Raw genomic sequence first — 56,418 nt, forward strand, 5'->3', positions numbered from 1 at the left:
TGACTATGCTGCCCTAGACTAAGGGTGATTCGGGGTGTGCGTATTTCTGCCCCGCATGACCCTGCAACAGGGACGGCAAAAACGCCCGGCGGTTTTGACTGAACTGTTTCAGAGCATCGGCACGGCAATCGGCTTTGATTGTCATGGGCGCGATGTAAGAATTGAACAGGTGCGAAGCGCCATGTCCGGTATCCCGAAGGATACGGTCTGAGCGCTCAAGAGTGGAAACCGGGGATTGATATGGCTCAGCCAAGTGTCGCGCGTGAACCGTCCATGGAAGAGATTCTGGCGTCTATCCGCCGGATCATCGAAAGCAATGAGACCGGACCTGCGGGTGCGTTTTCCGGACAGTTGCCGCCGGTCTATGACGATGAGGACGAGGCTTCCGGCGAAGCGGCCTTCGTAGCGGAGCCCGTGAGCCCGCCGGCGCGCGTTCCCCCCGCCGCAAACCAGGCTTATGCTGCGCGACCGGCGCAGGATTTTTCACCGGCTTTTGAAGCGCCGGTGGTTGAACGGCAGGAAAGCCAGGTTGAAAAGACCATGTCGCTTGCCGATGTCGCCGCCCGTGTGCGCGCCGCCGCAGACCGCAACGCCGCCATGGGGCCGCAGGCTTTTGCCGCGCAGGCGCAACAGCGCGCGGCCGAGACCGCAGCACCGGCTGTCGCCGCCTTGAATGTTTCGCAGCCGTCAGCCGTGCCGACGCCCGAACGCGCCGCGCCGCAGCGCCCGACGGATGTTCGTCCGCTGATGGCCGCCGTGGCCGCCACAGGCGCCGTTGAGCAGCCGGTATCCTTCGCCGCCGAGGATCGTGCGGCTGCCGCCGCCATCGAAAATGCGCCTTCGGCCGAGAGCCGTTTCGAGCAGCTTTCGCTGCGGGGCGCCATCGATACGCCGGTAACGGCGGAGCGTTTCGACATTGCGCTCGAACCTGTCGTTGAGAAATCGATCTTCGATCTCGGTGAGCAGGAAGCGAAAGAACCGGTGGAGATTGCCAGCGGCCTGTCGCTCAATCTCCTTTCTGCCGCCGCCGGTGCGCAGATTGCCCGATCCTTCAGCGAGTTGGCGGAGGTTTTCGACGGCGTCGAACGGCGTTCCATCGAAGATATGGCCGCCGATATGTTGCGTCCCATGCTGCAGGACTGGCTGGAAGACAATCTGCCGACACTGGTGGAGCGGCTTGTGCGTGAGGAAATCGAGCGCGTCGCGCGCGGCACGCGCCGCTAAGGCCGGCCCGTTCGCAGGCTGCAATCGCTGCCAATGCGACGAAACAGGAGCCGCTCCGGCATGGGAGCGGCTTTTTTATTGAAGATGAAGGTGTTATCGGGGCATAGTCATGTGCGGAGCCGCTCAATTGGCGGCTTAGCGGGTCGGTTTCTGTTGACTCTCGACCATCCATCCTTATTTAAAAAATCCACACAAGAACTCTAAAATTCAGGTCAGGAAATGCTCGAAAAGACCTACGATTCCGCATCCGTCGAACCGAAGATCGCCAAGGCCTGGGACGAGGCTAACGCTTTTCGTGCCGGCGCTAACGCCAAGCCGGGCGCGGAAACCTTCACCATCGTCATCCCGCCGCCGAATGTGACCGGCTCGCTGCATATGGGCCACGCGCTTAACAACACGCTGCAGGATATTCTGGTCCGCTTCGAGCGTATGCGCGGCAAGGACGTGCTGTGGCAGCCGGGCATGGACCATGCTGGCATCGCCACGCAGATGGTGGTCGAGCGCAAGCTGATGGAACAGCAGCTTCCGGGCCGCCGCGATATGGGACGTGAGGCTTTCGTGGAGAAAGTCTGGGAATGGAAGGCCGAATCCGGCGGTCTCATTTTCAACCAGCTGAAACGCCTTGGCGCCTCCTGTGACTGGTCGCGTGAGCGCTTCACCATGGATGAGGGGCTGTCGCAGGCGGTTCTCGAAGTTTTCGTCACGCTCTACAAGCAGGGCCTGATCTACAAGGACAAGCGCCTCGTCAACTGGGACCCCAAGCTGCAGACCGCGATTTCCGACATGGAAGTCGAGCAGATCGAGATGAAGGGTAACCTCTGGCACTTCCGCTATCCGCTGGAAAAGGGCGTTACCTATCAGTATCCGATCGCATTCGACGAAGAGGGCAAGCCCACCGAGTTCGAAACGCGTGATTACATCGTCGTTGCCACGACGCGTCCGGAAACCATGCTCGGCGATACCGGCGTTGCGGTGAACCCGAAGGATGACCGCTACAAGGGCATCGTCGGCAAGCATGTCATCCTGCCGATCGTCGGCCGCAAGATCCCGATCGTTGCCGATGATTATGCCGATCCGACGGCGGGCACAGGTGCCGTGAAGATCACGCCGGCGCATGACTTCAACGATTTCGAAGTCGGCAGACGCTGCGGCCTGCGCGCCATCAACGTCATGAATATCGATGGCACCATCTCCATCAAGGACAATGAGGATTTCCTGGAAGGTCTCAGCCATCCCGCAGCGCTGCACGGCGCGTGGGATCGTCTGGAAGGGCAGGACCGCTTTACCGCCCGCAAGATCATCGTTGAAATCTTCGAGGAAGCCGGGCTGCTCGACAAGATCGAGCCGCACAAACACGTCGTACCGCATGGCGACCGTGGCGGTGTGCCGATCGAGCCGCGCCTGACGGACCAATGGTGGGTAGACAACAAGACGCTGGCCCAGCCGGCGATTGCCTCCGTTCGTGAAGGCCGCACCAATTTCGTGCCGAAGAACTGGGAAAACACCTACTTCCAGTGGATGGAGAACATCCAGCCCTGGTGCATCTCGCGGCAATTGTGGTGGGGACACCAGATTCCGGCATGGTATGGCCCCGACGGGCAGGTCTTTGTCGAAAAGACCGAAGAAGAGGCGCTTCAGGCGGCCATCCAGCACTATATCGCCCATGAAGGCCCGTGGAAGGCCTGGGTGGAAGAGAAGCTTGAGAACTTCGCTCCGGGTGAAATCCTGACGCGCGACGAAGACGTGCTCGATACTTGGTTCTCGTCGGCGCTCTGGCCGTTCTCGACGCTCGGCTGGCCCGAACAGACACCGGAACTGGCGCGTTATTACCCGACCAACGTGCTGGTCACCGGCTTTGATATCATCCCGTTCTGGGTGGTGCGTATGATGCAGATGGGCCTGCATTTCATGAAGGACGATGCCGGCAATCCGGTCGAGCCCTTCAGCACGGTCTATATCCATGCGCTGGTTCGTGACAAGAACGGCCAGAAGATGTCGAAGTCCAAGGGCAACGTCATCGATCCGCTGGAACTGATTGACGAATACGGCGCGGATGCGTTGCGTTTCACGCTCGCTATCATGGCGGCGCAGGGCCGCGACGTGAAGCTCGATCCCGCGCGTATTGCCGGTTATCGCAACTTCGGCACCAAGCTGTGGAATGCCACGCGCTTTGCCGAAATGAACGGCGTCAAGCGCGATCCGCATTTCCTGGCGGAGACCGCGTCGCTGACGATCAACCGCTGGATCCTGACCGAGCTTGCCAATACGGCACGCGATGTGACGGCGGCGCTCGAGAATTTCCGCTTCAACGATGCGTCAGGTATCCTTTATCGTTTCGTCTGGAACCAGTTCTGCGACTGGTATCTGGAACTGCTGAAGCCTGTCTTTGGCGGTGAGGACGAAAAGGCGAAGACGGAATCGCAGGCCTGCGCGGCCTATGTTCTTGAGGAAATCTACAAGCTCCTGCATCCCTTCATGCCCTTCATGACCGAAGAGCTGTGGGCGCACACGGCGGGCGAGGGCGAGGAGCGGGACGATCTGCTCTGCCTGACGGACTGGCCGGAGCCGGAATTCCGTGATGATGCGGCAGCGGCCGAAATCAACTGGCTGATCGACCTCGTCTCAGGCATTCGCTCCGCGCGTGCCGAGATGAACGTGCCGCCGGGCGCCACCGCTTCGCTGGTCGTCGTTGGTGCCAACACCTCAACCGAGGCGCGGCTTGACCGCCACGCCGCCGCTATTATGCGGCTGGCGCGGGCGGATGAAATCCGCGCCGCTGACGTCGCACCGAAGGGTTCCGCACAGATCATCGTCGGTGAGGCTACCGTCTGCCTGCCGCTCGGCAACCTCGTTGATCTCGCGGCTGAACAGGCCCGGCTCGAAAAGGCGATCGGCAAGGTGGATGCGGAAATGGAACGCATCGACAAGAAGCTGTCGAACGAGAAGTTCGTCGCCAATGCCGACCCTGAGGTCGTGGCTGCCGAGCGCGAGCGCAAGGCAGAGCTGGAGGTGCAGCTTTCAAGTCTCAGAACGGCTCTCACGCGGGTAAGCGAAGCGGGGTAACCCGCATCGCTACACCAGCCTTATGTAAGCAAAAGCGCTCCGTACCAACGGGGCGCTTTTGTGTTTTGTCAGTTGTTGGATGCTGCGTTGCAGCGTCGAATCGCAGTCGTCCTGCAGGACTACTATTTCCCGGGTGAAACAGCGGAAATCGCATCCAAAGACCGAAAAAAACCAATAAAAACGGCCTGATAAGCATGGTTTTCCCGGAAACTTTCAACTGTGGTTATTTGGCGACAATTCTGGTTGGCCGTAGGCGTTTGTTTCATTTTATGACGGAGTCGCCCGTATGAATTAGAAAAATAACCTAAAATGACTAATTTAGGGCGCATACATAAAATTCTTACGTAAAAAATGAGGAGGTGTCGCAGAACTGTGCCACTGTGCGGCAGATTGTCATTTGCCACGAAGCCCTTCACTCTTTTGACGATCACATTGCCTTGATTGGGGAGAGAGATGGCAAAAACTGCAATTTTTCGCGGCGCAGTATGTTTCGCAGTCAGCATCGCGGCGGTAACGCCTTCACTGGCCGGCGGTCTTGAGCGCGGCGGTTACAATATCGATCTGCTGTTCGATCCGTCCGATTACGTTCTCGACAGTTCCGCGACCTTCGTCGCACCGCAGCGCAAGGTGGAGAATGCACGGGACAATCCGCTTAAGAGCGGTCCTTTGCCAGCGTCCTGGTCAACGAGTGCGGATGATTCCGAGAATTTCTGGTCGACCCGTATCGGTGCCAAGGCGGCGATCGGCGATTTTGGCGACTGCATGTTCGACTATTCGCAGCCATGGGGCGCGCATCTCAATCCGGGTATCTGGCAGGGATCGAGCTACAATATCGAAACCAAGGTCAAGTCGCACAATTACGCCACCACCTGCCGGGTGAAGTTCGATCTTGGCAAGGGTGACTTCTCGATCATCGGCGGCGGCTTCTATCAGGAATTGAGCGGCTATAAATATCGCCAGGTTCTCGGGCCGGCCGTTCTGGGCCTCAATCCAGCCTGGTCCAGCTTTAGCGGCGTCGGCAAACTTGAAATGGAAGGTGACGGCTGGGGCTGGCGCGCCGGCATGGCCTATGAGATTCCCGAGATCGCGTTCCGTGCCAGCCTTGTTTATAACAGCGCTGTCGATCACGATTTGACCGGCTTCGCCGATGTGAGAGGGATCCCACAGACTCCGCCGTCCATATCTCCGACGCTTGCAAAATACGGCGGCAAGCTCGTGCCGATCTATGGCTCGGTTTCCATGCCAGACAGCATCGAACTAAAAGTTCAATCCGGCATAGCGCCAGACTGGCTTGCTTTCGGTTCCGTGAAGTGGACGGACTGGAGCCAGATTCAGGTCATTCCTTTCTGCGCGGTCGGCACATCTCCCTGCGTTCCAAGTGGCGCAGACACGCTGAACACGCTTGACCTGTTCTATCGCGACGGCTGGACGATCTCCGGCGGCGTTGGTCACAAGTTCAACGAACAGTGGAGTGGCGCGGTCAGCCTGACCTGGGATCGTGGAACGTCCACGGTTATCGGTACGCAGACCGATACCTGGACCCTCGGCACACAGGTCGTCTATTCGCCCAACAAGAACATCGAGTTCAAGATTGCGGGTGCGCTTGGCCTGCTGACATCGGGTAAGTCTTCGATCAACGGTGGCCCCTGCGGCGCGGGCTTCACCTGCGGGAACGAGGCAGGCTACGACTTCGGCAACGATCTCGTGGCGGCGATTTCCACCGGCGTGAAGGTCAAGTTCTGATCCCATCCTTTCGCGGATGCTAAAATAAAGGTCCGGTTTACCAACCGGGCCTTTTTTCATGCGCCACTATGATTTCTGCTCGATAAAATTTCCCGGCCCAAAAGTTTTGTGACGATTTGGCAACACTTTTCTGCAAGCGTGTGAGCGCGTTGGAATGTGAGCATATCTGTCCATTTCCCGCCACAAACAGGGTGCTTGGCTTATGTTTAAAGGCGCGGGAATGAAAGAACATGCAGGCGTTTGATGTGGGCCTGCGGAGTTGCAGAAAGTGAAAACGGGTTTGGATTCAGCGTTTAAGCAAGTAATACGGGAATTTCGCCCGGCTTTCTTGTCTGGCGCTGACCGGTGGATGACGGAATGCCGTTATGTTGCCGGAAATTATGCCTATATCTGTCTCACTGGAAAATTAGGGCAATTGCCGCATGAAACCACCGGTGGTGCGCTGGAAAGTGCTGCCGGAAAGACGCAGTGTGTTCGAAAAATCGCGACCCGGCGGGGTTCGGCTTTGCAGTATTCCGCAAGTATTGGCTATATGCCGGGAACAGTGAGAGAAGTTCGCCTAAATGCTGAAATGTGAAGCCAACGTTTTAAAGCCGCTCCTCATGGGCATGTTGCTTGCGTCGCTCGCAATGCCGGTGCTGGCTTTTGACATCAATGCGGGCGTGACCAAGGAATCCGGCCCCTTCGACCTGTTCAAGTTCGGCTTCAAAGCCTACAAGAACGGTAACAAGGACGAAGCCGTCGAGGCCTATCGTTACGCGGCGGAAAAAGGCCATACCGGCTCGCGCTGGGCACTTGCCAATATGTATGCCTATGGCGATGGCGTCGCCAAGAACGATCTGGAAGCTTTCAAGATCTACAGTGAAATCGCCAGCCAGGGTGTAGAGCCGGGCTCCGAAGACACCGGATTCTTCGTCAACGCCCTTCTCTCGCTGGCCGACTATTACCGCCACGGCATTCCCGGCAGCCCCGTGAAAATGGACCTTTCGCAGGCCCGCCAGCTTTATTTCCAGGTGGCTTCCACCTTTGGTGTGGCTGAAGCGCAGTTCCGGCTGGCGGAGATGATCCTCGCGGGCGAGGGTGGCCGCGCCGATGTGCAGCAGGCCAAGAAATGGCTCAACCAGGCCCGAAAGCATGGCCATGCCGGCGCCATGTCGATCTTCGGCAATCTGATCTTCCAGGAGGGCCAGACGACGCAGGGGCTCGCCTTCATGACGGCGGCGCTCGACAAATGCACGGCGGCGGACTGTACCTGGATCCAGAACCTGCAGGAGCAGGCCTTTTCGCTGGCCGGGGAAAATGATCGCCGTGCTGCCATCGCCATGGCGCAGAACATGCAGTTCAACGATCCGGATTGAGGGTGCTGATCGGGGCCGGTTTTATCCGCCTGACAGGAGTGGCTCAGCCAACCGGGCTGAAATCGAAATAACCGCAGACCGGCACATGGTCGGACGGTTTTTCCCAGGCCCGCACATGTTTTTCGATCTCGACCGATTGCAGCCTGTCGGCCGCTTCCGCTGACAGCATCAGATGATCGATGCGGATGCCGTTGTTTTTCGGCCATGCGCCGGCCTGATAATCCCAGAAGGAATAAAGTCCTGACGCGTCGGTCGTCGCGCGTGCTGCATCGGTGAAGCCGAGATTCTCCAGCTTGCGGAAGGCCGCCCGGGTCTTCGGGAGAAACAATGCGTCGCCTTCCCACACGCGTGGGTCGTGACAATCGAAGGGTTCGGGAATGACGTTGTAGTCACCCGCCAGGATGAGTGGCTCTTCCAGCGCGAGGCGATCTTCGGCAAAATGCCGCAGCCGTTCCATCCACGCAAGCTTGTAGGGATATTTGACCGGATCGTCCGGCGGATTGCCGTTCGGCAGGTAAAGCGAGCAGACGCGGATGGCGCCGCCATCCACGGAAAACACGCCTTCGATGAAACGGGCCTGCTCATCGGCATCATCGCCCGGCAGGCCACGATTGACCTCATCTGGCTTCACCTTGGAGAGCAGGGCGACGCCGTTGAAGCCTTTCTGGCCGTGGGTCTCGACGTGATAACCGAGCGCCTCAATCTCCAGCCGGGGAAAACCCTCGTCGACGGACTTGATTTCCTGAAGGCAGACGATGTCAGGCGATGAATCCTTCAGCCACTGGCAGAGGTTTTCGATACGCGCCTTGACGCCATTGATGTTCCAGGTGGCAATCTTCATCGGAGTTTCCCTTTTGTGGGGGTACTTTTACCCGATGCAAAAGCGATTGCCACCGTTTTTGGAGGGTGGTGGCGAGGATGTGGTGGATAGAATCGTCAGATCGAGAAGCTGGTGCCACAGCCGCAGCTTGCCACGGCATTGGGGTTCTTGATCTGGAAGGACTGTCCGAGAAGATTATCGACGAAGTCGATCTCGGAGCCCGCCATATAGACAACTGACAGGCTGTCGATCAGCACCTTGGCGTCGCCGCGGGCGATCACGATGTCGTCATCGGCGGGGTCTTCGGCCAGATCGAACTTGTAGGAGAAGCCCGAGCAGCCGCCGCCTTCGACGGAGACGCGAAGCGCCTGTTTGCCGGCATCTGCTGCAACGATCTGGGCGATTCGCTTTGCCGCTGCTTCCGAAAGGGTAATGTCGCTGTTTTCCATGTCGTTTCTCCTGCCGGGGTCAAGATCCGGAGAGCAATAATCTCGTTGTCACTATTATAAACCGGTCAAATTAACGGTCTATAGCCTGTGTGAGGGCGTCTGCGCGGCGATGATGCTTTGCGCTGACCTCTGCGATAGGTATGAAGGGTGAATGAAAAGGTCAATGGCCGAGACCAAAAGGAAGTCGCGGCCTTAAGAAGTCAACAGGTGGATGCATGATCATAGACCAGCGCGCATTGGGTTTCGGAAGTGGCGAGAGGGCGCTTTTCGCCTCGGATCCATGGACGACGCGCGGACGTCTTTTTCCCGAAGAGGGAAGCCTGACGCGTTCCGAATTCCAGCGTGACCGGGACCGCATCGTGCATACGACCGCGTTTCGCCGCCTGAAGCATAAGACGCAGGTCTTCATCAGCCCTGACGGCGATCACTACCGCACGCGACTTACCCATACCATCGAGGTGGCGCAGATCGCCCGAGCGCTCGCCCGCGCGCTGAAGCTGGACGAAGATCTGGCCGAAGGCGTGGCCCTGGTGCATGATTTCGGCCACACGCCCTTTGGCCATACCGGCGAAGACGCGCTGGATGCGGTGCTGTTGCCCTATGGCGGCTTTGACCACAATGCCCAGTCGCTGCGCATCGTCACCAAGCTGGAGCGTCGTTATGCCGAATATGACGGCATCAACCTGACCTGGGAGACGCTCGAAGGCCTCGTCAAGCACAATGGCCCGCTGGTCAATGCGAAGGGCGAGGGGATCAAGGGGCCGGTCCCGCTGCCCATCCTCGAATATTGTGAGCTACAGGATCTGGAGATCGGCAGCTATGCCAGCCTTGAGGCGCAGGTGGCGGCGATCGCCGATGACATCGCCTACAACACCCATGACATCGATGACGGGTTGCGGGCCGGTTATCTCACCTTCGAGATGCTGGAGGAGGTGCCATTCCTTAGCGGCTTGATGGCGCAGGTGCGGGCGAAATATCCGGTGCTCGACAAGGAGCGTTTTGCAAACGAGATCATGCGCCGGCAGATTACCCACATGGTTGAGGACGTGATCGGCGTGGCGCAGCAGAATCTTGCCCGCCTGAAACCGCAGCGGGCTGCTGATATCCGCGCCGCCGATTTTACCGTCGCGACCTTCTCGCCCGAGATGGCCGAAACCGACAGGCAGATCAAGAAGCTGCTGTTTGCCCATATTTACCGGCATCCGGAAATCATGCGCATCCGCGCCGGCGCAACGCAGATCGTCACCGATCTTTTCCACCGATATATGGAAACTCCGGCGGAGATGCAGAGCCACTACTGGGTAGACAGCATTTCCGGCATGAGCGTGGCCGCAAAAGCCCGGCATGTGGGCGACTATCTGGCCGGCATGACCGACAGTTATGCACTGCGCGCCCACCAGCGGCTGTTTGACCGCACCCCCGATTTGAGATAGGGCAGCGGGCGATCGCGAAGCCCGACCGGCTAACATACCGGACATGAACAGAAGCCCTTCGCGCAGGTTGGAACGATGAACATTTTTGCTGATTTCGATACCAGGATCAAAAACGCGCTCGAGACCCTCGACCTCGTGAAAGAGAACCGCGAAAAGGTCGATTTCAGTCGAATTACCGTCGAATCCCCGCGCGATCTCAGCCACGGCGACGTTGCCACCAATGCCGCCATGGTGCTGGCCAAGCCGCTCGGCACCAACCCACGCGCCCTTGCGGAACTCATTGTTCCGGCTCTTCAGGCGGATAGCGATGTCGATAGCGTCAATGTCGCGGGTCCCGGCTTTATCAATCTCAAGGTGTCGGTCGGTTACTGGCAGCGTCTGCTTGCCGATATGATCGGGCAGGGCATCGATTTCGGTCGCTCGACGATCGGTGCGGGCCAGAAGATCAACGTCGAATATGTCTCGGCCAACCCGACCGGCCCGATGCATGTCGGCCATTGCCGTGGCGCGGTTGTGGGGGACACGCTGGCGAACCTGCTCGCCTTTGCGGGTTATGGCGTCACCAAGGAATATTACATCAACGATGCCGGCTCGCAGATCGATGTGCTGGCCCGCTCCGTGTTCCTGCGTTACCGCGAGGCGCTGGGCGAAGATATCGGCACCATTCCGTCCGGTCTCTATCCGGGTGACTACCTCGTTCCTGTCGGCCAGGCGCTGGCGGATGAATATGGCATCAAGCTGCGCGCCATGCCTGAAGAGAAGTGGATGCCTATCGTCAAGGACAAGGCCATCGATGCGATGATGGCCATGATCCGCGAGGATCTGGCGCTTCTCAACGTCCGGCACGACGTGTTCTTTTCGGAGCGCACGCTGCATGAGGGCAATGGTGGCCCGATCCTCTCGGCCATCAACGATCTGACCTTTAAGGGCCATGTCTACAAGGGCACGCTGCCGCCGCCGAAGGGCGAATTGCCTGATGACTGGGAAGATCGCGAACAGACGCTGTTCCGCTCCACTGAAGTGGGCGACGATATGGACCGCGCGCTGATGAAGTCGGACGGTTCCTACACCTATTTCGCCGCCGACGTCGCCTATTTCAAGAACAAGTTCGACCGTGGTTTCGCCGAGATGATCTATGTGCTCGGTGCCGACCATGGCGGTTACGTCAAGCGTCTGGAAGCCGTCGCGCGCGCCGTCTCCGAGGGCAAGTCAAAGCTGACGGTTCTTCTGTGCCAGCTCGTCAAGCTGTTCCGTGACGGTGAGCCAGTGAAGATGTCGAAACGCTCCGGCGATTTCGTCACGCTGCGCGATGTTGTCGACGAAGTCGGTCGCGATCCGGTGCGATTCATGATGCTTTATCGGAAGAATTCCGAGCCGCTGGACTTCGATTTCGCGAAAGTGACCGAACAATCGAAGGATAATCCGGTCTTTTACGTGCAATATGCGCATGCCCGCTGCAAGTCGATCTTCCGCCAGGCTCAGGAGGCGTTTCCGGGTCTTGCGCCCTCTGCCGAAGACATGGCGGCGTCTGTTGCTTTGATTAGCGATATCAACGAGTTGCAGCTGGTTGCAAAGCTTGCGGAATATCCGCGCCTGATCGAATCCGCGGCCCTGTCGCATGAGCCGCACAGGCTTGCTTTTTACCTCTATGATCTCGCCAGTTCCTTCCATGGACACTGGAACAAGGGTAAAGACCATCAGGAATTACGTTTTATTAACGATAAAAACCGAGAATTGAGCATTGCCAGACTTGGGCTGGTGAATGCTGTCGCGAATGTTTTGAAGTCTGGCCTTACGCTTTTAGGAGCGGACGCACCTGACGAAATGCGATAACATCTCACCATTATTTGCTCACAATACGCTGGCAAGAGCTGCAATGCGTAGATGGTGGAACACGTAATGGTCGAAAAAAATGTCGCGTATAACCGGGACGCCCGGTCCGAAGGGTTCGCTGACAACGATCCTCTGGCAGAACTGGCGCGTATCGTCGGCTTTGAAGATCGTCCTTCGCATGCGGGTTCCGAGGTCCAGCCACGCGCTGCATCGCCGGTCGTCCGCCGCGAACCCGAATTCAATCTCGAAGACGAGTTGCTTCGTGAGTTCGAGGTTTACGATGCGCCGCACGCCGATCCGGTCGTTCTTGACCCGGCGAACGATGTTCGTGCCGGCATCCATCCCAATTATTTCATGCAGCGCGTCGAGCAGGTTTTCGCCCGCCGCGAGCCCGAGCTTGCGCCGATGGATGAACCCGCGCCGCAGCCGCAGGTGAGGCAGGAGCCGCTTGCCGAGGTCGATCAGGCCTATATCCATAATTACGTCGAAACATCCGGGCAGCAGGATATTCGCGCCGATTTCCGTGATGACGCCGGTGCGGTGGCGGAGGTTTTCGATGTGCATTCGCGCCAGCCGCGCGCTGCCGAGCCGGTTGTTTACCAGCAGGCCGCGCCCCAGCACGCGTGGGAAGAGCCGCAGGTCGTCGAGCCGTCGCAGCCTGAGTGGCATGCCATGCCGGAACTCCCGGCCGATGTTTCCAGCAATATTTCTTCCGGCGCTCACGCCCATGCGTCGGAGCCTCAGGCTTTCGATCTCGCCGATGAGGTGGAGATTGCCGTTGCCGAAGAAGCGCCCGCGCCGGTTTCGGTCCGTCCTCCTTCGCATGCCGGCCGTTCGTCGCTGGAATTTTCCAGCCTGAGGCTGCCGCTCGCCAATTTCGGTGCACGTCGTGATGTTTCGGCCGTCGATCCGCGGCGGGTGGAGCCGCGATCCGAACAGCAGCCCGCTGCGGCCCGGATCGAGCCGCAAGTCGAGCCCGCTCCCGTCGTTGTTCAGGCCGAAGATACCGCGCCATCAGTTGCGCATCCGGTCGCCGAGGTCTTCACGCCTGCCGCAGAACCGCTGTCGGCGGCAATTGCCGAGAAGCCGGCGGCGAAAAACCTCTCGCCGATGGACGAGCTGATTTACGGCGTTGCGCAATATTCCATTCCCGAGCGCGGCGAGCCGCCGATGGTAAAGGCCGAGCCAACTCCGCAGGTCGCGAAAGTCGAGCCGCCCGTGGTTGTCGCATCAGCACCCGCGAAGGCAGCGCCGGTCGTTGCCGCAGCGCCCGCATTACCCGTCGACGAGCCGGATTTCACGGATTTCGCCGGCTTCAATGATGATGATTTCGAGCTTGCGCTCGATGATCTCGACCTTGATCTGGATCTGTCCGAAATCGCTGAAGCGGAGGTTGCGCCGACACCTGCACCGCAGCCCGTGCGTCCGCAGCCCGCCGCGCCGGTTGCTGCTGTTGCGCCGCAGCCGGTGAGGGAACAGCCTGCGCCGCAGACACGCCCCGCGCCCGTTGTTGCCGCGGCGCCAGTCGCCGCAGCTGCCGCTCCGGTTCAGCCGCGTCCCGCTGCCGTGCAGCCGGCTGTGCCGCAAACACTGGAAAGCCTGCCTTTCGATCCTTCGCAGATCGGCGAAACGGAAGAACATCCGGAAACTATCGTCGAGATGGATGTGCCGGAACTGCCGGTCGGGGTTTTCGAGCCCAAGCCCGCCGCGCGCCGTCACGAGGAAGATCTCGATATCGATACCGAGCTTGCGACGCTGTTTGCACCTGCTGTCGCTGGTGGTCTCGACCGTCACAAACATGCGGAAAACCGCGGTGCTGCCCAGGCGCGCCCTGCGCCGGCTCCGGAAGAAGCCGATGAGTTCGAGCGGGCGCTGGAAGAGGATTTCCGCCGCTCCATGCAGGAAGCTGCCGCTTCCCGTGGCAATGCGTCCCGCGATGCCGAAAATACCTATGTCGATCATCAGGCCGCCTATCGCGACGAGGATGAACGCGGCGGTCGCCGGTGGATCATGCCGGTCGCCGCAGCAATCGGTCTGGTGCTGATCGGCGGCGGCGTTTACGCGCTGGTGTCCGGCGGCTCGTCTAGCACCGGCTCGAATGGTGCGCCGGTTATCATTTCCGCCGATAACGATCCGATGAAGGTTGTACCGGAAAATCCGGGCGGTCGCGTCGTTCCAAATCAGGACAAGGCGGTCTATGATCGCGTGGCTGGCGGCAGTGCTGCCGATCCGAAGCAGCCGGCGCTGATTTCCAGCAACGAGCAGCCGGTTGATGTGGTTCAGCGCACGCTGATCCCCGAACAATTGCCGCTGGAAGGTGAAAACGACGCGGATATGGAATCCGCCGGCACGCCGGTTGGCGAGACCGAGGATCCACGCCTGCTCTCGCCGGAAGAAAAGGCCGCCCAGCACGAAGGTGCTGGCGCAACGGGCGTTTCGCCGCGCAAGGTCCGCACCATGATCGTCAAGCCTGACGGTACGCTAGTGGCGCAGGAAGTCGACGCTCCGGCTGCCCAGCCGCCAAAGGCCGACAAGGTGGCCGAGCTTGCGGCACCACAGACCGCCAAGCCGGGTGAGGGCGCTCCCGCCGTCATCGCCGCTTCGCGGGTTCCGGTGGCGCCGGAGCAGGCTCAGCCTCAGGCCAATACGCCTGCCGCCGCTGCCAAGCCGGCAGCGCAGTCTGCAGCACCGCTTCCTGCGGCGCGTCCGTCCTCGCAGCCCGCCAATGTGGTGGCAACGGTTACCAATCAGGGCAATGTCCGCCCGGCGGCAACCGCTCCTGCCCAGCAGCAGACGGCAGCCGCGACTCCGGCTGCGACCAGCACGCCGTCTGCCGGTGGTTACTATATCCAGATCGCCTCGCTGCCGAGCCAGGCCGAAGCCCAGAAGTCCTACCAGAACATGTCGGCCAAGTTCGGCTCTGTCATCGGTGGACGCGGCGTCGACATCAAGGCCGCCGAAATCGCCGGCAAGGGTACGTTCTACCGCGTCCGCATCCCGGCGGGTGACAAGAACGAAGCCGTGGCGCTGTGCGAAAAGTTCCGCTCGGCCGGTGGCAGCTGCCTGGTGGCACGCTGATAGCGGCCATTACGGCTCGAAAGCTTGGGGTTGCCGTCTAAGGCAACCCTTCTTTTGGGTGGGAAGGGTTTTCCCCACACGCGACGTCATCCTCGGCTTTGTGCCGAGGATCTGCCAACGTTTCGCCAACCGGTCGGTTGCAGATGCTCGGGACAGGCCCGAGCATGACGGCGGAGAGTTTGACACTCCTCCCCACATCTTTCGATACAATGCCATTTCCCATTCCATTTCCTGAAAGCGTCACACCATGACCGATTGCAAAGCTATGATCCTCGGATGCAGCGGGCTTTCGCTGACTGCCGACGAAATCGCTCTTTACCGCGACGAACGGCCCTGGGGTTTCATCCTGTTCGGTCGCAATATCGGCGAGCCGCAGCAGATCACCGATCTCGTCGCCGCCATGCGCGATGCCGTCGGGCGGCCAGATGCGCCGGTGCTGATCGATCAGGAGGGCGGACGGGTCCAGCGTATCAAGCCACCGATCCTGCAGGCCTATCCGAATGCCCGCATTCTCGGGGAAATCTACGAGCGTGACAGGGGTGCCGGTCTGCGTGCAGCCTGGCTGATGTCGCGACTGCACGCGTTTGACCTGATGAAATTCGGCATTAATGTCGATTGCCTGCCGGTGCTCGACGTGCCGGTGGAAGGTGCGAGCAATGTCATCGGCAACCGTGCTTACGGTTACACGCCGACCATGGTGGCCGAGATGGGGCAGGCGGCGGCCGACGGGCTGAAGGCGGGCGGCATGCTGCCTGTCATGAAACATATGCCGGGTCATGGCCGCGGCATGGTGGATTCGCATCATGAACTGCCTGTGGTCGACGTACCGCTCGATGAGCTGGATGCGCATGATTTCGTGCCCTTCCGGGCGCTGAACCACGAATTGATGGCCATGAGCGCGCATCTGGTATTCAATGCCGTCGACCGCGAACGGCCGGCGACGACTTCACGGAAGGTGATCGAGGAGATTATTCGCGGGCGGATCGGATTTGACGGCCTGCTGATGTCCGACGACAGTTCAATGAACGCGTTGAAGGGTACGCTGGGTGAAAGAGCTGCGAATATTGTTGCTGGTGGCTGCGATATAGTCTTGCATTGCAACGGCGTGATGGGTGAAATGCTTGAGGTCGTGAAAGAGGTTCCCGTTCTTTCCGGCCGCTCGCTGGAGCGGGTGCGGGCAGTTGAAGCGGGTTTCCCGACTGCGGACCCATCCGACGAAGCGGAACTGAGAGCCGAATTCAACGCCATGTGGGCCGTTTCCTGACGATCGCGGGGGCGGCCGCTCACTCGGGATCAAGGCCGGACGCCCGGCGGATGGAACAATGGCCGCAGACAAGTCTCGCAATTCAACGCCGATGGACAAGCTCTGGCAGGATGTGACGCCGGAGCGGCTGACGGGTGAGGCCGGGCTGGTCATCGATGTCGCGGGTTTCGAAGGCCCGCTCGATCTTCTCCTGCATCTTGCCCGCACGCAGAAGGTCGATCTGTCGCGCATTTCGGTGCTGGCGCTTGCCGAGCAATATCTGCAATTCGTGGAAAGCGCGCGGCGCGTGCGTATCGAGTTGGCGGCCGATTATCTGGTCATGGCCGCGTGGCTCGCCTTCCTCAAGTCCAAGCTCCTCATTCCGCAGCAATCCAAGGATGACGGCCCCTCGGGTGAGGAAATGGCTGCGACGCTGGCCTTTCGGCTCAAACGCCTGGAAGCGATGCGCGAGGCGGCGGAACGGCTCATCAATCGCGCCCAGCTTGGCCGCGATGTTTTTGCCCGTGGTGCGCCGGAGCATATTCCGCATATCAACCGCTCGGCCTACGAGGCCAATCTTTATGATCTCCTGAGCGCCTATGCCAATCTGCGGCAGCGGCAGGCCATCACCCAGGTCACGATTGAAAAGCGGCAGGTCTGGTCCCTTGTCGAAGCGCGCGAGCTGCTGACCAACCTCCTTGGCGATGTCGGGGAATGGACCGTGCTCGATCAGTATCTGCTGCAATATGTGCCCGATCCCGCGATGCGGGTGACGGCGATCGCCAGCGCCTTTGCTGCTTCGCTGGAGCTGGTGCGCGAGGGATCGCTGCAAATCCGGCAGGATGGGGCTTTCCAGCCCATCTATATGCGCCGTGGTACGAGGGATGATCGTGCGGCGGTTGCCGAGAGGACTGACAATGACTGATAATGATGAGACAGCCGAGGCGACGATCGTGACGGAAGGGGTGGGATCAGACCCCACGGTATTTTCCGAACGCCAGTTGAAAGAGGCCGAGCGGATCGCCGAGGCTTTGGTCTTCGCCTCGGCCGAGCCGGTTTCCCCGGGTTTCATCGCGGAGCGCCTGCCGCGTGGCATGGATGTCGACGCCGTTCTGCAGCGCCTGAAAGCTGCCTATGCGGGCCGGGGCGTGAACTTCGTGCAGGTGGGCGGGCAATGGGCCTTCCGCACGGCTGGCGATCTTTCCTTCGTCATCCGTGCCGAGGAAAAGGAACCGAAAAAGCTCTCGCGCGCGGCGCTGGAAGTTCTGGCGATTATCGCATATCATCAACCGGTGACACGCGCCGAGATCGAAGAAATTCGTGGTGTCCAGACCTCGCGCGGCACGCTGGATGTGCTGATGGAGGCGGGCTGGGTCCGGTTCCGGGGCCGCAGGCGCACGCCCGGCAGGCCGGTGACGATCGGCACGACGGTGGAGTTTCTCGACCATTTCGGCCTTGAGGAGTTGCGGGATCTGCCGGGCCTTGAGGAGCTGAAGGGCGCAGGGCTGCTTTCTGGCCGCATACCCTCCAATTTCGGCGTGCCCTTGCCGATGATGAGTGACGAATTGCGTGAGGACGAAGACCCGATTACGCAGCTTGATCTGGAAGAGCTGGGCCTGCTTGCGCCTGGTGGTGGCGACGGCGACGATTGAGATAGTCGTCGCGTCGGCGACAGCACGCAAAAACTTTATGCTCACACCCTGTTGAAGCGGCAATTTGTTGTTTGAAAAAGCCTTTCAAACGTCTTACATCGTCTGAAAGCGAAATTCAGGAGTTTTGAATTATGGGTTCTTTTAGTGTGTGGCATTGGCTGATCGTGCTGGTGATCGTTCTCGTTCTCTTTGGACGCGGCAAGATCCCGGAACTGATGGGCGATGTCGCCAAGGGCATCAAGAGCTTCAAGAAGGGCATGGCTGACGAAGATCAGACGCCGCCGCCGGCCGATGCCAACACGAAGACCGTCGACCACAAGGCTGACGAGATCAAGTAAGCGGCCCTGCCGTTTGGTGTGAGACTGACGCGCGTTAGGGTCTCGGGAGCATATTGATGTTTGATATCGGCTGGAGCGAGCTGCTGGTGATTGCGGTCGTATTGATCGTGGTTGTCGGGCCGAAAGACTTGCCGCCCATGATCCGGGCCTTTGGCAAGACCATGGCTGGCCTTCGCAAGATGGCGGGGGATTTCCGCACCCAGTTCGATGAGGCCCTGAAAGAGGCCGACATGGACGATGTGCGCCAGACCATCTCCGATGTCCGCAATCTCAACCCGACAAACTCGCTGCGCGACGCGATGAACCCGCTTCGCCAGCTGGGGAACGAAATCAAATCAGATCTCCAGAAGGCGACGGCTGCACCGGATGCCCTGTCGTCCACCCCGGCGCCGGCGACCAGCGAGCCTGTTGCGCCGCTGGTCAGCGTTCCCGAGCCTGAGATGAAGCTCCCGGATACGCCGCCTGTCACAGCCACCACCCCTGTCGCGGCACCTGCCGTAACGGCGGAAAAGCCGAAGCGCACCCGGGCGAAATCGATCGCCACTGTCGAGGCAGAAACGGTTGCCGCCAAGCCTAAACGTGCCAGCCGCACCAAAGCTGCTGTGGCGCCAGAAGCCGTTGCTGTGGATTCCACCGAGACCGCTGCTGTAAAGCCGACCGTAAAGGCAGTCGTCAAAAAGGCGACCGTCAAGAAGGTCGCGGCTGAAAAGCCTGTCGTGGTGGCTGAGGCCAAGCCGGCCAAAGCGACAAGAACAAAGGCTGCAAAGCCCAAAAAGGATGAAGCATGAGCGGGGATATCGAGGACAAGCCGCAGCCGCTTATCGAACATCTGATGGAACTGCGCACGCGGCTGATCTGGTCGCTCGGTGCATTTTTTGTCGCCTTCATCGCCTGTTTCGCCGTTGCCAAGCATCTCTTCAACCTGCTCGTCATTCCCTATAAATGGGCGGTGATCTGGGCCGGTCTCGACGTGGCGAAGTCGTCGCTGATCTATACCGCGCCGCAGGAATTTTTCTTCACGCAGATCAAGGTCGCGATGTTTGGCGCGATGGTGATCTCCTTTCCGGTGATCGCCTCGCAGCTCTATAAATTCGTGGCGCCGGGTCTCTACAAGAACGAACGGGCCGCCTTCCTGCCGTTCCTCGTCGCATCGCCGATCCTGTTCCTCATCGGTGCCGCACTCGTCTATTTCTTCTTCACGCCCATGGTCATGTGGTTCTTCCTCGCCATGCAGCAATTGCCTGTCGACGGTGAAGTGGCGATTTCGCTGATGCCGAAGGTGTCGGAATATCTCAGCCTCATCATGACGCTGGTCCTGTCCTTCGGCCTGGTGTTCCAGCTGCCCGTCGTCACCACGCTTCTGGCGCGCGTCGGGTTGTTGACCAGCGACTGGCTCAGGGAAAAGCGCAAATTCGCTATCGTCATGGCCTTTGTGGTTGCCGCCGTGCTGACGCCGCCGGACCCCATGTCCCAGATCGGTCTTGCGCTGCCTGCGATCATTCTCTACGAGATTTCCATCTACATGGCTCGACTCGTGGAGAGGAAACGTGCGGCGGAATCCAAAAGCACGGAGCTGGAAGAGACCTGACGATTTGCGAAGGTCTACCCGCTCATAAAATCTCCTCACGCCGGGCCTTTGCCCGGCGTTTTGCTGAGGGCAATGCAACAACGGTCTGGAACGACGATGCACGACATTAAATGGATACGTGAAAACCCCGAAGCCTTCGATGCGGCGCTTGCACGCCGCGGCGCGGAGCCTGCTGCCAGCGGCCTGATCGCGCTTGATGAAAAGCGCCGTTCCGTCATCCAGTCCCTGCAGGACATGCAGTCTCGCCGCAATGCCGCCTCCAAGGAAATCGGCGCCGCCATGGCGCAGAAGAACATGGAGCTGGCGGAAAGACTCAAAGCAGAAGTCGCCGACATCAAGGAAAACATGCCGCGCGCCGAGGAGGAGGACCGCCAGGTCACCGCCGAGCTGAACGACGCCCTGTCGCGTCTGCCCAATATTCCCTTCGACGACGTGCCCGACGGCAAGGACGAGCACGACAATGTGGTGACCCGCGTCGTCGGCCAGAAGCCTGGCTGGAACCATGAGGCCAAGGAGCATTTCGAGATCGGTGAAGCGCTCGGCTACATGGATTTCGAGCGCGCAGCCAAGCTTTCGGGTTCGCGCTTTACCGTGCTGACCAGCCAGATTGCCCGGCTGGAGCGGGCGCTTGGTCAGTTCATGATCGATCTGCACACCAGCGAGCACGGATACACGGAGGTCTCCTCGCCGCTGATGGTGCGCGACGAGGCGATGTTCGGTACCGGGCAATTGCCGAAATTTGCCGAAGACCTGTTCAAAACCACGGATGGCCGCTGGCTGATCCCGACGGCCGAGGTGACGCTGACCAACCTCGTGTCAGGTGAAATTCTCGAACAGGAAAAACTGCCGCTGCGTTTCACCGCGCTGACCCCGTCCTTCCGTTCGGAGGCGGGCTCAGCCGGTCGCGATACGCGCGGCATGCTGCGCCAGCACCAGTTCTGGAAGTGCGAGCTTGTTTCGATCACGGATGCGGAAAGTGCGGTTGCCGAGCATGAGCGCATGACGGCCTGCGCCGAGGAAGTTCTGAAACGTCTTGGCCTGCATTTCCGCACCATGACGCTCTGCACCGGCGATATGGGCTTTGGCGCGCGCAAGACCTACGACCTGGAAGTGTGGCTGCCCGGTCAAAATACCTATCGCGAAATTTCGTCCTGCTCGGTCTGCGGCGATTTCCAGGGCCGTCGCATGAACGCGCGTTATCGCGGCAAGGACGACAAGTCGACGAAGTTCGTGCACACGCTGAACGGTTCCGGCACGGCTGTCGGCCGCTGCCTGATCGCCGTTCTTGAAAATTACCTGAACGACGACGGTTCCGTCACAATTCCAGAGGTGCTGCTGCCCTATATGGGCGGACTGACGCGAATCGAGAAGGCGGCTTAAGAAAGCGCGGCATCGTGCTATTGGAAACAGAGTTTGCCAATTGCTCCGACCGTCATCCTCGGGCCTGTCCCGAGGATCTGCAACCTATCGATTTATGTGGACGTGATTAGATCCTCGGGACGGGCCCGAGTATGACGTTGAGGGAACTGCACACTTCACCGCCGGAGGAGAGGATGCTCCGTCCCTGAAGACATGAGAAGCGGAGAGAGAAACATGCGGATTTTGCTGACAAACGACGACGGTATCCACGCCGAAGGGCTGGCGGTGCTTGAACGTATCGCCCGCACATTGTCAGACGACGTCTGGATCGTTGCGCCGGAGACGGACCAGAGCGGTCTCGCTCACTCCCTCACACTGTCCGAGCCGCTGCGGCTGCGCAAGGTTTCCGACAAGCATTTCGCGCTGCGCGGCACTCCGACCGATTGCGTCATCATGGGCATTCGCGAGGTTCTGCCCGAAAAACCCGATCTCGTGCTGTCGGGCGTCAATGCCGGCGCGAATATGGCCGATGATGTGACCTATTCCGGCACGATTGCCGGCGCTATTGAAGGCACGTTGCAGGGCGTACGGTCTTTCGCGCTGAGCCAGGCCTTCAGCCATGCTGACGGGCGCATTGTGCCGTGGGAAGTGGCGGAGACCTATGCGCCCGATCTTATTCGCAAGCTGATAAATGTCGATCTGCCCGACGGCACGTTCCTCAATCTCAATTTCCCCAATTGTGCGCCCAAGGATGTGCAGGGCGTGTCTGTCACCGGGCAGGGCAAGCTCGATTTCGGCCTGACGGTGGAAGAGCGGCAGGATGGTCGCGGTCTTCCTTACTATTGGCTGCGCTTCGGCGAGCGTCTCGGCACCTTCCGCGAGGGCACGGATATCCACGCCATAAAGCATGGCAAGATTTCGGTTACGCCGCTTAAGCTTGACCTGACGGACTACACGGTCAAGGATCGGGTTGCGCAAGCACTTGGATTCGGAGTAGCCGATTGAAATCTGCCATGGTCGAAAAGGAAGGTTTTGCCGCTCTGGTTCTCCGCCTGCGGGGCGAGGGGATTTCCGATCTTGACCTTCTGACGGCGGTTGAGCAGACGCCGCGTTCCAAATTCGTGCCGCCGCAATTTGCGGCCGATGCCTATTCCAGCCGTACGATCCCGATCGACTGCGGCGCCTTCATGGAAGGCGCTGACATGGCTGTGAGGATACTTGCCCGTCTGCAGCTGAAACCCGGCCAGCGCGTGCTTGAGATCGGTACGGGCAGCGGTTTCATGACGGCGATCATCGCGCGCCGGGTGGAGCGGGTCTTTTCGCTGGAGCGTTACAAGACGCTGGTGCAGCAGGCGCAGAACTGTCTTGATGATCTCTCCATCCGCAATGTCGTCATTCGCCAGGCGGATGGCAGCAACGGTCTGGTGGGTGAGGGCACCTTCGACCGGATTGTTTCAACCGCTGCCTTCACCACCATGCCCCGCTTCTTTGCCGAGCAGATCGTTTCCGGCGGCATGATGATCGCGCCTATTATCGTCGAGGATGATCGCTGCGTGATGACGCGCTTCTCCAAGACCGGCAGCCGCTTCGAGAAGGAAGAGCTGTTCGAGGCCCCTTACCTGCCCCTCAGCACCCACATTGCCCGGCATTTGTGACGACATGAAAATTTTGAAGGCAATTAATTTTTGTCTTCTAATGTTCTGAATTGTCGCAACTATTTGATTTTCAATATCATTATTGTCCCAACATGACGCATCCTGTTTTCGTCATGGTTATCGAAGTGTCAAAAAAGCGCCAAACGGCTTAACGTTTTAACGGCGTGGTAACACTAACGCGCTTTAATCATAAACATCGACGCATGGTTTTCCCCACCTCGGGAAATGGGCCTTGCAAGAAATGAAATTTGTGCCGGATCGGTCTCGATGCGGTGGGTTGGCGTCAGTGTAGATCGAGTCATGCGTATGAGACATTCGTCTAAAATCGGAAAATCAGTCGCAAAAATGTTCGCAGCGGCATTGCTGGCAAGCGTCGCAACGGGCTGTAGCTCGGATGCAACGCGGTTCAGCGGCCTCTTTTCCAGTGGACCGGATCGGATGACAACGGCGTCAATTCCAGCCCGTCAGGGCGGCGGTGCTTATGCGCAGGCCCCGGTTCCGCAGGGCGACATGAATGGCGGTTACGCCTCTGCCGCACCGCAGGGCGGATACGCCAACCAGAACATGGCGGGCAATTCCTATCCGCAGCAATCGGGTGGTTATGGCGGCGTTCAGCCTTCCACGGCCCGTGCTTCGGCTTCGCCGGTGCAGCGCTCCGAACTGTCGGCCCCGACGGCGGTGGCAAGCCGTGATCCGTCGACCCGCAACGAAGCCATGGCCCAGCCTTTCCCATCTGCCCAGCGGCAGGCCGCGCCGTCTCTTGCCGCACCTGCCCAGCAGGCCGCTGCTCCCGCTGCGGATAACCTGACCACCGCAACGGTTCGCACTGACAAGAACGGCTGGCACACGGACGGTGCGTCTTCGGTCACGCTACGCCCCGGCGAAAGCATTGCAACGCTCTCCAACCGTTACGGCGTTCCGGAAAAGGAACTGCTGCGGGTCAATGGCCTGAAAACCGCGTCTTCGGCGCAGGCTGGCCAGTCGATCCTCATTCCAAAATTCGGCCAGGTCCGTAACGCCGCCAAGGATGCCGCAGGCAATATCGCTCTCAACCGCAATGGCGACCAGCCGACACCGCTGCGTGCCCCTGATGGAAACGTGGCCGTGCTGCCGTCGCAGGCCGCCGCCCGTGACAAGGTTTCCGGGGAAGCCAACAAGCTGACGCCTCCGGGCGGCAAGCCCCTGCCGCCGACCGGTGGTTACAAGGTTCAGCCGGGCGACAGCCTGGCGAAGATCGCCCGGGCAAACGGCGTGTCGGTTGCAGCGCTCAAGGCCGCCAATGGCATCTCCAACGAGAGCATCCGCGTCGGTCAGACACTCAACATGCCGGGTGCGGGCACGGATGCAATCAAGACGGCCTCCGTTCCGGCCAAGGAAGCGGCGGCAGTCAAGGCTGTCGAAACCGCATCGGTGAAGCCAGAGCCCTATAAGGCCCCGGCTGCGGCTCCCGCTGCCTCTGCGCCCGCCACACCGGCGACCGCAAGTGTCAGCGATATCGAGAAGAAGGCTGACATGGCCTCCGTCGCGCCGGAATCTACCGGCATCGGCAAATATCGCTGGCCGGTTCGCGGCGCTGTCATCAATAATTTCGGTGACAATGTCGAAGGCAGCCGCAATGACGGTATCAACATCTCGGTTCCCGAGGGTACGCCGATCAAGGCCGCCGAAAACGGCGTGGTCATCTATGCCGGCAACGGCCTGAAGCAGCTCGGCAACACGGTTCTCGTCCGTCATGACGACGGCAAGGTCACGGTTTACGGCAACGCCGCCAATCTCGACGTTCAGCGCGGCCAGAAGGTTCAGCGCGGCCAGACCATCGCCACCTCAGGCATGACCGGCAGCGCCAAGCGTCCACAGGTTCACTTCGAAGTTCGCAAGGATGCGACACCGGTGAACCCATCCACTTTCCTTGAATAGGTATTGCGTCTCAAGGAATGATGAAGCCGGGTGATGAGCCCGGCTTTTTCATTTTTGGGGTGGGGGTGTGGAATGCATTGCGTTTTTGCTGCATGACACATCTCCTCCGTCATGCCGGACCTGATCCGGCATCCAGCCGACGCGCGTCGGCGCGGCGAGAGGGTCCTTTCAGCCCAAGGACTTGGGCTGGCTGGATACCGGCTCAGGGCCGGTATGACGGAAGTGGGGAGGCGGCCTGGGCGCCGACGCTGTTCCGTTCTGACGCCTGTTTACCGCTTCACCAAACCCACCGTCGCCTCAATGAAATCAGCAATCGCTGCCGTATCGTCCAGATCGAAGACGGGAAGGGCCGTGTCCGTCACCGCATGATCGGCGGCAATTGCGATGATGTGCGGATCGAGCGGCGCGAGCGGTTCAGTCTTGGCCGCTTCCAGCCGGCGCGCCTCGATCTTCGGCACGGGTTCGTATTTATAACCCTCGATCAGCACGAGATCGCATGGCGCGAGGCGGGAGAGGATGTCCTCGAAGGAGGGCTCGGGTTCGCCGCGCAACTCGTGCATGATGGCGAAACGGGTGCCGGAGACGATGGTGACCTCGTGCGCGCCCGCCTGTCTGTGACGCCAGCTATCGGCGCCGACCTTGTCGATATCGAAATCATGATGGGCGTGCTTGATGGTGGAGACGCGGTAACCGCGTGCCGTCAGTTCGGTGACGATGCGCACCGCAAGGCCGGTCTTGCCCGAATTTTTCCAGCCAGCAATGCCGAAGACCTTCTGTTCGCTCATGTTTCCATACTCTCCAGATGGCTGCGCGCCAGAGCCAGTTCATCCGGCGTATTGATGTTGAAGAACGGATCAAGGCTTCCCTTGGCCGTTTCCAGCGGTGGGAATGCCACGCCGATGGTGACGTGGCGGGCGAGGAAGGCGCGGATGCGGCGGTTCGCATCATTCTTCAGCCAGTCCTCGAGGTCGTCGGCGAGCGCCACCGGCCATAGCGCGAAGACGGGGTGAAGCTGGCCGCTGGAGGCGGCGATGACGATCGTATCTGTCGACAGGTGCTCGCAAAGCCGCGCCACCAGATCGTCGGGGAAAAACGGGCTGTCGGCGGGCGCCGTCAGGAAATGGCTGCCGGTGGTGTCGCGATTGCGGTAGTGCCGCATACCGGCGAGAACGCCCGCGAGCGGCCCGGCATGGCCGTTCAGCGTATCGGGCAGAAGCGGCAGGCCGAAACCCTCTGCCCAACTGCCCTTGTCGGTCGTGGCGGCATTGATGGTGACATCACAGACCTGCGGCGTGATGCGGCGGATGACATGGGAAAGCAACGGCGCATCGCCCAGCGTTACCATCGCCTTGTTGCTGCCCATGCGCCGCGAGAGCCCGCCGGCAAGCACGAGACCGGGTATCGTTCGGGATGGCGCGCTCATTGCCGCTTTTCCTGCAGCCTTACGACATAGGTGGTGAGGAGGGCGACAAGGCCGGTCGCCAGCATCACCAGGAGGAGCGGCCAAGTTCCGTCCTCCCTGGACAGGACCGAGGAGGCGAGCACGGAAAGAGCCGCGCCGCCGCCGATGGTCATGGCGCCGCCGAGACCGGAGGCGGAGCCTGCCAGATGCGGCTGGACGCTGACCATGCCGGCATTGGCGCTTGGAAGCGTTACGCCGTTGCCGACGCCGATCAGGGCAAGCGGCACGAAAAACGCATAGGCGCTTTCCGCCCCGCCGGTTATCAGCAGGATGGCGGCCACGATGCCGGCAATTCCGATCACATTGCCCGAGAGCATCATTCTGTTGATGCCGATCTGGCTGGCATAACGACCGGAGACGAAGTTGCCGAGCATGTAGCCGCTGGCCATGAAGAAAAATTGCAGGCCCAGCATGGCGGGGGTCAGCCCGTAAAGCACGCTGCCGACGAAGGGCGCGCCGCCCAGGAAGGAAAAGAACATGCCTGACGAGAAGGTCGAGGTCAGCGCATAACCCCAGAATAGCGGCGAGCGCAGAAGCTCCGGCCAGGCGTGGAATTGCTGTGAAAAACTCGCTGACTTATTGTGGTTGGTTTCGCCTAGATCGAACCAGGCGAGCACCAGAATACCGGCACCGAGAAGCGCGAGCAGTGCAAAGCTGGATTGCCAGCCGGAAAAGTCATTCAACAGGCCGCCAACCGTCGGGCCGACCATCGGCACCACGGACATGCCCATGGTCACATAGCCGATCATCGAGGCCGCCTGTTCCATGGGCACCATGTCGCGCACGATCGCGCGGGCGAGCACGAAACCGGAAACCACGGCCGCCTGGGCCACGCGCCCGATCATAAAGACGGTAATGTCGGACGCCAGCATGCAGACCAGCGTGGCGGCGATCATGATGGCAATGCTCGCCAGCATGACGGGGCGGCGGCCGAAGAGATCGGAAAGCGGGCCGATGACGAGTTGCAGCAGGGCGGTGGCGGCGAGATAACCCGATACGGCGAACTGCATCACGGCGTAATCGATCTCGAAATAGAGCGCCATGGCTGAAAGCGACGGCAGGAACAGGTTCATGCACAGCGCCGCGACGCCGGCGATGACGACCAGCGTGATGATATGGGGCGGGGTGGTCCGGTCGAGGAAACGGCTGTTTTTCATGTCATTCTCCGGCCTCTTCCGGAACTGTAGCTTTCGTTACGGAAACCGGTCTTACCGTTGTTGCGGCGGTTGGTGTCGCGGCCGCGCGCTTGGCCATCTGCGAGCGTTTGCGCAGGCTTTCGCGATAGAATGTATAAAGGCCCGAACCGATGACGATCATGGCGCCGATGATGGTGTAGCTGTCGATCTTTTCGTTGAAGAAAAACACACCGATCATGAAGCCCCAGAGCAGGCCGGTGTAACGGAACGGTGCGACGAAGGAGATTTCGCCAGTACGCATCGACAGGATGATGGCCTGGTAACCGACCAGTACCAGAACGGCCGAACCGGCCAGATGCGACACGATTGTGAAATTCATCGGCTGCCAGCCGCCGAAGGGCATGATCAGAAGCCCGCCCACCGCCATGTTGACGAAGGCGGTAATGACGGTGATGGCGAGCGAAGGCACATCGGCATACATTTTCCGCGTCAGCAGATCACGCGCGGCAGTAACCGCGAGCGATGCGACGACGAGCAGCGCGCCTGGGGTGAAACCTTCCGGGCCGGGCCTGATGATGATGAGCACGCCGATGAAACCAACGATGATGGCCAGCCAACGCCGCCAGCCCACCGGCTCGCGCAGGAAAAGTGCGGCACCCAGCGTCACCACCAGCGGCAGGGATTGCAAGATGGCCGAGGCATTGGAGAATTCGATCAGGCCAAGCGCCGTCAGATAAAGAACGGCAGCTGTCACCTCGCAGAGACAGCGCAGGATGATGATGGGCCGCAGCAGCGTCCTCAGCGGCCGCAGCGCCCCGAAATGCCGGGCGGCGATATAAATCAGCACCACGGTCATGATACCGCGCACGAACATGATCTGGCCGGTGTTGATATAGGGGGTGACGGACTTCGTCAGCGCATCGTTGGCCGTGAAGCTTGCCATTGCGAGCGCCATGAAAAGTGCGCCGCGCGTATTGTCCGTCAATGCCATTCCCAAATATCCCAGACCATGCGCGGTATCCCGCCGCCCTTGCCGGGCGAGGTGGGCAGCCTCCCAGGCATCACCACGCATTCCTCCATAGATAGAGACGTGGCACGGTAGGGCCGGCAATTCAACCGTTTATATCGGTGGGTGCGCGAGAAAGACGTTCAGCCGGCCTCAGCCGCCGGTCACGCTCATATGGCGCGCGACGGCGGGGCGCTTGTGGGTCCGGTCGATGATGAAATCGTGTCCTTTCGGCTTGCGCAGGAGGGCTTCATCGATGGCACTGGAAAGATAGGCGTCGCTGTCGGAGGCGCGCAGCGCCGTGCGCAGATCGGCGGCATCATCCTGGCCCAGACACATATAAAGCGTGCCGGTGCAGGTGAGGCGGACGCGGTTGCAGCTTTCGCAGAAATTATGGGTCATTGGCGTGATGAAGCCGAGCCTGCCACCGGTTTCCTTCACCGTGACGTACCGGGCAGGTCCGCCGGTCTGGTAGTCGCTGTCGACAAGCGTGAAGCGCCGTTCGAGATCGGCGCGCAGCTTTGAGAGCGGCAGATAGCGGTCTGTGCGGTCTTCCTCGATCTCGCCCATCGGCATGGTCTCGATGACCGTCAGGTCCATGCCGCGGCCATGGGCGAAGCGCATCAGCTCGGGCATTTCGGCGTCATTGAAATCCTTCAGCGCCACGGCGTTGAGCTTGACCTTGATGCCTACCGCCTGCGCGGCATCGAGCCCTTCCATGACCCGGTCGATATCGCCCCAGCGGGTGATCTGGCGGAATTTATCGCGGTCGAGCGTATCGAGCGACACGTTGATGCGGCGCACGCCGCAATCGGCAAGTTCGGCTGCGAATTTCGCAAGCTGCGAGCCATTGGTTGTCAGCGTCAGTTCGTCGAGCGTCCCGCTTTGCACATGGCGGCCAAGGTTCCTCACTAGCGACATGATGTTCTTGCGCACCAGCGGCTCGCCACCGGTGAGACGCAGCTTGCGCACGCCGCGCGTTATGAAGACGGAACAGAGACGGTCGAGTTCTTCGAGCGTCAGGAGATCCTTCTTCGGCAGGAAGGTCATGTGCTCGGACATGCAGTAGGTGCAGCGGAAATCACAGCGATCGGTGACGGATACGCGCAGATAGGTGATGGCGCGGCCGAACGGGTCCACCATCGGTGTACTGTTGTCAGTCAGTGTTTCCGCTTTTCCAAGCGAACCGGGGAAACTGTTCACGTCTCCATCCTTACCGCGCCGTTGCGCCTTTCCCATGATGTAGTGACTTGCCTATCGTGAGGCAAGTCCGTAATTCTGGCGTATGTGGTGAACTTGCGGAAGTGAAATATGAGTGATGCCTGGCCGACCGAGTTGCTTGTGTCGAAGGATCGGCGCGAATTGACGGTTTCCTTCGACGACGGAAGCGTTTACCGGCTGGCGGCCGAGATGTTGCGCGTGCTTTCGCCATCGGCGGAAGTGCAGGGTCACGGGCCGGGCCAAAAGGTGACCGTGCCCGGGAAACGCGATGTCGCCATCCGCTCCATGGTCGCGACCGGCAATTACGCGGTGCGCATCGTTTTTGACGATGGCCATGACAGCGGCATCTACACCTGGAAATATCTAAAGGAACTGGGTGAGACCGGGGATGCGCTGTTTGCGGATTATCTGCGGGAGCTTACCGAAAAGGGCTTGAGCAGGGAACCGCGATTCCGCTAGGCGCTGACCTCCCTCACTCCTATGACAAGCACAAAAACAAGGGGAGGAGGACGGCGGCATCTGAAACACCGTGTTCCGGCAGCAAATAACCCGTTGAATCCTCGCTCTGTCCCCGACGAAAATCGTTTTCGCTTTTCACGCCGATGCGCTAGGAAGTGAGGGAGGGAACACCCTCGTCTTATTGGTTTTCAGCGGGGTGGCGTGTGGCTGTAGAAGCGAACGGAAATGATCTGGCCCAGGTGGTCGTGCTTTTGGCGGCGGGCGTTGTGGCCGCGCCGATCTTCAAGCGCATTGGCCTCGGCTCGGTGCTGGGTTATCTCGCCGCCGGCCTTGTGATCGGGCCTTACGGTCTCGGTTTCTTTTCCGATTCGCAGGCCATCCTGCACATTGCGGAACTGGGCGTGGTGATGTTTCTGTTCATCATCGGCCTTGAAATGCAGCCGTCACGGCTGTGGTCCATGCGGCAGGATATTTTCGGGCTCGGCGCATTGCAGGTGCTAGTCTGCATGGGTGGTCTGACGCTCGTGGGTGTCAGTCTCGGCTTCCCTGTCATCATGTCCTTCGTTGCCGGCACCGGCTTCGTGCTGACCTCGACGGCGATCGTCATGCAGATGCTGCAGGAGCGTAACAGCATGTCGAGCCTGAAAGGGCAGCGCATCATCGCGATCCTGCTGTTCGAAGACCTCGCCATCGTGCCGCTGCTGGCGCTTGTCGCCTTTCTCGGTTCGGGCGGGGAACATGTGACGGCCTCGGAGCGCTGGCTTTCGATCGGCATCGCGCTTGCCGCCGTCGGTGCGCTCATCCTCGCCGGGCGTTATCTACTCAACCCTTTCTTCCGCCTGCTGGCGGCCTCCGGTGCGCGCGAAGTGATGACGGCTGCGGCGCTGCTGGTGGTGCTGGGATCCGCGCTTCTGATGCAGGTCAGCGGTCTTTCCATGGCCATGGGCGCGTTTCTGGCCGGCGTGCTGCTGTCGGAATCCTCCTTCCGCCATCAACTGGAGGCGGATATCGAGCCGTTCCGCGGCATTCTGCTCGGTCTGTTCTTCCTCGGCGTCGGCATGGCGATCGACCTTGCCGTCATCGCCTCCAACTGGCAGCTCGTCGTGGTTAGCGTCGCCGGTTACATGCTGCTCAAGGCCTTCCTGATCTATGGTGTGGCGCGTGCGCTCGGCACCACCAGGCGTGAAAGCCTGGAACGGGCAGTGCTGATGGCGCAGGGCGGCGAATTCGCTTTCGTGCTCTATTCCGCCGCCGTCAGCGCCGGTATTCTCGACCGCGAGGCCAACGCCATCCTGACGGCGACCATCATCATTTCCATGGTGCTGACGCCGCTGATGGTCATCCTGCATGACCGGCTGGTGCCGGCGGCTGTTCCCAATACTGACGATCTCGACATGCCTGAAAATGTCGAGGGCAGCATTCTCCTGATCGGTTTCGGGCGTTTCGGCCAGATCGTCAGCCAGCCGCTTCTGGCGCGCGGATACACATTGTCGCTGATCGACAAGGACGCCGACTTCGTGCGCGATGCGGCGGAATTCGGCTTCAAGGTCTATTATGGCGATGGCTCGCGGGCGGAGATCCTGCATGCCGCCGGTGCCAGCACGGCGCGCGCTGTTCTCATCTGCGTCGACGACAAGGAGGCAGCGGTCAGGATCGCGGAGATCGTCAAGCACGAATTTCCCTTGGTTCCGGTTCTCGCCCGCGCCTATGACCGCGGCCACGCGATCGATCTTCTGAAGGCCGGCGTGGATTACCAGATTCGTGAGACGCTGGAATCGGCGCTGAATTTCAGCGAGGAAGTTCTCGGCGCCATGGGTGAAGAGCGTGAAGACGCTGCCCGTCTGGTGGAGGAATTCCGCGACCGCGACGAAGAGCGTTTCGCGATGGAGGTCGTCGGCGGCATTTATGCCGGCCGTTCGCTGATCCGTGGCAACGCCCAGCCGGCCGATCTCGTCGCCGCGCGCACGGCGCGCGAGCGGGCGGAGCGGGAAAAGGCGGAAGCGGCGGAAGAGTAAGGGATTGCGCCCGGCGGTGTCGCAGGGTGATTTCGAGGGATAGGAACTGACATGACGATCATTCGCACGGTTGAGGAATTAAAGGCCATCTATGACGGCACAAGCGAAGCATCGATCGCCAAGGTAACAGCCACGCTAACGGCCGAATACAGGTTGATGATAGAGACTTCGCCGTTCCTCGCGCTTGCGACGGTCGGGCCGGAAGGCATGGACTGTTCTCCGCGCGGCGACAAGGGCGGCGTGGTGCGGGTGGCCGATGACAGGACGGTGCTTCTGCCGGATTGGCGCGGCAACAACCGGGTAGATTCGCTTCTGAACATCGTGCGCGATCCGCGCGTGGCGCTGATGTTCCTGATCCCCGGTTCGAATACGACCATGCGCATCAATGGCCGTGCGGTGGTTTCCGTCGATCCTGATCTGCTGCAAAGCTTCGAGATGGACGGCAAACATCCGCGCACCGTTATCGTGGTGACGATTGACGAAGTCTATTTCCAGTGCGCCCGGGCGTTGATGCGCTCGGAACTGTGGAACCCCGATAATTTCGTCGACCCGGCGTCGCTTCCGACACCCGGTCTTCTGCTCAAGGCCGCAAAGGCGGAGTTCGACCAGGAAACCTATGACCGGGAATGGGCAGCGCGGGCGGCGAAGACCATGTGGTGAGGCGTCATTTGCCGCGGTAATAGGTTGCGCGCTTAAGAGGGCGTGCGCTTAACCGCCCCCAATGCCTGTGGAAAACACAGGAAGAAGACCTGGGAGCACTGCATTTGATGCTCCCTTGCCCCATCCGTCTCATGTCCGATAAATCAGCCAGTTTTTGCCGGTATAATTGTTCTGCATTCCGTCCTCGTAAAAGACGGAACGGTTCCGGCCGGTTTCCTTGGCGTGGTAGAGTGCCATATCGGCATGGCCGTAAAGTTCGCTGGGATTGGTGGCCCTTGCGGCAGAGGCAAAGCCGATCGAGATGGTGACCGTGCCGTAATCCGCGCCTGATCTGGAATTGCGGAAGGGCGTACTTTCCAGCGACAGGCGGATGCGTTCGCACATCACCATCACCTCTTCCGGTGTGTTGCCATCCAGAATGATGGCGAATTCCTCGCCGCCGCTTCGGGCGACGAAACCGTCCTTGCGTACATTGGCGCGGATGACGGAAGCGACGGTAGCGAGAATCTTGTCGCCGACCGGATGGCCGAACGTGTCGTTGATGCGCTTGAAGTGATCGATATCCAGCAGCACGAGCGTGGTATATTGCAGGCCGATGGAGCTGTCATAAACCGAGGCGAGGCGGTCGTCGAAAGCACGCCGGTTGGAGAGGCGCGTCAGCGAATCCGTATTGGCGATGCGCTTGTACTCATCGAGCTCAAGGCGCACCTGATGCATTTCCTCGGCATGGCGGTTGACGTCGTTGAACGTCTTTTCACCGTCGATGATTTTCGAGCCGGTAGCCTCGGCCAGCAGCGAGATCGCATTTCGCAGAATATTGCTGCTGGCAGCGTTCTTGTCATCGATGCGCTGGCGTGTTTCGCCGAGAATGCGGTTGTAATTCTCGATGGAGGATTGTTCGCGCTTCAAGGTGCCGAGCAGCGCCTCCAGTTCGCGCCGCAGTTTTTCCTGCGCATCGTCGATGGAGCGGTTGGGATTGCCTTCGCCGTATCGCGACGACAGGTCATCGAGATCCTCCTGTGTTGCCTTGTTTCCAAGTGCCGCCAGGTCTTTTGTCAGCGCCGGGTTTGAGCCGATGTAGGCTTCGTAGAACAGACTATAGTTGCGTGGGATCGGCGAAACACCCATGGTTCGCATGGCATAGGCAATCTGCCCGGCAATGTCGGGCCCCGTGGTTTTGGGCGTGGATGCCGTGTTCATCAAGAAACTCCAGTGAGTCTGCTTATTGACTATGATTATTATTATGCGAGCTGTTTTGGAAAGCTTAATTTATGGAAAACTAATTTTTGTTCGCTGAAACTTCTTTTTTATCGATTTTTATCTTATTTAATTGATAATCATAAGTATTTTTCATTTTTGACGATTTCCATAATTTTCGCCTCTACTGTTTGTCTTGGTGACAGTATCGCATTTATTCTGTCAATCCCAATAACGGGATTCATCTGATTTATTTTGGCACAACAAGGGGGAGAGGTTTCCCGCTGGCGAAAGGGAATGACGTTGGCGAGTCTCCGCCGCCAGGTGATTCTTTTTATCATTCGTGTCGAGATACAGGAATGTTACAGTTTTATCCGCGGTTTCGAGACCGTGCGGAACGTGACGGTGCCGTTCTGTGGAGCACGGGTCATCATTGGGCAGGATTTGGAAAGGGCCTGTTGATTGCGGGTCGAAATCCTGTTCGCGGCCTGTCAGGGCTTCAGCCTTATGATCGGGCACGTCGTCCCCGGCGCTGCCTCCGGCGCATGCGGCGGGCGCACGATTAGGCCATCGGAATGGGCCAATATCTTCATCATGGATGAATCCTGCTTCGCATGGGCTTCCGCCATCAGCAGGCCGTTTTCGTCGGTGCTGAAACGGGCGCGCAGATAGTCCTGCCGGTGATCATTGGCTTTCAGCGGCGTGGCAGTGCGGGCCGTCGCCATGCGTTGCAGGGGCGCACGGCGGGCGATCCTGCGGATCAGCGGTTCCAGGAAGAGCAGGCTGCAAACGAGGCTTGCAACCGGGTTTCCGGGTAGGCCGAGAACCTGCGTGCCGCCGATGGCGCCGACCATCAGCGGTTTTCCCGGACGCATGGCGATACGCCAGAAATCGAGCTGCATGCCTTCCGCTTTCAGGGCCGCCTGCACCAGATCATGGTCGCCGACCGAGGCGCCACCGAGCGTCACCAGCACATCCACTCCGGCTGCAACGGCCTTGCCGATGGCCGCGCGGATGAGGCTGTCATCATCGGCGATGATGCCGAGATCGATAACTTCTGCTCCGGCCTGCCGGGCCAGTGCCGCAACGCCGAAGGTGTTGGAGGCGATGATCTGGGCGGGTTGCGGCGCACTCCCCGGCGGCAGCAATTCGTCACCGGTGGCGAGAATGGCGATGCGGGGCCTGCGATAGACGGAAAGTGCCGCGTGGTTCATCGCTGCTGCCAGCGTCAGGTCGGTGAAGCCAAGTTCGCGGCCGGCCTCCAGAGCCGTTTCGCCCTCGGCGAAATCCTGCCCGCGCGGACGGATATGTCGCCCGGCGGTGACAGCGAAGGTGGTGCGGATTTTGCCGTCTTCCAGCGCTTCCGCGTCTTCCTGAATGAGGATCGTATCGGCTCCCTCAGGCACGGGTGCGCCGGTGAAGATGCGCACGGCTTCGCCTCTGCCCACCCTGCCAGCGAAAGCATGGCCGGCAGCCGCCTGGCCGATGACGGTGAGGATCGAACCGATCTCCGCTGCGTCCGCGCTGCGCAGCGCATAACCATCCATGGCCGAGGCATCGAAGGGAGGCTGGGTAAGGCGGGCCGCCAGATCGGTCGCGAGAACGCGGCCATCGCATTCGGCAAGCGGCAGGGTCTCGCTGTCCGTGACCGGAACTGCAGCTTCCAGAAGGCGTTTAATGGCCTCGTCCACGGGCAGCAACGGGTTCATTCAGCTCTCCTGGCGGCGGAAATCACCGGATTTGCCGCCGCTCTTTTCGAGAAGGCGGATATTGACGATTTCCATGCCTTTGTCGGCGGCTTTCGCCATGTCGTAGACCGTCAGGCAGGCGATGGAAACGGCGGTCAGCGCTTCCATCTCCACGCCGGTCTTGCCAGACAGTTTCACCATGGCCTCGACGCGGAGGCCGGGCAGGGTGGTGTCCTCGGTAATGTCCACGGCAACCTTAGTCAGCATCAGCGGATGGCAGAGCGGGATGAGGTTTGCCGTCTGCTTGGCAGCCATGATGCCAGCCAGCCGGGCGGTGCCGATGACATCGCCCTTCTTGGCATTGCCGTCACGGATGAGTGCCAGCGTCTCTGGCTTCATCTTCACGAATCCTTCGGCCACGGCGATACGGACGGTCTCGGCCTTGTCGCCGACATCGACCATATGCGCCTCGCCGCTCGCATCGATATGGGTGAGCCTGGTTGCCTCACTCATCGGGCGTTATTCCGCCGCCAGAATGCCGGATTCGCCGGTCAGCAGCGCCTTGGTTGCCGCCGTCACATCGTCCTTGCGCATCAGGCTTTCGCCAACGAGGAAGGTGCTGATGCCGCTCTTTTTCAGGCGCTGGCAATCCTCGAAGGTGAAGATGCCGCTTTCGCCAACCAGCAGCCTGTCTGCAGGCACCAGACCCGCCAGTCTTTCGCTGGTTTCAAGGCCGACTTCGAAGGTACGAAGATTACGGTTGTTGATGCCGAAAAGCGGCGAGTCGAGCTTCAGCGCCCGTTCCGTTTCTTCCTCATCGTGCACCTCGATCAGCACATCCATGCCGAGCGCGAAGGCTTCGTCCTCAAGGCGTTTTGCCTCGTCATCGGACAGCGAGGCCATGATGAGGAGAATGCAGTCCGCGCCCCAGGCGCGGGCTTCATGCACCTGATAGGTGTCGAACATGAAATCCTTGCGCAGCGCGGGCAGGGCGCAGGCATTGCGGGCGGCAGTCAGGAATTCCGGCGCGCCCTGAAAGCTTGGCTTATCCGTCAGAACCGAGAGACAGGCAGCGCCACCGGCTTCATAGGCGGCGGCCAGCGCCGGAGGATCGAAATCCGGACGGATGAGGCCTTTCGAGGGGCTGGCTTTCTTGATCTCGGCGATCAGTCCGAACTTGCCTTCGGCCTGTTTTGCCTTCAGCGCCTTATAGAAACCACGCGGCGCACTCTGGTCTGCGGCCATGGCCTTCAGGTCGGCCAGCGAAACTTTTGCCTTGGCGGCGGCGATTTCCTCGAGCTTGTAAGCCTCGATCTTTTTCAGAATGTCGCTCATGGTCTCGCTCTCATTCCTGCGCTGAATTGGCATCGTTGGATACGGCAACCAGACGCTCCAGTGCGGCAGCAGCCTTGCCGCTGTCGAGCGCGTCGCTGGCAATCGTCATGGCCTGGCTCAGTGTCTCTGCCTTGCCGGCAATGACAAGCGCTGCGGCTGCGTTGCACAGCGAGACGTCGCGATAGGCGTTGCGCTTGCCGGACAGAACCTCCCGCAGCGCCGCCGCATTGGCAATGCCATCGCCACCCTTCAGGTCGTCCATCCGCGCTGGCTCGACGCCAAAATCTTGCGGGGTCAGCTCGAAGGTGCGGATTTTGCCGTCTTCGAGCGCCGCCACATGGGTCACACCCGTGGTGGTGACTTCATCCATGCCGTCGCCATGGACGACCCAGATGCTTTCCGAACCCAGATCGCGCAGCACTTCGGCAAGCGGCACCAGCCAGCGTGGCGAAAAGACGCCGAGCAATTGGCGCTTTGCACCAGCCGGGTTGGAGAGCGGGCCAAGCAGATTGAAAATGGTGCGTGTGCCGAGTTCGACGCGGCTCGGTGCGACATGGCGCATGGCCGAATGATGCATCTGCGCGAACATGAAGCCGAGGCCAGCCTCCGCAATGCAGCGAGCGATAAGATCGGGGCCGATATCGAGCTTCACGCCGAGCGCTGAGAGCGCATCCGCCGTGCCGGACTTGGAGCTCAGCGCCCGGTTGCCGTGCTTGGCGACCGGCAGGCCGGTGCCGGCAACGATGATCGAGGCCAGCGTGGAAATGTTGTAGGTGCCGATGCCGTCACCGCCGGTTCCGACGATATCGATGGCGTTGGCGGGGGCCGAAACCGGCAGCATGCGGGCGCGCATGGAAGAGACGGCGCCGACGATTTCGTCGACCGTTTCGCCACGCACCCGCAGCGCCATCAGGAAACCGCCGATCTGCGACGGGGTGGCTTCGCCCGACATCAGAATGTCGAAAGCCGTGCGCGCATCCTCACGGTTCAGGCTTTCTCCGTTCGCGACCTTGGCGATCAGCGGCTTTAGTTCGGCCATTTTTCGCCCCCGGTTAGAAACCGACCATCGCCTGATCGGCGAGGGCCTGGTTGATCGTCACACCATAATCATTCTGCAGGCGGTTGACCATCTGGTCCAGCATGTCGTCGCCGGCCGCGCGGGCGATGGCGGCGAACTGCTGGTCGTCATTGGCGAGCGCGTCCGGCGCAGCGTTGGTGTCGACCGAGGTAACCTTGAAGAGGATACGGCTGGAACCATCGGCGTCGGCCGCAGTGCCGACCACGCCATCGGCGCCCGAGAAGACGGCGGCGATGGTCTGGCGGCCGAAAATCGCGTCCTCGCTCGTGCGGCGCAGGCCGGATTTGTGCTCGACAGCGAGGCTCAGCTCACCAGCGACGGCTTCCAGCGTTTCGCCCTTTTCAACGCGGGCCTTCAGCTCGTCAGCCTTGGCGGCAAGCGCGGTGCGCTGCTGCTCTGCCGTCCAGTCGGCCACGACATCGTCGCGAACTTCGGCAAGCGTGCGGTCGCGGGCAGGGATGATCTGCTCGACGTCGAACCAGATGTATCCTTCACGGCCGAGATTGATCGGCAGGGCTTCCGTGCCGGGTTCGGTCTTGAAGACTTCCTGCGCCAGCTGCGGCGAGGGCAGGCCCTCGACGGCATCGCCCTTTTCATTGAGGCCGGCGGCATCGATGGCATCGATGGTGACTGGCTTCAGATTGAGCTGCTTTGCAGCATCGGAAAGCGAGGAGCCGCCGGCGCGCAGGTCTTCGTAACGATCGTGTACGTTCGTGACTTCCTCAGCCGCGGCGGCGGTGGCGAGATCCTTGCGGATATCGTCCTTGGCTTCATCCAGCGTGCGAGTGGTTTCCGGCTTGATGCCAGTCACGCGCAGAAGGACAGGGCCAAAGGAACCTTCGACCACCGGCGACACGCCGCCATCCTTCTGGATGGCGAAGGCTGCATCGGCAATCGACTGGTCGGGCATGGTATCCTTGGTGAATTCGCCGAGGGTGACGTCGGAAGCGCTCTTGCCCTGATCCTTCACCACCTGGTCGTAGGTGGTGTTGCCGAGCCTGATCTGTTCGGCGGCAGCGGCGGCCATTTCCTTGTCCGGGAAGGTCAGCTGTTCCACGGTGCGGCGGCCGGCGGTGCGGAAGCTGTCCTTGTGGCTGTTATAATAATCGGCGATCTGCGCGTCGGTTACCGAGGCCGGTTCGGCGATGTCGGCGGGTTCCAGCTTCACATAGGTGAACTTGCGGAACTCCGGCGCGCGGTACTTCGACTTGTTGGTTTCGAACCAGGGCGTGAGCACGTCGTCGCCCGGCGCCTTGACGGGCGGGATGACGGCGTTCGAAAGAATGACGTAATCGACGGCGCGCTGTTCGTTGCGATACTGCTTCAGCGCATCCACCAGAACCTGCGGCGCTGCAAAACCATCCGAGACGGCCTCGACGATCTGACTGCGGACGGCAACCTTGCTGCGTTCCTTGATGTAGTCGTCTTCTCGGAAACCGGAATTGCGCAGGCGCTCGCTGAAGAGATTACGGTCGAACTGGCCATTGACCGACTTGAAGGCCGGGTCTTCTGCGATGAGGTTGGCGAGGCGGTTTTCCGAAAGGCCGAGATTCATCTTCGAGGCCAGCTCATCAAGCGCTGCACCCGCCGCAAGCTGGCTGAACACCTGGCGGTCGATGCCGAAGGCCTTGGCCTGTTCGGTCGTCAGCCTCGTGCCGAACTGGCGGCTGAGATCGGAAATCTGGCGCTGATAGGCGAGGCGGAATTCCTGCGGGCTGACCGTCTGGTCGCCCACCGTCATGACGGCGTGGGAATTGGCGGTGACAAGCGATGCGGAGACGCCCCAGACGCCGAACGAAACAACAAGCAGGAGAAGCAGCAGCTTGGCTGCCATGGTTCGAGAAGCATTTCTCAGGGAATCGAGCATCGTTATGCAAACCTCACAGGAACGTCATTGCGGTCGCCGGCTGTCCGGCCCGCAACGTATCGGCGTTCCTTAAATCAATCCAAACGGAAATTGAAGGGAATTTCCCTTGGAAAAACGGGGTTTTGAAAACGGTTATGTGATTGGAGGCGTCGAAATGGAGGCAATGGATGGATATCGGCGGCGTTTATGCCCTCATTCCGATGACAGGCAAAGAAATTAGTTTGGGTATTTACAGGCACGTTGGCAAAACAAAACCGCCCGGAGGCCCAGGCGGTTGCGAAGAATCGTTTTTGCAGCGGCGTTTAACCCGGCCTGCTGCGCTCAAAAAGCGCGGTCGCGCCGGATCGCTGCCTTGAATTCCTCATCCTCGCGCCGCATCTCGGCGATGACGGAGATCATCGATGTCACGAACATTACGCTGATGAGGGCAAGAAGCATCGTCAGAAATGTGAACATGATGTTGTCTCCGAGAGTTTGAGAAGTTCTCCCCGCTATCAGTAATAGTTCATGTACTGGTAACGGGCTGTCAGCTGCGGGTAGTCGGGGCCCTGGGTTTCAGGCTTCTGCTCATAAAGACTAAACGTTGTTGCTACCATTGCGATAACCAGTACTGTCCAGGCGGTGCTGATGACGCTGATTTTCGCCGAAGTAGACTGTTTTTCTCTTACAAACATCTGTCTGTTCCTTTGGTTTCTTGTTAACGCGCCACGTCTGATCATGTTCCGCGTCAATCGTAAAAATCGATTAGCATCGCCCCGGTGAAACTTCCTTGAATGGCTCGTTCATCTGGCGTTCAGGAAACTGGCTGAGGCCGTCATTCGAGAAAAAGATACTCGGCAGCGAATGATGCGATGATCGAAAGGACGATCATGAAGGCCAGCATTTTCAATTCTCCGGATGCTTAACGAGTGAGGGGCGTTTCGGTTTCCCGATGCTGTGCATTTAATCAAAATAGCCCTGAAACCGCACTGAATGGCCCATTCATCCCGGGTTCACGCGGCAGCCGGGCCTGTGGGAGGTGGTTATAAAGTCTTGCGCCGCGTGGCTCTCCATGACAAAAGGCGGGCACATGATACCCAGCATCGAAGCGCGCCCACCATCTGAGAGCGATATGACGATTGCCTTTTATCCAGGATCCTTCGATCCGATGACCAACGGACATCTGGATGTGCTTATCCAGGCGCTGAACGTGGCGTCGAAAGTCATCGTTGCTGTCGGCATTCATCCGGGCAAGGCGCCGATGTTCAGCTTCGAAGAACGGGCTGCGCTGATAAAGCAGGCGCTTGCCGAACAGCTGCCGACGCAGGCGGCGCGCATGGAAGTTGTTTCCTTCGATAATCTGGTCGTGGACGCTGCACGCCAGCACGGCGCACATCTCCTGCTGCGCGGTCTGCGCGATGGCACTGATCTCGATTATGAAATGCAGATGGCCGGCATGAACCGCCAGATGGCGCCCGATATTCAGACCGTGTTCCTGCCCGCCGGCACCTCGTCGCGACCCATTACAGCCACATTGGTCCGGCAGATCGCCGCCATGGGCGGCAATGTCGAAGCCTTCGTGCCGAAAGCCGTGCTTGAAGCCCTTAACGTCAAGCTGAAGCGCTGACTTCAGCCCTACATTCTGGAGCCAATCCGATGAAACTCGTTCGATTTGCCTTTGCCGGCGCCTTGTTTGCCGGTGCGCTTGCCGCCAGCACCATCGCTTCGGCCGCCGAACTTCTGACCATCCAGCTGAAGGACGGCCCCGTCGTCATCGAGCTTGCGCCTGATGTTGCGCCCAAGCACGTGGCCCAGATCGAGGCGTTGGCCAAGAAGGGCGCTTATGACAACGTGGCTTTCCATCGCGTCATCGACGGTTTCATGGCACAGACCGGCGACGTTCAGTTTGGCAACATGGAGAAGGGTTTTAACGCCCAGCGCGCCGGAACCGGCGGTTCCGACATGCCGGATATTCCGGCCGAATTCTCCAAGAAGCCCTTCAATCGCGGAACTGTCGGCATGGCCCGTTCCAGCGATCCGAATTCCGCCAATTCGCAGTTCTTCATCATGTTTGCCGACGGTCCGTTCCTGAACGGCCAGTACACCGTGGTCGGCAAGGTCGTGTCCGGCATGGAAGCTGTGGACAAGATCAAGCGCGGCGCCGGCGGCAACGGCGAAGTTTCCAACCCCGACCGGATGATCAAGGTCACCGTCGGCAAGAAGTAAGGTAGGGCAATAGAGCCCGAACAGAGGAGAATAACCATGGCCGAGATCAAGGATCCGGAGAACACCATCATCATGGAAACGACGACCGGCAAGGTCGTGATCCAGCTGCTTCCGGAAGTTGCGCCTGGCCACGTTGCCCGCATCAAGGAACTCGTCTCGGAAGGCGCTTATGACGGCGTGGTTTTCCACCGCGTCATCGAAGACTTCATGGCCCAGACCGGCGACGTGAAGTTCGGCAAGAAGGGTTCGGAAAGCTTCAACCCGGCTCGCGCCGGCATGGGCGGTTCTGAAAAAGAAGACCTGAAGGCTGAATTTTCCGCCATTCCGCATGTGCGCGGCACCTGCTCCATGGCCCGTTCGCAGAACCCGAACTCCGCCAACTCGCAGTTCTTCATCTGCTTCACGGATTCTCCGTGGCTCAACAAGCAGTACACCGTTTGGGGCCAGGTCATCGAAGGCATGGAAGCCATCGACAAGGTCAAGCGCGGCGAGCCGGTGAAGGATCCCGATTCGATCGTTTCGATGAAGCTTGCTTCGGCGGCTTGAGGATAGCCTATAAAGTCTTTACCCGCTCCGCAGGAAACTGCGGGGCGTTTCACATTGATGATAAGGGTGCCAACCTCTCAGCCGTCATCCTCGGGCTTGTCCCGAGGATCTAACGATCCCCGACGGCAACGTGGTTAGATCCTCGGGACAAGCCCGAGGATGACGTCGCGTTAGACGAAGCCTTGTCACTACCCACCACCCGCCCCATTGAGGGCGGGTTTTGATATTTTCGAGAGCCCCTTGCAATGCGCGTAGACCTGTTCGATTTCGACCTGCCCGAGGAAAATATCGCCCTTCGCCCGGCAAACCCGCGTGATAGCGCGCGCCTGCTGGTGGTCGATCCGAATCAAGGCCGCATGGAGGACCATCGCGTCTTCGACCTGCCGTCCTTCCTGCGGCCCGGCGATGCGCTTGTCTTCAACGACACTCGCGTTATCCCCGCCCAGCTTGAAGGTGTCAGGTTGCGCGAGGGCGCGCCGGAGACGGTCGTTTCCGCCACGCTGCACATGCGCGCCGACCAATCCCGCTGGAAGGCTTTCGCCCGTCCCGGCAAGCGCATCAAGCAGGGCGACCGCATCCGGTTCGGTTACGGGCGCGACGTTGTTAATTCCTCCAGCGGGGCGTGCGGCCTTGCCCATCTCGAAGCCACCGTCGAGGAAAAGGGCGAGGACGGCGAGATCACGCTGCTGTTCGATGTGTCCGGCCCCGTGCTGGACGAGGCGATTGCCTCCGTCGGCCATATTCCTTTGCCGCCTTACATTGCTGCCAAGCGGCCCGAGGACCAGCAGGACCAGACCGACTACCAGACCATTTACGCCCGCGAGAAGGGCGCCGTTGCTGCACCGACCGCCGGCCTGCATTTCACGCCCGACCTGTTTGCGGCGCTCGACAAGGCTGGTATCGAGCGGCATTTCGTGACGCTGCACGTCGGGGCAGGCACCTTCCTGCCGGTCAAGGCTGATGATACCGACGACCACAAGATGCATTTCGAGATCGGGCACGTCTCACAGGAAACCGCTGACCAGCTGAATGCGGTGAAGGCGCGGGGCGGGCGCATTGTCTGTGTGGGTACGACGTCGCTGCGCCTGATCGAAAGTGCTGCTGCCGAGGATGGCACCATCCAGCCGTGGTCCGACGCAACCGGCATCTTCATCACGCCCGGGTATCGTTTCCGGGCTGTCGACATACTGATGACCAATTTCCACCTGCCGAAATCGACGCTGTTCATGCTCGTTTCGGCTTTCTGCGGTCTCGAAACGATGCGTGACGCTTATAAGCACGCTATCGAAACCGGATACCGCTTCTATTCCTATGGCGATTCCAGCCTGTTGTTCCGGAAAAACTGATGCACGACAAATTCACCTTCACCCTGAAAGCCACGAGCGGCGGCGCGCGCCTCGGCGAAGTCGCCATGCCGCGCGGCGTCATCCGCACGCCCGCCTTCATGCCCGTCGGCACTGTCGGCACCGTCAAGGCCATGTATCTCGATCAGGTGCGCGAGCTGGGGGCCGATATCATTCTCGGCAATACCTACCACCTGATGCTGCGGCCCGGTCCAGAGCGCGTGGCGCGCCTCGGCGGTCTGCATGAGCTGATCCGCTGGCCGCATCCGATCCTCACCGACAGCGGAGGTTTTCAGGTCATGTCGCTGTCGGGTCTGCGCAAGCTGGATGAGAAGGGTGTGACCTTCAAAAGCCATGTGGACGGTTCGCTGCATCACATGTCGCCGGAACGCTCCATCGAAATTCAGGGCATGCTCGATTCGGACATCCAGATGCAGCTCGACGAATGCATCGCGCTGCCGGCTGAGCGCAAGGAAATCGAGCGCGCCATGGAAATGTCGCTGCGCTGGGCCGAACGCTGCCGCGTCGCCTTTGGCGAACAGCCCGGCAAGGCCATGTTCGGTATCGTACAGGGCGGTGATCAGCCGGACTTGCGTATCCGCTCGGCCGAAGGGCTGAAGCAGCTCGATCTCAAGGGCTACGCCGTTGGTGGCCTTGCCGTCGGCGAGCCGCAGGATGTGATGCTGGGCATGCTCGATATTACGCTCCCGGTGCTGCCCACCGAAAAGCCGCGTTACCTGATGGGCGTCGGCACGCCTGACGATATTCTGAAATCGGTGGCGCGCGGCATCGACATGTTCGATTGCGTGATGCCCACCCGCTCCGGCCGTCACGGGCTGGCCTTTACCCGTCGTGGCCGCGTCAATATTCGCAATGCCCGCCATGCGGAAGATATGCGCCCGCTGGACGAGCAGTCCAATTGCCCGGCCTCGCGCGATTATTCCCGCGCCTATCTCCACCATCTCACCCGCTCCAACGAAGCGTTGGGCGGCATGCTGCTCTCCTGGCACAATCTTGCCTATTATCAGGAGCTGATGCAGGGTATCCGCAAGTCTATCGAGGAAGGCCGTTTCGCCGATTTCTACGCGGAAACCATCGAGATGTGGGCGCGGGGCGATATAGACCCGGTTTAACGCCTCGTGACGTGTCTCCACACTCGACGTCATCCTCGGCCTTGTGCCGAGGATCTGCCGAGGTGGCTAAAGTGAACGGGCGGTAGATCCTCGGGACATCCTCGGACTTGATCCGGGGACCGAGGATGACGATGGAGAGGTTTCTTTCCGACGCCCTAAAGTCCCCAGATTCACCTTCGACGGATTTTGCCTTGGCACATGCGCCTTACGTTCTTTTCCGGGATGACACGACCGGCACGGTGACAGCCTTCGCCGAGCCCGAGGAAATCATCGTTGCGGATGAGCCAGAGGCGTTTTTCGCGGCGCTGAAACGCATGGAGCATCTGCGCCGCGCCGGGAAATACCTTGCCGGCTACATGTCCTACGAGGCCGGTTTCCTGTTCGAGCCGAAGCTTGCACCCTTTGCGGCCGAGCCCCGCAATGTGCCGTTCCTGAATTTCGGCGTCTTCTCCGGCCCGCAGCCGCATGAAGGCCGCTTTGCGCGGCCTGACGAGGTTCCGGACGCGGACGCGTTTCTGACCGATCCGGTACCGGCATGGACGCTTCCCGAATATCAGAAACGTTTCGAGCGGTTACACGACCATCTGCGCCGCGGCGACTGTTATCAGGGCAATCTCACCATGCCCGTTCATGCCCGCTGGCATGGAGATCCGCTGACCGCCTTCTGGTCGCTGATCGAACGGCAGCCGGTGAAATACGGCGCGCTGGTCGATCTTGGCGGCCCGGTCATCCTGTCACGCTCACCGGAACTCTTTTTCTCGGTTGACGGGCAAGGGTTCATCGAAACCCATCCCATGAAGGGAACGACGCCACGCGGGGCGAATGCGGAAGAGGATCGGGCAATCATCGCGGCGATGCTCGCGGATGAAAAGACGCTTGCCGAAAACCGCATGATCGTCGATCTGCTGCGCAACGACATTTCCCGCATTACCGAGGTTGGCAGCCTGCATGTGCCGCGCCTGTTCGATATCGAGACTTATCCCACGGTGCACCAGATGGTCAGCCATGTCAGGGCGAAGCTTCTGCCTGACGTGACCGTGGAGGATATTTTTTCGGCGCTGTTTCCCTGCGGTTCGGTGACGGGCGCGCCAAAAATGTGGGCGATGAAAATCCTGCGGGAGCTGGAAGAGAAGTCGCGAGACGCCTATTGCGGCGCGATAGGCTTCATGTCTCCTAACGGTGAGATGCGGTTCTCAGTGGCGATCCGCACGCTCAGCCTGTTCGATGACGGCCGCGCCGTCTTCAATGTCGGCGGTGGTATCGTTTTCGATTCCGTGGGCGAGGCCGAGTATGATGAATGCCTGCTGAAATCGAAATTCGCGGTGGGGGACAGGTTGCTTCGGAGTTAGTCGCCTCCCTCATTCCTGTGCTTGTCACAGGAATCCAGCCAGCCCAAGTCCTTGGGCTGAAAAGACTCCTCCAGCCGCACGGACGTGCGTCGACTGGATTCCTGTGACAAGCACAGGAATGAGGGAGGTTGGAGGAAGCTCCGAGGTAGGCAACCAAATGTGTGCCCTTAGGAAAACCGGCTACGGTTTTCGCTACCAAACGTCGTCAGCGCCCGATCACCTCAAACACCCCATTCTCCACCAGCACTTCCTTTGCCGCCGGATGGCTTAGAAAACCCGAAGGGCTGGCGCTTGCGCCATAGGCGCCGGACTGCAGGAATGCGACGAGATCACCGGCCTTGAGTTTCGGCAGGGCCGCATTGCGGGCCAATGTATCGAGTGGCGTGCAGAGTGGGCCGACGATGGTGGCGGTTTCCTCATGCTCCGCCTGCATCATGGCCGGTGCGACGACGGGGTAGTTGCGTTTGACGATCTGGCCGAGATTGCCCGAGGCGGCAAGATGATGGTGCATGCCGCCATCCATCACCACGAAAGTGGTGCCGCGTGATGCCTTTACCGAATTGACTTCCGCCACATAGAGGCCGCCGGGGCCAGCGAGTAAGCGGCCAGGTTCGACGATGACATGGGCATCGGCGATCAGCGGATGTGCTTTCAGAAGCGCCTTGAGATCGGGAATGGCAGCGCTGACTTTTTCAAGATCAAGCGCCGTTTCGCCTGCGAAATAGGGGATGCCGAGGCCGCCGCCGAGATCGATGGTTTCGAGCGGCTTGCCGAGCATTTCCGCCATGCGCGCGGCGAGGGAAATCGCATGTCTCCATTGGGAGACAAGCATGTCGGCGTCGAGAATTTGCGTGCCGCCGTAGATGTGCACACCGATGAGATCGATATGGCTGAGGTCGTTGAATAGCGACAGGACGTTCTCTAGTTCTTCCTCATCGAAACCGAAGGCGGTGGCCTTGCCACCCATGCGCATGGCTCCCGCCTGGGCATCCGGCACCGGATTGATGCGGATCGAGGCCTTGACCGGCTTGCCGATCGCCGCGATGCGGGCAATTTCCTCGGCGCTTTCGATGTGGATTTCGCCGATACCGCCCTCTATCACCTCACGCAATTCGGCCATGCGCTTGCCGGGGCCGGCGAAGATGATGTTCTCAGGCGCGACACCGGCCTTGATGGCAGCGCGATATTCACCAACCGAGGCGATTTCCGCGCCGGCACCTTCCTGCCGGAACAGCGATATGATGGCGGGCAGGGGATTGGCCTTTACCGAGTAATAGATATCGGCGAAGCCCTCGAGCGCTGTTTTGAGATCGCGATAGGCGCGGCGCATGGCGCTGGCGTCATAAAGGAAACATGGCGTGCCGGTTTCGGTGACGATATCGCGCACCGTAAGTCCGCCGATCACCAGATCGTTGTCCGTGACCGCAAATTGCGCAGCCGCAAGGGCCGGGCCGTGGTTCTGGGATTTATCCGTGGGCGCCATTGTCCGTCCGTTCGCGCACCAGCGCGCGGTAATCCACCTTGCCATTGGCGGTGATCGGCAGCCGATCGACCAGTTCGATGGCGCGCGGGATCATGAAGGGGGCGAGCATTTCGGTAGCCTTCTTCAGCGCTGCCGAAACATCGATAGTTTCATGGGCCGCGGTTGCCACGGCATGCACCTTTTCACCCGCAAAGGGGTCCGGCAGGCCGATGACGGCAACCTGCTGGAAAAGCCCCGTCGACATCAGGCTTTCTTCCACCTCGGTCGGGCTGATGCGGTAGCCAGAGGATTTGATCATTGCATCGTTGCGGGCAACGAAGCTGAAGAAACCGTCTTCGTCCTCCACCGCCAGATCGCCGGAATAACACACGGTCTCGCCGCCACGCTCGGCGGGCATGAAGGGGTGCGGGCGCAGCACTTTTGCCGTGTCTTCCGGGCGGTTCCAGTAACCGAGAGAGACCGTTGGGCCGCGATGGACGAGAATGCCGGGTTCACCCCGTTTCGCCCTCTGTCCCTTGTCGGTGACGAGGAAGATTTCACATTCGGGAATGGCCTTGCCGATGGACGTCGGGCGGCGATCGATTTCGTCCGGCGGCAGGAAGGTCGAGCGGAAGGCCTCCGTCAGGCCGTACATCAGGTAGATTTTAGTATCCGGCAGCTTGTCGCGCAGTGCTTTTACGGTTTCCTGCGGCACACGCCCGCCGGAATTGGTGATGTAGCGCAGATGCGGCAAGGGTGTTTTTGCGAGCAAAGGGGCTGCCCGTGTCAGGATCGCCCAGATCGTCGGCACGCCGGCGAGACCGGTGATGGCATGGTCGCGAAGATCACGGACAATCTCGTCGCCCAGTCGGAAGGTGGAGATGACAGTGGCCGCGCCCTGTTCCACCGCCGTCAGCAGCTGGTTGAGGCCATAATCGAAGCTGAAAGGCAGGAGGGAGAGAATGCGGTCATTGGCCGTAATTTCCAGATAGGTACGCACGATACGCGCGCCGGCCAGAAGATTGCGGTGCGATAGCATCACGCCCTTGGGCGAGCCGGTGGAGCCGGATGTATAAAGAATGGCCGCAAGGTCTTCGCCGATCGCCGCCGAAGGGCGTGCGGAAGAGCTTTTACGTGCCGCAATCTCTTCCGCCAGCAGGATCGTGACATCGGGAAGGTCAACCAGAGCCGCCTTCAGCTCATCCATCATCGCCGCGCTGCTGATGACGATCTTTGCGCCGCAATCGCTGACGATATGGCGAATCTGCTGTGCTTTCAGCAAGGCATTGACCGGCACGAAAACGCCGCCGGCCATGCTGACACCGAAGATCGACCAGCATTCCTCAAGGCCGCGCGGCAGGTAGATGACGATGCGATCGCCGCGCCCGGCGCCTGTTTCCTGCAATGCCGCCGCGCAACGTGTCGCTGCCGCCGCGAATTCGCGATAATTCAGCGATTGTTCCTTGTGAACAAGCGCCTGATCCTCGCTTGCCGCGCGGGTGGCGAGAAGGTGGTGCAGCAGGAAATGTGGTGTCATCGCCTCCGTTCCCGGCGAACAAAAGCGATGAGATCGGCCGGCGTGCCGAGATTTTCGGGGGTGAAATGCTCGTCATTCAGAATGATGCCGAAACCTTCGCCGATAAAGACCATCAGCTCCAGAAAGCCGAGCGAATCGATCGCGCCGCTTTCGAGAAGCTCAGTATCGGCAGAGAAGGGTGCGTAGGCGGGAAAACGGTCAGCAAGGTAGGAGTAAATGGTGTCGGCAACGTCGATTTCATTTTCTTTCGCTACGAGCATGCTTGTTCTCCAATTTCCCCGTTTGATCCCCATGGACCCGCCCCGGAATGACGTCTTGCCTGTGACGGCCAAGGATTCCATCAGGTCACGCAGGATTCACTAGAATACCTATGGTGGCAATAACACCAACTCTGAGTATGTTTCGTTAACAATATGTGGGTCCCATGCGCCTTTTACTTGTATAGGCGCGAATTTATGTGCGGCAAAGCCACCGGCGTGCCGGTCTTTTTCGCAAGCCGACATGGTCAGGGCGAGCCGGCCTTTAGTGAGCAGATGGCGGGCAATGGCGGGCAGGTGCCTTTGCGCAATCTGCCGGTCCTCGCAATAGATCAGACGGGCGGAAGGTAGTCGTTTTGTCGCGGTTTTTAAAAATACCAGCGGATGGCGTTGGCCTTCCGCCTCCAGGATGGCCACGATGCAGCCAAGGCGGGCGTGGTCTTCCAGCATCTCGCGTGTTTCGGAAGACAGGGTTTCCGCCGTTGTCTCCGTCAGCGGATAAAGCCGCGCGCGTGCCGGACGTAACGCCGCCAACGGCAGGGGATAAAACAGCGTGCAATCCGTCACCGTGTGAAACCCCAGCCGCTCGTTGAGCTTGTTCGTTTCGGGCGAGGGGGTGAGATCGGTGAAGATTTCGTTTTCGTCAGATGACGCCATCTGCAGCATGCGCGGCGCAAACCAGCGAAAGGACGGCTCGACATACCAGCTTGAAAGATTGACGGTAACGCGGCCTGTTTCGGCCAATCGGCTTCTGATCGTCAGCAGGACGCCTGCGGCATCGTCGCCCTTCATCAGCAACTGGCCGATGGGGCCGAGATGACGCCGCTCGTGATGTTCCCCGATAAGCGACAGGCCGCGTGCCCAGAAGGCCTCGCTTTTTTCCGGAAAACCCTTCGCCAGAATGCCAACGGCGGCGGCGCGGTTTCCGTTGTCGATCGGTACGATTTTCAGGGGTCGCTCTCCGCTGTCTGGCCTTGCTCTGGCCGGGGAGAGGTTTTCAACTCCGCCGCGCAGTATCGGCTTACGACGATAAATTTACCGTCCCGTTAATCGCAATGGCTGCAGCAGGCTGGCGGCGATCACATTTGCATGAAGGGCGGGCGCGCGGTCAGGCGCGCCCGCCTTTGTCTCGATCAATCAATACACAACGACGCCGCGAATGCTTTCGCCCTTGTGCATCAGGTCGAAGCCCTTGTTGATGTCTTCAAGCGGCATGGTGTGGGTGATCATCGGGTCGATCTGGATCTTGCCTTCCATGTACCAGTCGACGATCTTCGGCACATCCGTGCGGCCGCGCGCGCCGCCAAAGGCGGTGCCCATCCAGTTGCGGCCCGTGACCAGCTGGAACGGACGGGTGGAGATTTCCTGGCCCGCACCCGCAACGCCGATGATGACCGACTTGCCCCAGCCGCGATGCGAGGCTTCCAGCGCCTGGCGCATGACCTTGGTATTGCCGGTGCAGTCGAAGGTATAGTCCGCGCCGCCGATCAGGTCGCCATTGCGCTTGGTCATGTTGACAAGATAGGGAACGATATCCTCGCCGACTTCCTTCGGGTTGACGAAGTGGGTCATGCCGAATTTTTCGCCCCAGGCCTTGCGGTCCGGATTGATATCGACGCCGATGATCATGTCCGCGCCGGCAAGGCGCAGGCCCTGCAGCACGTTGAGGCCGATGCCGCCGAGGCCGAAGACGATGGCGGTGGAGCCGATCTCGACTTTCGCAGTGTTGATGACGGCGCCGATGCCTGTCGTCACGCCGCAGCCAATATAGCAGACCTTGTCGAACGGCGCGTCGGGGTTGATCTTGGCAAGCGCGATTTCCGGCAGAACCGTATAGTTCGAGAAGGTCGAGCAGCCCATGTAGTGGTGGATCTTGTCCTTTCCGATCGAGAATCGGCTGGTGCCGTCAGGCATCACGCCCTGGCCCTGGGTGGCGCGGATGGAGGTGCACAGATTGGTCTTGCGCGAGGTGCAGGAATAACACTCGCGGCATTCCGGCGTGTAGAGGGGAATGACGTGATCGCCTTTCTTGACCGAGGTGACGCCGGGGCCGACATCCACCACGACGCCCGCACCTTCATGGCCGAGAATGGCCGGAAACAGGCCTTCCGGATCGGCACCGGAAAGCGTGAAATCATCCGTGTGGCAAATGCCCGTCGCCTTGACCTCGACCAGCACTTCGCTGGCGCGCGGGCCTTCGAGTTGAACGGTCATGACCTCAAGCGGTTTTCCGGCCTGAATGGCAACTGCGGCGCGAACGTCCATATCTTATCTCCTGGCATTGTCTTGTGATCGGATGGGGCTGTTGTGCCCGAGCTTGTCGAGGGGGACAAGAGGCGAGCCCAAGTTTGTGTTTTCGCAGGTGGCCGTGAATTCAAACCCCGCGCTGCCTTCAAGCGGTCATGTGCTTTTACAGATACTCGCTAATTTATTAATAAATAAATTAAGCATATGAATTTGCTTCATATTTTTGAGTTCCGGTTGAGTTTTGATTTACGGTTTGCGTGTTAATTGACCCCTGTATTTTCAGTGGTCAGGCGAGGTTGCTCGAAAAGCATCCCGGCCGGTGACCGACGAGCAATTTTCAAGCGACCGGTGCGGGCCGGGTATTTTTAAACGTCGCAGAAAGCCAGGCCTGCCGCTTTTCATAGCGCGCCTTTCCCATGGCGATGAGCGACATGAGACGGTGTTTTGATGACGAGCAGGTGGGTAAAAAAAGCAGCATGGAAAAGCGGGCCGTTTTCGTCGCTCCTCAAAGATCGCGCGGGCGCCTTCGCCATCATGACCGCGCTCTTGCTGCCGATGTTCATCATTTTGTTGGGGCTGCTTTTTGAGGGTGGTCGAGCGCTCGCTTATTACAACCAGTCAAAGCGGGTCATGGCGATGGCGTGCGAAAGAGCCACAAAGCCGACGCGCACCTACACGTTGCTTGACAGCGTCAGGCGCGACAATGTGGCCGCGGCCTTCGATGCCATGATTCAATCCACCAAGCAGAAGGTCCTCTCGCGCGAGGTGAACGTGGACTGGACCGAGACGGACATCAAAGCCGAGTTCAGCTACCGTCTGATCTTCTCGGAGATGTTCAATCTCGATGAGCTGAAATATCGCCTCAAGGAGTCGTGCGAAGGCATCCCGCCTTACCCTGAGGACGACGCGGTCATTATAGACAACATGTTCGAGAGCAACGCTCTCGGCGTCGAGCGGATTTTGAAAAACGGCGTCACCAAGGAAACACCCGGCGGATGCTGGGGTGTCTATCCCTATTCTGAAATTGGATGGGATGGCGGCACCGGGCCCGGTGTCGAGTTGCAGGACTGGAGCAGCCCCTGCTGCCGCCGTAACCACAATTGGCAGGGTTATCCGGCCGGAATGCAGAGCAAGAAACTCAACGACGCCCCTACCGCCAACGACAAAGCCTGCACTCTGAAGGAAGTCGATAAGGCAAAGACCGCCGACAAGATCGAAATCGAGAAAAAGGTAGGCGCCGAGCTCTCATTGCCAACGCGTTATGTCATGGAACTCGACAGCGACTGGGGGCCGCCCGCGCCCGGCAAGAAAAAAAATAACGAAGCCAATAGCTCGATTTACAAGGATGTCGAGCTTCACCCCGGAATATATAAGATCATGGTTTGGTATAATGGGCGCCGGGCCGTCGAGGACGTGGAAAAAACCAACGGCATCAAGATTTCGCTACAGCAGCGGCTCCCCACGCTCAGACCTCAGCAGAAGGTGTGGGAGTTGACTCAGGATAAAAACAGCATTGCCTGGACACCGAGGGACTACAGTTTCAGGGTCAAAGCCTACTCCATCTATCGGGTGACTATCGAGGCTACCGGACTGAGCGACAGTTTCGGCGGCATCATCACGGGCTTCCAGCTCATCTATGTGGATCGAGTGGAAGAAGACTGAGATGAAGTCTTTTCTTTCCCTGCGTCAGGATAAAAGCTGCGGCGGCCCGCGCGGATGCCGGTTCACGCTTGCGGCATGTTACCGGTTGTTTGGCGACCGAAAGGCGGCAACGGCGGTGGAGACGGCGCTGCTGTTGCCGCTGTTTTTTGCGCTGATTTTCGGGGCGCTCGAAATCGGCCTGCTGATGCTCTATTACCTCTATCTCTCTTTTGCGTCGAATGCGGGCATCGAGTATCTCCGCAAGGCGGCGGCGGATGGTCGGCCGGCGACCGAGATTGCGTTGCGCAAGGCAATTGCCTCTCATTTCATTGGCGGGACGGACGAAACCAACCTCAAGATCGCTCTCTTGCCGATCCCCGACGACGATATTGCCGAAGCCAAAGTGCCCATACCGATCGTGAACGATTTTCGCCCGCCCTTCGATACCGCCGGTCAGTACATTCTGGCAATCGGTTACAAGTGGAATTTTTTGATGCCGACGACGCGGCTCCTCGTGCCGGACACGGGTGGCATTCATCAGTTGCGCAACATTTCCCTGGCCATCACTGCCGTACGGGTGACCGAATGAAAAAGACGAGATGGTTTTTTCGTCTTGGCAGTTTCGGCCGTTGCCGTTCTGGCGCTGCGGCGGTGGAAATGGGGCTTCTGGCACCGCTGCTCGTCCTTATGCTTGCCGTGGTCATTGAGGTAGGGCGCGGCTGGTTGAGCTATGACCGGTTCATGGCGGTCGTCGACAATTCTGCGCGCTGGGCGGCGAGATTTCCTGAATTCGAGGAACGGGTGCGCACGGGCGTGCCGAGTTTCGTCGTCCTTTCCGGCAGCGGCATTCTCCAGACGGGCAAACTTGACCTGACGCTGAGAAGCGTCAAACTGGTGGATAAGGTCGCCCGGCTGCAATTTCCCGCCCACAATTTTATGGGCTCTGCCGAAGATGTGCCATGGGAGAAAACCGTGATTGCCAACGGTTTCGTTGCCCAGGAAGCTATCATCGTCGTCTCCGGGCGGTACAGCTATAAGCCGCTGATCTCGGTCCTCACCGATATCACGCTCAAATTCGAGTATGTCGCAGCGGTCAACCCGTTCTTTTCTCAACGATATCCATACCAGAGCGGCAAATCGGATTTCGCAAAATGGAACCTCACGCGCACGCCGAAACCCAAAACCATACCCAAACCAGACTAAGCAGCCTCATTGCGCTTCTGTCGCTGTCTGGCCTTCGCCGAGCCACGCCGCACAATCCTTCAACGCCCTTGCTGCAACCAGCTGGCGCTTCATGATCGTCTTGTCCTTGCCGCGAAAACGCTTCACGCCATCAGGTTTGACGATCGAGCCCGGCTCCAGTTCCGGGAACAGGCCGAAATTGATGTTCATCGGCTGGAAGGAGCGTTTGCCCGGCTCATCAGCGGAGGAGAGGTGGCCGCCGGTGATGTGGTTAAGCAGCGAGCCGAGCGCCGTGGTGGCCGGCGGCAGGCTCGGGGTATCGCCCTTTTGCTCGGCGGCGGCGAAGCGTCCGGCGAGAAGGCCGACGGAGGCGCTTTCGACATAACCTTCGCAGCCGGTGATCTGCCCGGCGAAACGCAGGTCCGGCCGGGATTTCAGCCTCAGCGAGCGGTCGAGCAGAACAGGGGAATCGATATAGGTGTTGCGGTGCAGGCCGCCGAGCCTTGCGAATTCCGCATTTTCCAAGCCCGGAATCATGCGGAACACATCCGCCTGCACGCCATATTTCAGCTTCGTCTGGAAACCGACCATATTATAGAGCGTGCCGAGCGCATTGTCCTGCCGCAGCTGGACGACAGCATAGGCCTTGACGGTGGGGTTGTGGGCGTTGGTCAGGCCCATTGGCTTCATCGGGCCGTGGCGCAGGGTCTGGCGGCCACGTTCGGCCATGATCTCGATTGGCAGGCAACCGTCGAAATAGGGCGTGCCTTCCCATTCCTTGAAACCGACCGTGTCGCCGGCGATCAGCGCGTCTATGAAGGCGTTATATTGCTCTTCGTCCATCGGGCAGTTGATGTAATCCTTGCCCGTGCCGCCAGGGCCGACCTTGTCGTAACGCGACTGGTACCAGCAGATATCCATATTGATGCTGTCGCGGTGGACGATCGGGGCGATGGCGTCGAAAAAGGCGAGCGCATCCTCACCCGTCTGCGCCTGCACCGCCGCCGCCAGATCCGGTGAGGTGAGCGGGCCGGTGGCGATGATAGTGCTGCCCCATTCCTTAGGCGGCAAGCCCGAAACCTCTTCGCGGACGATTGTCACCAGTGGGTGATTTTCAAGCTCTTTCGTCACGGCGTCGGAAAACCCGTCGCGATCAACGGCGAGCGCGCCGCCGGCCGGCACCTGGTGCCTGTCGGCGCAGGCCATGATCAGCGATCCGGCAAGCCGCATTTCGGCATGGATGACGCCAACGGCATTTGCGGTCGCATCGTCGGAGCGGAAGGAGTTGGAACAGACCAGTTCCGCCAGTGAGTCGCCCTTATGCGCATCCGTGCCGCGCACGCCACGCATTTCGTGCAGGATGACGGGAACGCCGCTCTGCGCAATTTGCCATGCTGCTTCCGAGCCGGCCAGTCCGCCGCCCACGACGTGAATGGGAGAAATGGTCTTGTCTTGCATGCTGGTGTCCATGGGCGGCCTCGGGGCAAAGGCTCCCGTCCGGCGCTGAGTTTCGAGTGATTGTTAAGCGCGGGTCCTAAAAGGACGCGGCATTGTTTACGGATGCACTAGCATGCATGGCCGGGGCAGCCAAATGGTTTTGGGATGGAGGCAAGGGGCTGCCAAGCTCCGGGCGGGATCG

51 protein-coding genes are annotated in these 56,418 nt (G+C 60.0%); 30 read left to right on the forward strand and 21 right to left on the reverse strand.

What is annotated here, in order from left to right:
- Window positions 1-240: 240 nt before the first annotated feature.
- From popZ to exoR, 5 genes are all read left to right on the forward strand, one after another.
- Window positions 241-1,224, forward strand: coding sequence for a cell division protein PopZ (gene popZ / locus ACFVTJ_RS04225; RefSeq protein ID WP_386904875.1), 984 nt, complete (start codon window positions 241-243; stop codon window positions 1,222-1,224).
- 219 nt (window positions 1,225-1,443) lie between these two features.
- Complete coding sequence (locus tag ACFVTJ_RS04230) at window positions 1,444-4,287, forward strand: valine--tRNA ligase (RefSeq protein WP_386904877.1); 2,844 nt, start codon at window positions 1,444-1,446, stop codon at window positions 4,285-4,287.
- Window positions 4,288-4,740: 453 nt separating this feature from the next.
- Window positions 4,741-6,030, forward strand: a complete 1,290-nt coding sequence (locus tag ACFVTJ_RS04235) for an outer membrane protein transport protein (protein ID WP_386904879.1) — start codon at window positions 4,741-4,743, stop codon at window positions 6,028-6,030.
- Between the two features lie 268 nt (window positions 6,031-6,298).
- The gene (locus ACFVTJ_RS04240) at window positions 6,299-6,607 is read left to right on the forward strand and encodes a hypothetical protein (RefSeq protein ID WP_386904881.1); all 309 of its coding nucleotides are present in this window, start codon (window positions 6,299-6,301) and stop codon (window positions 6,605-6,607) included.
- Window positions 6,594-7,388, forward strand: a complete 795-nt coding sequence (gene exoR, locus ACFVTJ_RS04245; protein ID WP_386904882.1) for an exopolysaccharide production regulator ExoR — start codon at window positions 6,594-6,596, stop codon at window positions 7,386-7,388. Before ACFVTJ_RS04240 ends, exoR begins: the two co-directional genes overlap by 14 nt.
- A gap of 43 nt (window positions 7,389-7,431) precedes the next feature.
- Here the strand turns inward: exoR and xth are convergent, their stop codons facing one another.
- Together xth and erpA are read right to left on the reverse strand one after the other, a co-directional pair.
- The gene (gene xth / locus ACFVTJ_RS04250; protein WP_386904884.1) at window positions 7,432-8,229 is read right to left on the reverse strand and encodes an exodeoxyribonuclease III; all 798 of its coding nucleotides are present in this window, start codon (window positions 8,227-8,229) and stop codon (window positions 7,432-7,434) included.
- Between the two features lie 95 nt (window positions 8,230-8,324).
- Window positions 8,325-8,657, reverse strand: coding sequence for an iron-sulfur cluster insertion protein ErpA (gene erpA / locus ACFVTJ_RS04255; protein ID WP_003515615.1), 333 nt, complete (start codon window positions 8,655-8,657; stop codon window positions 8,325-8,327).
- 215 nt (window positions 8,658-8,872) lie between these two features.
- Between erpA and ACFVTJ_RS04260 the strand changes: the two genes are divergently transcribed.
- The 13 genes from ACFVTJ_RS04260 to ACFVTJ_RS04320 all read left to right on the forward strand — a co-directional run bounded on the left by ACFVTJ_RS04260 (window position 8,873) and on the right by ACFVTJ_RS04320 (window position 24,753).
- Window positions 8,873-10,090, forward strand: a complete 1,218-nt coding sequence (locus ACFVTJ_RS04260) for a deoxyguanosinetriphosphate triphosphohydrolase (protein ID WP_386904885.1) — start codon at window positions 8,873-8,875, stop codon at window positions 10,088-10,090.
- 75 nt (window positions 10,091-10,165) lie between these two features.
- Window positions 10,166-11,923, forward strand: coding sequence for an arginine--tRNA ligase (gene argS, locus ACFVTJ_RS04265; protein ID WP_386904887.1), 1,758 nt, complete (start codon window positions 10,166-10,168; stop codon window positions 11,921-11,923).
- A gap of 66 nt (window positions 11,924-11,989) precedes the next feature.
- The gene (locus tag ACFVTJ_RS04270; protein ID WP_386904889.1) at window positions 11,990-15,001 is read left to right on the forward strand and encodes an SPOR domain-containing protein; all 3,012 of its coding nucleotides are present in this window, start codon (window positions 11,990-11,992) and stop codon (window positions 14,999-15,001) included.
- Window positions 15,002-15,248: 247 nt separating this feature from the next.
- A complete protein-coding gene (gene nagZ / locus ACFVTJ_RS04275) occupies window positions 15,249-16,265 on the forward strand; it encodes a beta-N-acetylhexosaminidase (RefSeq protein WP_386904891.1) in 1,017 nt (338 codons plus the stop codon).
- A gap of 58 nt (window positions 16,266-16,323) precedes the next feature.
- A complete protein-coding gene (locus tag ACFVTJ_RS04280; RefSeq protein WP_386904892.1) occupies window positions 16,324-17,169 on the forward strand; it encodes a segregation and condensation protein A in 846 nt (281 codons plus the stop codon).
- A complete protein-coding gene (scpB, locus tag ACFVTJ_RS04285; RefSeq protein WP_386904894.1) occupies window positions 17,162-17,896 on the forward strand; it encodes an SMC-Scp complex subunit ScpB in 735 nt (244 codons plus the stop codon). The genes ACFVTJ_RS04280 and scpB overlap by 8 nt, the downstream gene beginning before the upstream one ends.
- A 131-nt stretch (window positions 17,897-18,027) precedes the next feature.
- The gene (locus ACFVTJ_RS04290) at window positions 18,028-18,234 is read left to right on the forward strand and encodes a twin-arginine translocase TatA/TatE family subunit (RefSeq protein ID WP_003509722.1); all 207 of its coding nucleotides are present in this window, start codon (window positions 18,028-18,030) and stop codon (window positions 18,232-18,234) included.
- 56 nt (window positions 18,235-18,290) lie between these two features.
- Window positions 18,291-19,022, forward strand: coding sequence for a Sec-independent protein translocase protein TatB (gene tatB, locus ACFVTJ_RS04295; RefSeq protein WP_386904896.1), 732 nt, complete (start codon window positions 18,291-18,293; stop codon window positions 19,020-19,022).
- Window positions 19,019-19,822 (forward strand): twin-arginine translocase subunit TatC, encoded by an 804-nt coding sequence (gene tatC / locus ACFVTJ_RS04300; RefSeq protein WP_386904898.1) that lies wholly within the window; start codon window positions 19,019-19,021, stop codon window positions 19,820-19,822. Before tatB ends, tatC begins: the two co-directional genes overlap by 4 nt.
- 96 nt (window positions 19,823-19,918) lie before the next feature.
- The gene (serS, locus tag ACFVTJ_RS04305; RefSeq protein WP_386904899.1) at window positions 19,919-21,202 is read left to right on the forward strand and encodes a serine--tRNA ligase; all 1,284 of its coding nucleotides are present in this window, start codon (window positions 19,919-19,921) and stop codon (window positions 21,200-21,202) included.
- A 213-nt stretch (window positions 21,203-21,415) separates the two neighbouring features.
- Window positions 21,416-22,186 carry a 5'/3'-nucleotidase SurE gene (gene surE, locus ACFVTJ_RS04310; RefSeq protein ID WP_386904901.1) on the forward strand — a complete coding sequence of 257 codons (771 nt, stop codon included), beginning with the start codon at window positions 21,416-21,418 and terminating at the stop codon, window positions 22,184-22,186.
- Window positions 22,183-22,836: a protein-L-isoaspartate(D-aspartate) O-methyltransferase gene (locus ACFVTJ_RS04315; RefSeq protein WP_386904903.1), complete on the forward strand. Its 654-nt coding sequence runs from the start codon at window positions 22,183-22,185 to the stop codon at window positions 22,834-22,836. Before surE ends, ACFVTJ_RS04315 begins: the two co-directional genes overlap by 4 nt.
- A 345-nt stretch (window positions 22,837-23,181) precedes the next feature.
- Complete coding sequence (locus ACFVTJ_RS04320; RefSeq protein ID WP_386904905.1) at window positions 23,182-24,753, forward strand: peptidoglycan DD-metalloendopeptidase family protein; 1,572 nt, start codon at window positions 23,182-23,184, stop codon at window positions 24,751-24,753.
- Between the two features lie 269 nt (window positions 24,754-25,022).
- On the opposite strand, the gene mobB is transcribed toward ACFVTJ_RS04320, so the two are convergent.
- From mobB to moaA, 5 genes are all read right to left on the reverse strand, one after another.
- Complete coding sequence (mobB, locus tag ACFVTJ_RS04325; protein WP_386904907.1) at window positions 25,023-25,538, reverse strand: molybdopterin-guanine dinucleotide biosynthesis protein B; 516 nt, start codon at window positions 25,536-25,538, stop codon at window positions 25,023-25,025.
- Window positions 25,535-26,176: a molybdenum cofactor guanylyltransferase MobA gene (mobA, locus tag ACFVTJ_RS04330; protein ID WP_386904909.1), complete on the reverse strand. Its 642-nt coding sequence runs from the start codon at window positions 26,174-26,176 to the stop codon at window positions 25,535-25,537. Before mobA ends, mobB begins: the two co-directional genes overlap by 4 nt.
- Entirely contained in the window at window positions 26,173-27,372 is a 1,200-nt protein-coding gene (locus ACFVTJ_RS04335; RefSeq protein WP_386904911.1) for a multidrug effflux MFS transporter, read from the reverse strand. The genes mobA and ACFVTJ_RS04335 overlap by 4 nt, the downstream gene beginning before the upstream one ends.
- A 1-nt stretch (window position 27,373) precedes the next feature.
- Window positions 27,374-28,342, reverse strand: a complete 969-nt coding sequence (locus ACFVTJ_RS04340) for a DMT family transporter (protein ID WP_386904913.1) — start codon at window positions 28,340-28,342, stop codon at window positions 27,374-27,376.
- A gap of 168 nt (window positions 28,343-28,510) precedes the next feature.
- Window positions 28,511-29,560, reverse strand: a complete 1,050-nt coding sequence (gene moaA, locus ACFVTJ_RS04345; RefSeq protein WP_386904914.1) for a GTP 3',8-cyclase MoaA — start codon at window positions 29,558-29,560, stop codon at window positions 28,511-28,513.
- A gap of 108 nt (window positions 29,561-29,668) precedes the next feature.
- Between moaA and ACFVTJ_RS04350 the strand changes: the two genes are divergently transcribed.
- From ACFVTJ_RS04350 to ACFVTJ_RS04360, 3 genes are all read left to right on the forward strand, one after another.
- Window positions 29,669-30,037: a gamma-butyrobetaine hydroxylase-like domain-containing protein gene (locus ACFVTJ_RS04350; protein WP_386904916.1), complete on the forward strand. Its 369-nt coding sequence runs from the start codon at window positions 29,669-29,671 to the stop codon at window positions 30,035-30,037.
- 203 nt (window positions 30,038-30,240) lie between these two features.
- Complete coding sequence (locus ACFVTJ_RS04355; RefSeq protein ID WP_386904918.1) at window positions 30,241-32,052, forward strand: monovalent cation:proton antiporter-2 (CPA2) family protein; 1,812 nt, start codon at window positions 30,241-30,243, stop codon at window positions 32,050-32,052.
- Between the two features lie 51 nt (window positions 32,053-32,103).
- Window positions 32,104-32,712, forward strand: coding sequence for a pyridoxamine 5'-phosphate oxidase family protein (locus ACFVTJ_RS04360; protein WP_386904920.1), 609 nt, complete (start codon window positions 32,104-32,106; stop codon window positions 32,710-32,712).
- A gap of 129 nt (window positions 32,713-32,841) precedes the next feature.
- Here ACFVTJ_RS04360 and ACFVTJ_RS04365 read toward each other — a convergent pair whose 3' ends face one another.
- From ACFVTJ_RS04365 to ACFVTJ_RS04400, 8 genes are all read right to left on the reverse strand, one after another.
- Window positions 32,842-33,912, reverse strand: coding sequence for a diguanylate cyclase (locus tag ACFVTJ_RS04365; protein ID WP_386904922.1), 1,071 nt, complete (start codon window positions 33,910-33,912; stop codon window positions 32,842-32,844).
- A gap of 488 nt (window positions 33,913-34,400) precedes the next feature.
- Entirely contained in the window at window positions 34,401-35,618 is a 1,218-nt protein-coding gene (gene glp, locus ACFVTJ_RS04370; RefSeq protein WP_386904924.1) for a gephyrin-like molybdotransferase Glp, read from the reverse strand.
- The gene (gene moaC, locus ACFVTJ_RS04375; RefSeq protein ID WP_386904926.1) at window positions 35,619-36,110 is read right to left on the reverse strand and encodes a cyclic pyranopterin monophosphate synthase MoaC; all 492 of its coding nucleotides are present in this window, start codon (window positions 36,108-36,110) and stop codon (window positions 35,619-35,621) included.
- Between the two features lie 6 nt (window positions 36,111-36,116).
- The gene (gene trpC / locus ACFVTJ_RS04380; RefSeq protein ID WP_386904928.1) at window positions 36,117-36,932 is read right to left on the reverse strand and encodes an indole-3-glycerol phosphate synthase TrpC; all 816 of its coding nucleotides are present in this window, start codon (window positions 36,930-36,932) and stop codon (window positions 36,117-36,119) included.
- Between the two features lie 10 nt (window positions 36,933-36,942).
- Complete coding sequence (trpD, locus tag ACFVTJ_RS04385) at window positions 36,943-37,971, reverse strand: anthranilate phosphoribosyltransferase (RefSeq protein ID WP_386904930.1); 1,029 nt, start codon at window positions 37,969-37,971, stop codon at window positions 36,943-36,945.
- 13 nt (window positions 37,972-37,984) lie between these two features.
- Complete coding sequence (locus tag ACFVTJ_RS04390; RefSeq protein ID WP_386904932.1) at window positions 37,985-39,877, reverse strand: peptidyl-prolyl cis-trans isomerase; 1,893 nt, start codon at window positions 39,875-39,877, stop codon at window positions 37,985-37,987.
- A 321-nt stretch (window positions 39,878-40,198) separates the two neighbouring features.
- Window positions 40,199-40,333, reverse strand: coding sequence for a hypothetical protein (locus ACFVTJ_RS04395; protein ID WP_386904934.1), 135 nt, complete (start codon window positions 40,331-40,333; stop codon window positions 40,199-40,201).
- A gap of 38 nt (window positions 40,334-40,371) precedes the next feature.
- Window positions 40,372-40,551: a hypothetical protein gene (locus ACFVTJ_RS04400; RefSeq protein WP_003503030.1), complete on the reverse strand. Its 180-nt coding sequence runs from the start codon at window positions 40,549-40,551 to the stop codon at window positions 40,372-40,374.
- Between the two features lie 437 nt (window positions 40,552-40,988).
- On the opposite strand from ACFVTJ_RS04400, the gene coaD reads away from it, so the two are divergent.
- The 6 genes from coaD to ACFVTJ_RS04430 all read left to right on the forward strand — a co-directional run bounded on the left by coaD (window position 40,989) and on the right by ACFVTJ_RS04430 (window position 46,453).
- Window positions 40,989-41,483 carry a pantetheine-phosphate adenylyltransferase gene (gene coaD / locus ACFVTJ_RS04405; protein WP_386905279.1) on the forward strand — a complete coding sequence of 165 codons (495 nt, stop codon included), beginning with the start codon at window positions 40,989-40,991 and terminating at the stop codon, window positions 41,481-41,483.
- Between the two features lie 29 nt (window positions 41,484-41,512).
- A complete protein-coding gene (locus ACFVTJ_RS04410; protein ID WP_386904936.1) occupies window positions 41,513-42,082 on the forward strand; it encodes a peptidylprolyl isomerase in 570 nt (189 codons plus the stop codon).
- Between the two features lie 36 nt (window positions 42,083-42,118).
- Window positions 42,119-42,628: a peptidylprolyl isomerase gene (locus ACFVTJ_RS04415; protein ID WP_063948869.1), complete on the forward strand. Its 510-nt coding sequence runs from the start codon at window positions 42,119-42,121 to the stop codon at window positions 42,626-42,628.
- A 245-nt stretch (window positions 42,629-42,873) separates the two neighbouring features.
- Window positions 42,874-43,974: a tRNA preQ1(34) S-adenosylmethionine ribosyltransferase-isomerase QueA gene (gene queA / locus ACFVTJ_RS04420; protein ID WP_386904938.1), complete on the forward strand. Its 1,101-nt coding sequence runs from the start codon at window positions 42,874-42,876 to the stop codon at window positions 43,972-43,974.
- Window positions 43,974-45,104: a tRNA guanosine(34) transglycosylase Tgt gene (tgt, locus tag ACFVTJ_RS04425; protein ID WP_045024749.1), complete on the forward strand. Its 1,131-nt coding sequence runs from the start codon at window positions 43,974-43,976 to the stop codon at window positions 45,102-45,104. Before queA ends, tgt begins: the two co-directional genes overlap by 1 nt.
- Window positions 45,105-45,295: 191 nt before the next feature.
- Complete coding sequence (locus tag ACFVTJ_RS04430; RefSeq protein ID WP_386904939.1) at window positions 45,296-46,453, forward strand: aminodeoxychorismate synthase component I; 1,158 nt, start codon at window positions 45,296-45,298, stop codon at window positions 46,451-46,453.
- 205 nt (window positions 46,454-46,658) lie between these two features.
- On the opposite strand, the gene ACFVTJ_RS04435 is transcribed toward ACFVTJ_RS04430, so the two are convergent.
- The 5 genes from ACFVTJ_RS04435 to ACFVTJ_RS04455 all read right to left on the reverse strand — a co-directional run bounded on the left by ACFVTJ_RS04435 (window position 46,659) and on the right by ACFVTJ_RS04455 (window position 51,974).
- Window positions 46,659-47,936, reverse strand: a complete 1,278-nt coding sequence (locus ACFVTJ_RS04435; RefSeq protein WP_386904941.1) for a type III PLP-dependent enzyme — start codon at window positions 47,934-47,936, stop codon at window positions 46,659-46,661.
- Window positions 47,920-49,452 (reverse strand): AMP-binding protein, encoded by a 1,533-nt coding sequence (locus ACFVTJ_RS04440; protein ID WP_386904943.1) that lies wholly within the window; start codon window positions 49,450-49,452, stop codon window positions 47,920-47,922. Before ACFVTJ_RS04440 ends, ACFVTJ_RS04435 begins: the two co-directional genes overlap by 17 nt.
- The gene (locus tag ACFVTJ_RS04445; RefSeq protein ID WP_386904945.1) at window positions 49,449-49,712 is read right to left on the reverse strand and encodes an acyl carrier protein; all 264 of its coding nucleotides are present in this window, start codon (window positions 49,710-49,712) and stop codon (window positions 49,449-49,451) included. Before ACFVTJ_RS04445 ends, ACFVTJ_RS04440 begins: the two co-directional genes overlap by 4 nt.
- Window positions 49,713-49,820: 108 nt before the next feature.
- Window positions 49,821-50,561, reverse strand: a complete 741-nt coding sequence (locus ACFVTJ_RS04450; RefSeq protein ID WP_386905281.1) for a hypothetical protein — start codon at window positions 50,559-50,561, stop codon at window positions 49,821-49,823.
- A gap of 285 nt (window positions 50,562-50,846) precedes the next feature.
- Window positions 50,847-51,974, reverse strand: a complete 1,128-nt coding sequence (locus ACFVTJ_RS04455; RefSeq protein ID WP_386904947.1) for an S-(hydroxymethyl)glutathione dehydrogenase/class III alcohol dehydrogenase — start codon at window positions 51,972-51,974, stop codon at window positions 50,847-50,849.
- Between the two features lie 429 nt (window positions 51,975-52,403).
- Here ACFVTJ_RS04455 and ACFVTJ_RS04460 point away from each other — a divergent pair, with 429 nt between their 5' ends.
- From ACFVTJ_RS04460 to ACFVTJ_RS04470, 3 genes are read left to right on the forward strand one after another with little or no spacing between them, the layout of a single operon-like run.
- The gene (locus ACFVTJ_RS04460; RefSeq protein ID WP_386904948.1) at window positions 52,404-53,618 is read left to right on the forward strand and encodes a TadE/TadG family type IV pilus assembly protein; all 1,215 of its coding nucleotides are present in this window, start codon (window positions 52,404-52,406) and stop codon (window positions 53,616-53,618) included.
- Between the two features lies 1 nt (window position 53,619).
- Window positions 53,620-54,186 carry a TadE/TadG family type IV pilus assembly protein gene (locus ACFVTJ_RS04465; protein ID WP_386904950.1) on the forward strand — a complete coding sequence of 189 codons (567 nt, stop codon included), beginning with the start codon at window positions 53,620-53,622 and terminating at the stop codon, window positions 54,184-54,186.
- Window positions 54,183-54,800 carry a TadE/TadG family type IV pilus assembly protein gene (locus ACFVTJ_RS04470; protein ID WP_386904952.1) on the forward strand — a complete coding sequence of 206 codons (618 nt, stop codon included), beginning with the start codon at window positions 54,183-54,185 and terminating at the stop codon, window positions 54,798-54,800. Before ACFVTJ_RS04465 ends, ACFVTJ_RS04470 begins: the two co-directional genes overlap by 4 nt.
- A gap of 6 nt (window positions 54,801-54,806) precedes the next feature.
- Here ACFVTJ_RS04470 and trmFO read toward each other — a convergent pair whose 3' ends face one another.
- A complete protein-coding gene (trmFO, locus tag ACFVTJ_RS04475; RefSeq protein ID WP_386904954.1) occupies window positions 54,807-56,249 on the reverse strand; it encodes a methylenetetrahydrofolate--tRNA-(uracil(54)-C(5))-methyltransferase (FADH(2)-oxidizing) TrmFO in 1,443 nt (480 codons plus the stop codon).
- Window positions 56,250-56,418 lie beyond the last annotated feature (169 nt).

Source organism: Agrobacterium sp. NPDC058088 (assembly GCF_042885035.1).
GTDB lineage: Bacteria > Pseudomonadota > Alphaproteobacteria > Rhizobiales > Rhizobiaceae > Agrobacterium.

What these genes read in the sequence shown, in the direction of transcription:
- mobB (WP_386904907.1), bottom strand. Translation starts at nt 25,538, where the DNA reads ATGAGCGAACAGAAGGTCTTCGGCATTGCTGGCTGGAAAAATTCGGGC.
- xth (WP_386904884.1), bottom strand. Translation starts at nt 8,229, where the DNA reads ATGAAGATTGCCACCTGGAACATCAATGGCGTCAAGGCGCGTATCGAA.
- ACFVTJ_RS04335 (WP_386904911.1), bottom strand. Translation starts at nt 27,372, where the DNA reads ATGAAAAACAGCCGTTTCCTCGACCGGACCACCCCGCCCCATATCATC.
- ACFVTJ_RS04455 (WP_386904947.1), bottom strand. Translation starts at nt 51,974, where the DNA reads ATGGACGTTCGCGCCGCAGTTGCCATTCAGGCCGGAAAACCGCTTGAG.
- ACFVTJ_RS04270 (WP_386904889.1), top strand. Translation starts at nt 11,990, where the DNA reads ATGGTCGAAAAAAATGTCGCGTATAACCGGGACGCCCGGTCCGAAGGG.
- ACFVTJ_RS04340 (WP_386904913.1), bottom strand. Translation starts at nt 28,342, where the DNA reads ATGGCATTGACGGACAATACGCGCGGCGCACTTTTCATGGCGCTCGCA.
- coaD (WP_386905279.1), top strand. Translation starts at nt 40,989, where the DNA reads ATGACGATTGCCTTTTATCCAGGATCCTTCGATCCGATGACCAACGGA.
- ACFVTJ_RS04400 (WP_003503030.1), bottom strand. Translation starts at nt 40,551, where the DNA reads ATGTTTGTAAGAGAAAAACAGTCTACTTCGGCGAAAATCAGCGTCATC.
- ACFVTJ_RS04260 (WP_386904885.1), top strand. Translation starts at nt 8,873, where the DNA reads ATGATCATAGACCAGCGCGCATTGGGTTTCGGAAGTGGCGAGAGGGCG.
- popZ (WP_386904875.1), top strand. Translation starts at nt 241, where the DNA reads ATGGCTCAGCCAAGTGTCGCGCGTGAACCGTCCATGGAAGAGATTCTG.
- exoR (WP_386904882.1), top strand. Translation starts at nt 6,594, where the DNA reads ATGCTGAAATGTGAAGCCAACGTTTTAAAGCCGCTCCTCATGGGCATG.
- ACFVTJ_RS04460 (WP_386904948.1), top strand. Translation starts at nt 52,404, where the DNA reads ATGACGAGCAGGTGGGTAAAAAAAGCAGCATGGAAAAGCGGGCCGTTT.
- glp (WP_386904924.1), bottom strand. Translation starts at nt 35,618, where the DNA reads ATGAACCCGTTGCTGCCCGTGGACGAGGCCATTAAACGCCTTCTGGAA.
- ACFVTJ_RS04290 (WP_003509722.1), top strand. Translation starts at nt 18,028, where the DNA reads ATGGGTTCTTTTAGTGTGTGGCATTGGCTGATCGTGCTGGTGATCGTT.
- ACFVTJ_RS04470 (WP_386904952.1), top strand. Translation starts at nt 54,183, where the DNA reads ATGAAAAAGACGAGATGGTTTTTTCGTCTTGGCAGTTTCGGCCGTTGC.
- ACFVTJ_RS04410 (WP_386904936.1), top strand. Translation starts at nt 41,513, where the DNA reads ATGAAACTCGTTCGATTTGCCTTTGCCGGCGCCTTGTTTGCCGGTGCG.
- trpD (WP_386904930.1), bottom strand. Translation starts at nt 37,971, where the DNA reads ATGGCCGAACTAAAGCCGCTGATCGCCAAGGTCGCGAACGGAGAAAGC.
- surE (WP_386904901.1), top strand. Translation starts at nt 21,416, where the DNA reads ATGCGGATTTTGCTGACAAACGACGACGGTATCCACGCCGAAGGGCTG.
- queA (WP_386904938.1), top strand. Translation starts at nt 42,874, where the DNA reads ATGCGCGTAGACCTGTTCGATTTCGACCTGCCCGAGGAAAATATCGCC.
- ACFVTJ_RS04465 (WP_386904950.1), top strand. Translation starts at nt 53,620, where the DNA reads ATGAAGTCTTTTCTTTCCCTGCGTCAGGATAAAAGCTGCGGCGGCCCG.
- ACFVTJ_RS04395 (WP_386904934.1), bottom strand. Translation starts at nt 40,333, where the DNA reads ATGTTCACATTTCTGACGATGCTTCTTGCCCTCATCAGCGTAATGTTC.
- argS (WP_386904887.1), top strand. Translation starts at nt 10,166, where the DNA reads ATGAACATTTTTGCTGATTTCGATACCAGGATCAAAAACGCGCTCGAG.
- erpA (WP_003515615.1), bottom strand. Translation starts at nt 8,657, where the DNA reads ATGGAAAACAGCGACATTACCCTTTCGGAAGCAGCGGCAAAGCGAATC.
- ACFVTJ_RS04280 (WP_386904892.1), top strand. Translation starts at nt 16,324, where the DNA reads ATGGCCGCAGACAAGTCTCGCAATTCAACGCCGATGGACAAGCTCTGG.
- ACFVTJ_RS04230 (WP_386904877.1), top strand. Translation starts at nt 1,444, where the DNA reads ATGCTCGAAAAGACCTACGATTCCGCATCCGTCGAACCGAAGATCGCC.
- tatB (WP_386904896.1), top strand. Translation starts at nt 18,291, where the DNA reads ATGTTTGATATCGGCTGGAGCGAGCTGCTGGTGATTGCGGTCGTATTG.
- tatC (WP_386904898.1), top strand. Translation starts at nt 19,019, where the DNA reads ATGAGCGGGGATATCGAGGACAAGCCGCAGCCGCTTATCGAACATCTG.
- ACFVTJ_RS04415 (WP_063948869.1), top strand. Translation starts at nt 42,119, where the DNA reads ATGGCCGAGATCAAGGATCCGGAGAACACCATCATCATGGAAACGACG.
- trpC (WP_386904928.1), bottom strand. Translation starts at nt 36,932, where the DNA reads ATGAGCGACATTCTGAAAAAGATCGAGGCTTACAAGCTCGAGGAAATC.
- ACFVTJ_RS04350 (WP_386904916.1), top strand. Translation starts at nt 29,669, where the DNA reads ATGAGTGATGCCTGGCCGACCGAGTTGCTTGTGTCGAAGGATCGGCGC.
- moaC (WP_386904926.1), bottom strand. Translation starts at nt 36,110, where the DNA reads ATGAGTGAGGCAACCAGGCTCACCCATATCGATGCGAGCGGCGAGGCG.
- ACFVTJ_RS04235 (WP_386904879.1), top strand. Translation starts at nt 4,741, where the DNA reads ATGGCAAAAACTGCAATTTTTCGCGGCGCAGTATGTTTCGCAGTCAGC.
- ACFVTJ_RS04435 (WP_386904941.1), bottom strand. Translation starts at nt 47,936, where the DNA reads ATGGCGCCCACGGATAAATCCCAGAACCACGGCCCGGCCCTTGCGGCT.
- tgt (WP_045024749.1), top strand. Translation starts at nt 43,974, where the DNA reads ATGCACGACAAATTCACCTTCACCCTGAAAGCCACGAGCGGCGGCGCG.
- trmFO (WP_386904954.1), bottom strand. Translation starts at nt 56,249, where the DNA reads ATGGACACCAGCATGCAAGACAAGACCATTTCTCCCATTCACGTCGTG.
- ACFVTJ_RS04440 (WP_386904943.1), bottom strand. Translation starts at nt 49,452, where the DNA reads ATGACACCACATTTCCTGCTGCACCACCTTCTCGCCACCCGCGCGGCA.
- serS (WP_386904899.1), top strand. Translation starts at nt 19,919, where the DNA reads ATGCACGACATTAAATGGATACGTGAAAACCCCGAAGCCTTCGATGCG.
- ACFVTJ_RS04320 (WP_386904905.1), top strand. Translation starts at nt 23,182, where the DNA reads ATGTTCGCAGCGGCATTGCTGGCAAGCGTCGCAACGGGCTGTAGCTCG.
- mobA (WP_386904909.1), bottom strand. Translation starts at nt 26,176, where the DNA reads ATGAGCGCGCCATCCCGAACGATACCCGGTCTCGTGCTTGCCGGCGGG.
- ACFVTJ_RS04390 (WP_386904932.1), bottom strand. Translation starts at nt 39,877, where the DNA reads ATGCTCGATTCCCTGAGAAATGCTTCTCGAACCATGGCAGCCAAGCTG.
- ACFVTJ_RS04365 (WP_386904922.1), bottom strand. Translation starts at nt 33,912, where the DNA reads ATGAACACGGCATCCACGCCCAAAACCACGGGGCCCGACATTGCCGGG.
- scpB (WP_386904894.1), top strand. Translation starts at nt 17,162, where the DNA reads ATGACTGATAATGATGAGACAGCCGAGGCGACGATCGTGACGGAAGGG.
- nagZ (WP_386904891.1), top strand. Translation starts at nt 15,249, where the DNA reads ATGACCGATTGCAAAGCTATGATCCTCGGATGCAGCGGGCTTTCGCTG.
- ACFVTJ_RS04445 (WP_386904945.1), bottom strand. Translation starts at nt 49,712, where the DNA reads ATGCTCGTAGCGAAAGAAAATGAAATCGACGTTGCCGACACCATTTAC.
- ACFVTJ_RS04360 (WP_386904920.1), top strand. Translation starts at nt 32,104, where the DNA reads ATGACGATCATTCGCACGGTTGAGGAATTAAAGGCCATCTATGACGGC.